Origin of the sequence: Apibacter sp. B3546 (assembly GCF_009827885.1) — a bacterium.
GTDB lineage: Bacteria > Bacteroidota > Bacteroidia > Flavobacteriales > Weeksellaceae > Apibacter.
Window position 1 is genome coordinate 57,672 of record NZ_WINW01000004.1, and the last position, 57,671, is coordinate 115,342.

General features: G+C 30.3%; 48 protein-coding genes (1 of these 48 only partly in view). 34 read left to right on the forward strand and 14 right to left on the reverse strand.

Annotated elements, in window-relative coordinates; translation table 11 throughout:
• The 7 genes from GFU93_RS03505 to GFU93_RS03540 all read right to left on the reverse strand — a co-directional run.
• Positions 1–8,195, reverse strand: the 5' portion of a protein-coding gene (locus GFU93_RS03505; protein ID WP_160567318.1) for a CARDB domain-containing protein. The gene continues 127 nt to the left of window position 1, outside the view; 8,195 of the gene's 8,322 nt are visible here — the first part of the coding sequence; the start codon lies at positions 8,193–8,195; its stop codon lies off the left edge, out of view.
• A gap of 14 nt (positions 8,196–8,209) precedes the next feature.
• Complete coding sequence (locus GFU93_RS03510; protein ID WP_160567320.1) at positions 8,210–11,800, reverse strand: dockerin type I domain-containing protein; 3,591 nt, start codon at positions 11,798–11,800, stop codon at positions 8,210–8,212.
• Positions 11,760–12,032, reverse strand: a complete 273-nt coding sequence (locus tag GFU93_RS10185; RefSeq protein ID WP_160567516.1) for a leucine-rich repeat domain-containing protein — start codon at positions 12,030–12,032, stop codon at positions 11,760–11,762. The genes GFU93_RS03510 and GFU93_RS10185 overlap by 41 nt, the downstream gene beginning before the upstream one ends.
• A gap of 1,009 nt (positions 12,033–13,041) precedes the next feature.
• Positions 13,042–13,704, reverse strand: a complete 663-nt coding sequence (locus tag GFU93_RS03525; protein WP_160567325.1) for a YiiX/YebB-like N1pC/P60 family cysteine hydrolase — start codon at positions 13,702–13,704, stop codon at positions 13,042–13,044.
• 95 nt (positions 13,705–13,799) lie between these two features.
• A complete protein-coding gene (locus tag GFU93_RS03530) occupies positions 13,800–19,709 on the reverse strand; it encodes an alpha-2-macroglobulin (protein ID WP_160567327.1) in 5,910 nt (1,969 codons plus the stop codon).
• Positions 19,710–20,027: 318 nt separating this feature from the next.
• Entirely contained in the window at positions 20,028–20,417 is a 390-nt protein-coding gene (locus tag GFU93_RS03535; protein WP_160567329.1) for a DUF3037 domain-containing protein, read from the reverse strand.
• Positions 20,395–21,177: a HipA family kinase gene (locus GFU93_RS03540; RefSeq protein ID WP_160567331.1), complete on the reverse strand. Its 783-nt coding sequence runs from the start codon at positions 21,175–21,177 to the stop codon at positions 20,395–20,397. Before GFU93_RS03540 ends, GFU93_RS03535 begins: the two co-directional genes overlap by 23 nt.
• A gap of 281 nt (positions 21,178–21,458) precedes the next feature.
• Here GFU93_RS03540 and GFU93_RS03545 point away from each other — a divergent pair, with 281 nt between their 5' ends.
• The 3 genes from GFU93_RS03545 to GFU93_RS03555 all read left to right on the forward strand — a co-directional run bounded on the left by GFU93_RS03545 (position 21,459) and on the right by GFU93_RS03555 (position 23,714).
• The gene (locus tag GFU93_RS03545; RefSeq protein WP_160567333.1) at positions 21,459–22,538 is read left to right on the forward strand and encodes an Mrp/NBP35 family ATP-binding protein; all 1,080 of its coding nucleotides are present in this window, start codon (positions 21,459–21,461) and stop codon (positions 22,536–22,538) included.
• Between the two features lie 13 nt (positions 22,539–22,551).
• Complete coding sequence (locus tag GFU93_RS03550; protein WP_105298136.1) at positions 22,552–22,791, forward strand: NifU family protein; 240 nt, start codon at positions 22,552–22,554, stop codon at positions 22,789–22,791.
• 137 nt (positions 22,792–22,928) lie between these two features.
• Positions 22,929–23,714, forward strand: a complete 786-nt coding sequence (locus tag GFU93_RS03555; protein ID WP_160567335.1) for a DUF3108 domain-containing protein — start codon at positions 22,929–22,931, stop codon at positions 23,712–23,714.
• 5 nt (positions 23,715–23,719) lie between these two features.
• On the opposite strand, the gene GFU93_RS03560 is transcribed toward GFU93_RS03555, so the two are convergent.
• Entirely contained in the window at positions 23,720–24,718 is a 999-nt protein-coding gene (locus tag GFU93_RS03560) for a hypothetical protein (RefSeq protein ID WP_160567337.1), read from the reverse strand.
• Entirely contained in the window at positions 24,715–25,281 is a 567-nt protein-coding gene (locus GFU93_RS03565; protein ID WP_160567339.1) for an RNA polymerase sigma factor, read from the reverse strand. The genes GFU93_RS03560 and GFU93_RS03565 overlap by 4 nt, the downstream gene beginning before the upstream one ends.
• A gap of 175 nt (positions 25,282–25,456) precedes the next feature.
• Here GFU93_RS03565 and GFU93_RS03570 point away from each other — a divergent pair, with 175 nt between their 5' ends.
• The 4 genes from GFU93_RS03570 to GFU93_RS03585 are packed head-to-tail and all read left to right on the forward strand — an operon-like array spanning position 25,457 to position 30,578.
• The gene (locus GFU93_RS03570) at positions 25,457–26,536 is read left to right on the forward strand and encodes a DUF6263 family protein (protein ID WP_160567341.1); all 1,080 of its coding nucleotides are present in this window, start codon (positions 25,457–25,459) and stop codon (positions 26,534–26,536) included.
• A 30-nt stretch (positions 26,537–26,566) separates the two neighbouring features.
• Complete coding sequence (locus GFU93_RS03575) at positions 26,567–26,794, forward strand: hypothetical protein (protein ID WP_160567343.1); 228 nt, start codon at positions 26,567–26,569, stop codon at positions 26,792–26,794.
• A complete protein-coding gene (locus GFU93_RS03580; RefSeq protein ID WP_160567345.1) occupies positions 26,781–29,294 on the forward strand; it encodes a YfhO family protein in 2,514 nt (837 codons plus the stop codon). Before GFU93_RS03575 ends, GFU93_RS03580 begins: the two co-directional genes overlap by 14 nt.
• A 3-nt stretch (positions 29,295–29,297) precedes the next feature.
• On the forward strand, positions 29,298–30,578 hold the full coding sequence (locus tag GFU93_RS03585) for a glycosyltransferase family 4 protein (protein WP_160567347.1): 1,281 nt from the start codon (positions 29,298–29,300) through the stop codon (positions 30,576–30,578).
• 1,081 nt (positions 30,579–31,659) lie between these two features.
• On the opposite strand, the gene GFU93_RS10055 is transcribed toward GFU93_RS03585, so the two are convergent.
• Positions 31,660–32,046, reverse strand: coding sequence for a hypothetical protein (locus tag GFU93_RS10055; protein ID WP_185149847.1), 387 nt, complete (start codon positions 32,044–32,046; stop codon positions 31,660–31,662).
• An 81-nt stretch (positions 32,047–32,127) separates the two neighbouring features.
• Here GFU93_RS10055 and GFU93_RS03595 point away from each other — a divergent pair, with 81 nt between their 5' ends.
• From GFU93_RS03595 to GFU93_RS03640, 10 genes are all read left to right on the forward strand, one after another.
• Positions 32,128–32,364, forward strand: a complete 237-nt coding sequence (locus GFU93_RS03595; RefSeq protein WP_160567349.1) for a hypothetical protein — start codon at positions 32,128–32,130, stop codon at positions 32,362–32,364.
• A 95-nt stretch (positions 32,365–32,459) separates the two neighbouring features.
• A complete protein-coding gene (locus GFU93_RS03600) occupies positions 32,460–34,460 on the forward strand; it encodes a transposase family protein (RefSeq protein ID WP_160567351.1) in 2,001 nt (666 codons plus the stop codon).
• 44 nt (positions 34,461–34,504) lie between these two features.
• Positions 34,505–35,359, forward strand: coding sequence for an AAA family ATPase (locus GFU93_RS03605; RefSeq protein ID WP_160567353.1), 855 nt, complete (start codon positions 34,505–34,507; stop codon positions 35,357–35,359).
• Complete coding sequence (locus GFU93_RS03610; protein ID WP_160542212.1) at positions 35,356–35,970, forward strand: hypothetical protein; 615 nt, start codon at positions 35,356–35,358, stop codon at positions 35,968–35,970. Before GFU93_RS03605 ends, GFU93_RS03610 begins: the two co-directional genes overlap by 4 nt.
• Positions 35,971–36,079: 109 nt before the next feature.
• Entirely contained in the window at positions 36,080–36,271 is a 192-nt protein-coding gene (locus tag GFU93_RS03615) for a hypothetical protein (protein ID WP_160542213.1), read from the forward strand.
• A gap of 6 nt (positions 36,272–36,277) precedes the next feature.
• Entirely contained in the window at positions 36,278–36,742 is a 465-nt protein-coding gene (locus GFU93_RS03620) for a hypothetical protein (protein ID WP_105297467.1), read from the forward strand.
• Between the two features lie 107 nt (positions 36,743–36,849).
• Positions 36,850–37,116, forward strand: a complete 267-nt coding sequence (locus tag GFU93_RS03625; RefSeq protein ID WP_160542215.1) for a hypothetical protein — start codon at positions 36,850–36,852, stop codon at positions 37,114–37,116.
• 34 nt (positions 37,117–37,150) lie between these two features.
• Entirely contained in the window at positions 37,151–37,846 is a 696-nt protein-coding gene (locus GFU93_RS03630) for a DUF3164 family protein (RefSeq protein WP_160567355.1), read from the forward strand.
• On the forward strand, positions 37,833–38,276 hold the full coding sequence (locus GFU93_RS03635; RefSeq protein WP_160567357.1) for a hypothetical protein: 444 nt from the start codon (positions 37,833–37,835) through the stop codon (positions 38,274–38,276). Before GFU93_RS03630 ends, GFU93_RS03635 begins: the two co-directional genes overlap by 14 nt.
• A 212-nt stretch (positions 38,277–38,488) precedes the next feature.
• Positions 38,489–38,683: a hypothetical protein gene (locus tag GFU93_RS03640; RefSeq protein ID WP_105297464.1), complete on the forward strand. Its 195-nt coding sequence runs from the start codon at positions 38,489–38,491 to the stop codon at positions 38,681–38,683.
• On the opposite strand, the gene GFU93_RS03645 is transcribed toward GFU93_RS03640, so the two are convergent.
• A complete protein-coding gene (locus tag GFU93_RS03645) occupies positions 38,680–39,129 on the reverse strand; it encodes a hypothetical protein (protein ID WP_160567359.1) in 450 nt (149 codons plus the stop codon). The two genes, GFU93_RS03640 and GFU93_RS03645, sit on opposite strands and share 4 nt — an antisense overlap.
• A gap of 575 nt (positions 39,130–39,704) precedes the next feature.
• Between GFU93_RS03645 and GFU93_RS03650 the strand changes: the two genes are divergently transcribed.
• The 17 genes from GFU93_RS03650 to GFU93_RS03730 all read left to right on the forward strand — a co-directional run bounded on the left by GFU93_RS03650 (position 39,705) and on the right by GFU93_RS03730 (position 54,696).
• Entirely contained in the window at positions 39,705–40,136 is a 432-nt protein-coding gene (locus tag GFU93_RS03650) for an N-acetylmuramoyl-L-alanine amidase (RefSeq protein WP_160567361.1), read from the forward strand.
• Between the two features lie 4 nt (positions 40,137–40,140).
• Positions 40,141–40,653 (forward strand): hypothetical protein, encoded by a 513-nt coding sequence (locus GFU93_RS03655; RefSeq protein WP_160567363.1) that lies wholly within the window; start codon positions 40,141–40,143, stop codon positions 40,651–40,653.
• Between the two features lie 74 nt (positions 40,654–40,727).
• A complete protein-coding gene (locus tag GFU93_RS03660) occupies positions 40,728–41,927 on the forward strand; it encodes a DUF2586 family protein (protein WP_160567365.1) in 1,200 nt (399 codons plus the stop codon).
• Positions 41,928–41,934: 7 nt separating this feature from the next.
• Complete coding sequence (locus tag GFU93_RS03665) at positions 41,935–42,348, forward strand: hypothetical protein (protein WP_105297459.1); 414 nt, start codon at positions 41,935–41,937, stop codon at positions 42,346–42,348.
• Between the two features lie 19 nt (positions 42,349–42,367).
• Positions 42,368–42,673 (forward strand): hypothetical protein, encoded by a 306-nt coding sequence (locus GFU93_RS03670; protein ID WP_160542221.1) that lies wholly within the window; start codon positions 42,368–42,370, stop codon positions 42,671–42,673.
• A gap of 181 nt (positions 42,674–42,854) precedes the next feature.
• A complete protein-coding gene (locus GFU93_RS10190; protein ID WP_160567367.1) occupies positions 42,855–45,557 on the forward strand; it encodes a tape measure protein in 2,703 nt (900 codons plus the stop codon).
• Between the two features lie 11 nt (positions 45,558–45,568).
• The gene (locus GFU93_RS03680) at positions 45,569–46,237 is read left to right on the forward strand and encodes a DUF6046 domain-containing protein (RefSeq protein WP_160542223.1); all 669 of its coding nucleotides are present in this window, start codon (positions 45,569–45,571) and stop codon (positions 46,235–46,237) included.
• Between the two features lie 5 nt (positions 46,238–46,242).
• On the forward strand, positions 46,243–47,214 hold the full coding sequence (locus tag GFU93_RS03685) for a hypothetical protein (RefSeq protein WP_160567369.1): 972 nt from the start codon (positions 46,243–46,245) through the stop codon (positions 47,212–47,214).
• A gap of 3 nt (positions 47,215–47,217) precedes the next feature.
• Positions 47,218–47,721, forward strand: coding sequence for a hypothetical protein (locus GFU93_RS03690; protein WP_160567371.1), 504 nt, complete (start codon positions 47,218–47,220; stop codon positions 47,719–47,721).
• Positions 47,722–47,729: 8 nt separating this feature from the next.
• Positions 47,730–47,939 carry a hypothetical protein gene (locus tag GFU93_RS03695; protein ID WP_160542226.1) on the forward strand — a complete coding sequence of 70 codons (210 nt, stop codon included), beginning with the start codon at positions 47,730–47,732 and terminating at the stop codon, positions 47,937–47,939.
• The gene (locus GFU93_RS03700; RefSeq protein WP_160567373.1) at positions 47,936–48,223 is read left to right on the forward strand and encodes an oxidase; all 288 of its coding nucleotides are present in this window, start codon (positions 47,936–47,938) and stop codon (positions 48,221–48,223) included. The genes GFU93_RS03695 and GFU93_RS03700 overlap by 4 nt, the downstream gene beginning before the upstream one ends.
• A gap of 1 nt (position 48,224) precedes the next feature.
• Positions 48,225–48,557 (forward strand): hypothetical protein, encoded by a 333-nt coding sequence (locus GFU93_RS03705; RefSeq protein WP_160567375.1) that lies wholly within the window; start codon positions 48,225–48,227, stop codon positions 48,555–48,557.
• A gap of 1 nt (position 48,558) precedes the next feature.
• On the forward strand, positions 48,559–48,870 hold the full coding sequence (locus GFU93_RS03710; RefSeq protein ID WP_160567377.1) for a hypothetical protein: 312 nt from the start codon (positions 48,559–48,561) through the stop codon (positions 48,868–48,870).
• Between the two features lie 3 nt (positions 48,871–48,873).
• A complete protein-coding gene (locus GFU93_RS03715; RefSeq protein ID WP_255448639.1) occupies positions 48,874–49,752 on the forward strand; it encodes a nucleotidyltransferase in 879 nt (292 codons plus the stop codon).
• Positions 49,742–50,230 (forward strand): hypothetical protein, encoded by a 489-nt coding sequence (locus GFU93_RS03720; RefSeq protein ID WP_160567379.1) that lies wholly within the window; start codon positions 49,742–49,744, stop codon positions 50,228–50,230. The genes GFU93_RS03715 and GFU93_RS03720 overlap by 11 nt, the downstream gene beginning before the upstream one ends.
• An 18-nt stretch (positions 50,231–50,248) precedes the next feature.
• Positions 50,249–51,250: a hypothetical protein gene (locus GFU93_RS03725; protein ID WP_160567381.1), complete on the forward strand. Its 1,002-nt coding sequence runs from the start codon at positions 50,249–50,251 to the stop codon at positions 51,248–51,250.
• 338 nt (positions 51,251–51,588) lie between these two features.
• Complete coding sequence (locus GFU93_RS03730; protein WP_160567383.1) at positions 51,589–54,696, forward strand: hypothetical protein; 3,108 nt, start codon at positions 51,589–51,591, stop codon at positions 54,694–54,696.
• Between the two features lie 94 nt (positions 54,697–54,790).
• Here GFU93_RS03730 and GFU93_RS03735 read toward each other — a convergent pair whose 3' ends face one another.
• From GFU93_RS03735 to GFU93_RS03745, 3 genes are read right to left on the reverse strand one after another with little or no spacing between them, the layout of a single operon-like run.
• The gene (locus GFU93_RS03735; protein WP_160567385.1) at positions 54,791–55,714 is read right to left on the reverse strand and encodes a glycosyltransferase family 2 protein; all 924 of its coding nucleotides are present in this window, start codon (positions 55,712–55,714) and stop codon (positions 54,791–54,793) included.
• A 9-nt stretch (positions 55,715–55,723) separates the two neighbouring features.
• Positions 55,724–56,635, reverse strand: a complete 912-nt coding sequence (locus tag GFU93_RS03740) for a glycosyltransferase (RefSeq protein ID WP_105297445.1) — start codon at positions 56,633–56,635, stop codon at positions 55,724–55,726.
• Positions 56,632–57,648, reverse strand: a complete 1,017-nt coding sequence (locus GFU93_RS03745; RefSeq protein WP_160567387.1) for a hypothetical protein — start codon at positions 57,646–57,648, stop codon at positions 56,632–56,634. The genes GFU93_RS03740 and GFU93_RS03745 overlap by 4 nt, the downstream gene beginning before the upstream one ends.
• Positions 57,649–57,671 lie beyond the last annotated feature (23 nt).

Genomic DNA, 57,671 nt, shown 5'->3' on the forward strand with positions numbered 1-57,671 from the left:
TCACTATAAATTTTTCGTCCGCTTAAATCATAAATTGACAAATTGAAATTTCCTTCTTTACCTTTCATCAACAAGGTAAAAATTCCTTTATTAGGAACCGGTACTAATTTTAACGTTTTAGTATCAGTTATTTCAATTTCATCAATGGATAAAGAATTATCTACTTTTACTTTTATTGATGTTGACTTGTTGCAGAATGTTGGTGTTTGATATTCCAACGTAATAGTTTGATCTCCTTTTTCCTTCCATTTTACTGATAGTACGTTTTTATTTTCATTAATAATCTCACCTCCGGTAACTGTCCATTTATATGAATTCATGTTTGAAGCGGCTACATAGTTTTCAACCGCATTGACTGTTGAGGTTTCAGAACCGGAAATTTCCGATTCAAAGTATTGGATTTCACCTAATTGTATAGATGCTATACCGTTTCCTTGCAATCCGCTAATTTTTTTATGGAGATAATTCAAATTAACGCCTAAACTTATATCACCGTTATTTTTTAGACTTTCCAAATTCGAAATTTCAAACTCTCTATCAGATATTGAATTTATTTTTAAATCTTTACCTGATATTTTTATCCCTGCTGATTCGATCACTAAAGCATCAACATTTAAATCCGATTTTACTATATCTTCAGTAAAATTTAATTTGATATGTTCTATCTCTGAACATGAAACTGTTCTTTTTGTAATTTGCAAGAAATTAGCTGAAAGTTCGTTTCCGTCAATGTAAGTATCTAATACTACAGGACTACTAGCATTTCCATATGAGTCGTAAACTATCGCTTTAAATTTATTTTTGCCTTTAAAGTTACCTACGGGTATCTCTATCATTCCTTTATTATCTTGAACTATTTCTTGAATTATGGTTTCATCGGATATAGTAACCATATATATAATAACTTTTCTATGATCTTCAACGGTTTCCATCTGCAACATAACATCATCTCCGGAAGTGATATTATCTGTTGATGAAATACCTCTATCGGGTGTTAAGTGCATATTAATTACTGACAGAGGCTTTTCGAAACGAACCGTCCAATTTTTATTTACAGAACCGGTACCATAATTTCCAAATTCATCTATAAATCCTTCTTGATTTACTAGTAGCTTATAAGATCCTTCTGACTGAGTATAGTTACCTAATTCTGAAACTAAATAATGTAATTCATCTTGTTTGATTACCGTAATTAAAGCTTTTTGATTTTCAGTTCCTTTAATTAACTGAACCCATTCAGGCAAAAATTCAGAAGTGATCGGTTTGTTAAGGGTTATAAGAACATCCGTTACATTTTGCGCATGTACAGCACCTTGATATTGAAGCTCAAATTGATCAACTTCCGGAAGATTTTTATCTACTTTCCATGAGAATTTTTGTACTATCAAACCTTTTGATCCGTCTTCTGCTACCATTTCCGGTAAATTTACCTCTAATTCATAATTACCGTTTTCGACATTATATTCATTCAAACCGCTCAATGTATATTTTATACCTCCGGCTACATTAGTTATTGTAATGTTTTCCAAAGGTTTTCCATTTAAAGAAATTTTTTCTTTATTAAATTGCGTCGAAGCTATTTTTTTATTGAAAATAATTTCTATACTGTTTAAAGGTTGTGAATTAAGTTGATCTGAGGTAAACTGCATAATTCCCAATTCTCCGATGACCTGAGTCCAAGAAACTGATTTTCCTTCTTTTCCTTCATTTCCTTTAAGATCTTTAATTCCCGCACATTGAACCGTTAATTCATAATATCCTGAAGAACGAGTTAATGCTTTTAAATCCACAACAAATACAGAATCATTACTTATACCTATTTTAACATTATCTTGTGATAATTTAATTTCTGCTCCTTGATGTATCAGACGTAGATTCTTATAGCTAAATGTTTGTTTCTGTATAGGTTTGTTAAAATGTACTTCCACATATTCAACCGGTTGTGTAGTGGTTTGCTCAAGAATATTCGCAAAGGACACTACTTTCGGAACATTCGTGTCTATGGGCGTATAATATAGTGTATAGGTAGTGGTTCCCTCTACTTTATCTACGAAATGAAGCTTATTTTCATATTTAGGATCTTTTCCATCTCTTAAGGTTACAAAAGTTTGCCAGAAATTTTCAATAGGTAATTCTAAATTATCTGAATTACGAATAACTTTAATTAACTTATACAAATCTTTACCCGGATCGGTAATATTTCCATAATTCCAACCTATGAAAGAAGGTGTAATGCTTAACTGTGTAGTAACTTGCGATGGTGATATTTCGTTAGTTACTTTAGCGGCAGAAACTTGAGATACTTCCTCACTTTCACCGTTAGAATAATAAATCATATCCGGCGTATCATTTAAATCTGGAATATCATTTACCAAGAAATCAGAAATATCATCTTGACCTTTGCCGTATGCTTTTACACTTTTAATTAATTCATGTATATGGTATTCCTTGATCAAACTTAAATCTTTATTTCCATAACTATTTAAATGTTTTACCTTAATATCGTATTTTACAAAATGTCCTAATAAAGTGCTGGTAAACCACCACTGACCAACCATAGCTTTTTGCGGCGCAATTGAACCGAAATCGATATTTAACAATCCTAATTGCTTCGGTTGATTGTTCATTCTACTGCCGATCATTTCAAAATCAATCAATAAACCTTTTCTATTTTCGATTATTTCCGGTTGCATGGATTGTACTTGAACATTTTTTGCGGTTCCATACCCTTCATTTTTAATTAATAAAGACATTTCTGCCGGCACCATTGGCTCTACTTTTTCCGTTAATGGATCGTCTCCTATAATATCTCGTTGCATAAAATAATGCAATACTAAGTCGGGACTTGGATTTACCTCTAAGGTTACCGGAAATAATTTTGCTGATACTTTTTCTCCGGTTTCCGGATCCAAATAAGATAAGGTTCCACCAAACGAATATGATTTTGATACGGTAGGCGCTGCTTCTTTGGTCGGAATATAGATAACTGTTCCTATACCATTTGAATTAGCTCCTACTATTCCGGATCCGTTTAAAAATTCGTCCTTATTAATTTGGAATAAATGAGTTACATCTTTGTTATTTTCATCAGTGATTACCAAATTTAAATTGATATTTTTTATTTCTTTAGAAGAACTGTTATTTATTTCTAAAGTTCCTTCAAATGCTTCTCGGGTCATGGTCATTTTTTGCGAAAAACGAACACTGATTGTTGCGCATACTGATGATTTATTTGATTCTTGTAATTCATTATTTAATTCTTCAAAAAAATCTAAGTCATCTTGAAGCATTTTTTCTGCTGAATTATAACCTCTGTTGTTTACATATTTATTAAAATTTTCTATTTCAAGTTTATATTGAACTAAACTGTCTTTACTTATTATATTTGGATACTCTTTATTTGGAGATAAAATTCCTATATTCCAAGCATCTATAGAAGAATTCCATCTATCACAAAATTTATCTATATAAATATCTGTAAAATATGTATTAATTAGATTTGATTTAATTCTTGCAATATCATTAATACTAAATTTCTTATCATTATCAAGAAAATTAGCTACTTCCAATAATAATTGTTTAAAATCATAATTATCTCTCCAATTTTCTTCATTAAAAATTTCTTTTATTCTTTTATCCTGAGCTTTATCAGCTTTATCGAAAGCTTCAAAATCTTTATAAAAAAATGTCAATTTTTCTAAATCAGGGGAATAATAATAGGTTTTATTTAATAATTCATCAATAATGCATGTTTTTAATGTCGAACCTATTCCAATAGCGCAGCTTAATTTACCTGAAGTTATGCATCCACCTACAGCGAGGCTTAAATCTATTAAATCAGTTGAAGTTGCAATTGATACAGTACAAGTTATCGGAGCTACAATAGTACCTACAACACATGTAAAAAAGGTATTCACAACGCTAATTACACAACTTTTATCACTATCACATATATTAGGTAGATTAGTAATATAAGTGGGTATAGACCAAGGGTCAATATCAATATTTCCATTTCCTTTAGGATAATTAGGTCCATCAGGAGTATTAATTGGAGTTTTAGGTGGATCATTTTTAGATTCACAATTTCCAAATACTTTAAAGTTTCCTGAAGCAATTATATCAGCTAAACTTGGACCACATGGGAAAAGAGCCCTTATATCAAAAATAGCAAAACATGGAAGAAAATTAAATTTAGACTCCGGAATTTTTTCAATTAAAACCGGAATAATTACTGAACTTTTAGCTTGTATAACATCTAATCTATCTATAAGCGGTGTTAATTTATACCCATTGATTTGACTAATTGATATTTTAGCATCTAAAGCATTGATCAATCCATGATTTGTTACAGTTACGTAACTCATCATACTTTGTCCAGTTTCCAATTTTATTATAGATTGATCAATATCAACAACTAGAACGGGTTTTGGTACATTGGTTTCAAAAGTAACATCTAAATTCATCTCGTATTGATCTTCTATTTCCGTGGGTTTTACATTCCATTCATACGAAACCGCTTGATAAGATAAAAATACCGATTTTCTATTCGTTTTTCCAGGTTCTATCTCAAAATTATTTTGATAAGAATCATGCTTATTAGCAGATACTAAGACCGAATACCAACCTTCAGGTAAATTTTCAGCAGAAAATATTCCGGTACTATCGGTAATTCCTTGTGCAACTATGACTCCTGTATATGGATGACGAACAATCACTTTAGCTCCTTGCACATGAGGCGCTTTTTCTGTATTGTAAGTGTACTCATCAACAACATCTATTTGTAAAGTTCCTTTATTTTCTGAAACAGTTTCAATAGTAAAAGGAATACTAATCCCATTACCATTAGATAAATTAAGAGCTATATTTCCTTTTAAAGGTACATTTATTTGTTGCTTATCCGTTGGTTTTAATTCTAATACTATTTTTAATGTATCTGAGGCTCCTAATTTATCAATTTTCTCAGGAGATTTCAATTTTAACCATTCCAATTTAGGAACATCTATTTTTATATTTTTAGCTTCGGTTGAACCTATATTTACAACTTTTACTTCATATAATCTCGATTTTCCCTTGACCATGCTCGTGTTTATAGTTACAGGATCTACTATGAGCTTAGCTTTTTCCGTATGACAATAATACCAAGAGGTAAAAGGAGTTTTAGCCCCTTCATCTGAAATAAATTCTGCTCTTATTTCATAATATTTTCTTACTGACGATGCTGAATTAGGAATTAAAGTGTATTTTAAAACACCTTCCTCACCGGCATTTAGATTTAGTGATTTAGTTTCCAGTTTAAAATCAGCAGCAGCAGGCAATTTCACCTGTATATTAGTGAGTGTTGTTCGAGTATTATTTTTCAATTTAAACTCTCCTTCCAATCTTTGTCCTTCGGTGACCTCCCATTTCAAATAGTCCGACGGTTTATTAACCCACTCTACTCCTAACAAATTGAAATCATCTTGTGCCTTAACTTTCATTCCCGGATAGCCTGCGGCTATTTCATAAAATCCGTTTTCTCCTTGGAGAGGAGCAAAATCATAGGCAAAATTTCCTGTGGCATTGGTTTTTATAGTAAACGATCTTACAAAACCTCCGTTATTTATGCTTATTTCAACAGGCTTATTAGCGGCTAAACTTCCATTAATATATTTTGCCGAACCTTTCATGGTTATGATTTCCCCCGGTTTATAAACTTTTCTATCAACCTGTATATCCGCTGTATAAGAAGGTTTTAACTCTATTTCTTTATAGGATTCATTATTAGTATATGTTAATTCTTCTATATTCTTATCTGAGTTTAGAACTGCCACTAAGTTAAAAGAACCTGCCCGATCCGGTAATTGAATTGTATGTTTAAAATCTATACTTTTACCGGGATTGATTTCATTTTCAATTACCGCCTCATCAAAAGGTTTTAAATCTTTTATCGATGTATTTGTTGATAAATAGTATTCTATTTTCATTCCTTTAGGAAGCACAGAAAATCCTTGATTTTTAATTTCGATTGATATCTCTGTAACTTGCCCTCCCTCTACTGTTTCCGGGGCAATAATTGAGTTTATAATTGCATCAGGCTTATTTTGATCGGTAACTAATATCCAACCGAACCCGGAATTATAATCCTGCGCTTCTGCCTGTATCCTAATCGTTTGATCTCCTTTAATCGTTGGGTCAATTAATGTATTAATTGTTACTTCAACAGATTGTTTTCCTGAAGGTATCTCAACCGTTTGTGGAATTTCCAAAATTGTTGGCGAATCGGATGAAAGTTTTACTAAAAGTGATTTAGTAAGATCTTCATTTCTTACCGTATTTCGAGATATAATAATTTTTGCTGCTTTTTTAATTCCTGCTTTTACTGTAGATGGATTTGCTTTAACTGTTAAGGATAAGCCATCATTATCTAAAATTGTTACTTTACTTTTATATTCTGTCCCCGATATTCCACTAGATGCACCACTACATCCACAACCTGGAATATATAGGGATGCAGTAACGGTAACTACTCTGGTACTGTCAACTATAGAATTATCTACTACTCCTATTGAAAATTTCTTTTGAGTTTGTCCGGGTGTAAAAACTAGTTTTGAAGGAATAAGTAAAGCATCCGCAATATCCGTTTTTAACAGAAGGGTAGCATTACTTTCCGTATTATCTAACCTTCTAATAATTGCTGTAGTTGCGTAAGTCCCATCTCCTTCAGAAATTGTTGTAGGAGATATGATAAATTCAAAGGAAGGGATGTTAGCTTTATTTAATTTTATGTCAATACTCTCTTGTTTATAACCAACTGCACGGGCTGTGATTTTAGCTGAAAGTTCGGCTTCTGGAACTTTGGTTTCAATTGCTTCAACATCAAATGAAACTTCTTTCATTCCTGCTTTTACCAACAGTTCATCGGGGATTTTTAATCGTTTATTGTAATCTGTTTCTAAATTAATTTTAATATCAGTAGAAGGAACTTGCATAAAATGCAAGGTAATTTTACTTTTATCTCCCGGATTTAAATTAGTAGAAGAAGCAGTTATATTAAATGATGGTATTTCATCATCTATAATTGTTATATCAAAAAAAGTCTCTTTATAATCATTCCCTGAAAATGTAATCCTTACTGTTCTATCACCGTCAATATTCGTATTATCTATGGGTTTCGCATAAATAACTGCTGTAGATGCTCCATTTTTAATGGTAACGGATTCCGGAAGTGCAAACTGATTTTCTATAGAGCTTTGAATAGTAAAAGTTTGATCTTTTGATATATCTCCGCTTCGGTTTAACAATATTTTAATTTTATCTTCAGAATTTTCAAGAATTTTATTTTTATCAGTTTCAATAAATAATACTTTATTTAAAAATATTGAATTAGCAGAAAGTGCTTTATTGTTATCTTTATCTGAATCAGGTTCTTTCACAGATGATTCAGCGATAATATTTACTTCTAATTTACAATTTCCATCAAACCCGATAATTTTAGGTAATTTAAATTCTCCTTGCCTTATAATATTATCATTTTGATTTAAATCATTTTTATAAAAAATTGAACCTAATAAATATTTTTGATCGTTTATCTCTGAAACAAGATACACTTGTTCTGTCCAACCTCCTACGGCAATTTTTTTTCCTAAATTTTTAACTTTCCACGAAGCTGTTAGTTTTTTATCGGGTACAGCTTCTGACCCTAAAGTTGTAACTTCAGAAACTTCTAAATCGGGAGAAAAATCTTTTTTAATTAGCAATTTTCCTCCTTGATGGTTAGAACCTACATCCTGAATTTTAGTTGAACTTACTATAACATTTTTTAATAAAATATCAAAAGATTGTCCATCTTTATAAGTAATTGGTATTTCAATAGGAATTTCAATAAGAGTTCCTCTATTTCCTTTAAAGACTTTATTAGTATAGGAAAATACCATGAAATGATAATTCCCATCTTTATCCAAATTAGTAAATAGTACATGATCTTCTCCTTTACGATCTTGCTTCAAAATACTTTCTTTATCATATACAATTAAACCTTTCGGAACAACTAATGTAAATTCTACACCAATAATAGGATCACTATTAGTTAAATCTATATTTATTTTCGTTTTTTCACCTATACTTGCTGATACACTCGGAATTTGTAAACTATTCTGAGCAGATAACATAGTTATGCATAATGTAAAAACGATTTTAAATAGCGTTTTTATTTTCATAATCATTATTTTTATTAATCGGTTACTAAGATTTTTCTTTTATATGTTTTCTTATAATTTCTAAATTTTTGTTCTAAAAAATAGATATATACACTGGGCGTGAGGTTGCTTTTAAATAAAGTATACTCACAATTTCCTTGGTTTACCGGCAAATTTTTTACAACCTTTACTACCCTTCCTTGAAGATCATATAAAGTTAAATGAACATCTAATGCATTATCCGGAAGATAATACTTTATAAAAGTTTTCTCTGAAAAAGGATTAGGTGTATTAGTTACTTTATTCGATAAATCATTAGCTTCATTAGTATCCTCAATATTTAATAATTTACCATTAATTTGGAACACAATTTCTTCAGCCTTTTCATTGGACAATAGTCCAGATACAATTTTACTACCTGAAGGAATTTGAGCTATGGGATGTTTTCCAACTTTAAGTCCATCTTTAGTGCTAAAGCATAGTATACTAATTAGTTCATGATTCTTAGAAACATGTAAAGTAAAATCTTTTGGGTTTAGTAAGGATATTATATTTTCATTTAATCCTCCTTTTAATCGAATATCAAAAGCTGAAACCGTTTGATCAAAATTTTCTATATATAAAATATTGTTTTCAATACTTAAATTACTAGTCAAGTTTCGAGAAGTAACTTCATTTTTAACTTGAGGATTTTTTTCTAAAGTATTACTCTGAATCTGATTTACTAATAGTAATACATCCAGTAAATTTATATCAGAATCCTTATTTATATCAGAAGCGGAATAATTAAAATATTTAGGATAAATAGATTGCAAATAATTTAAAATTGTTTGTATGTCAAGAACATTAACTACTCCATCCATATTTGAATCTCCGTCTTTATATGTCAAAATATAGCTTATATTACTATATTTTGTTGTGCCTGATATCTGTTTTAAGGTTAACTCTTGATTAGTTGGAATATTCCATCGTTGAATTAAGTCTACTAATTTTATACCTTTCTCTGGTATAGTTATATTCTTACTGAAATCACCAATAGTGATCGAATAACTTTGATTAATAAATTTATGTGATTTATGATCGTATCGATTTATGCTTGTATCTTTTATCACAGTTTGATCAGATAATGGTAATTTTCCTAAATCAATAGTTTGACGATCCAAAATGACTGTAACATTTGATGGAATTATTTTTTCAATACCATTTATACGGTTAGAAGAAAGATTTATCGATTTAAGTTTAGGTAAATCTGCTATTTCTTTCGGAATTATTCCGTTTAAATTATTGTCGGAAAGATTTATTTCAATGATATGTCCTTCATTATGAATTATCCCTTTCCAAGATTGTATATGTAGATTATTTGATGAAATATCCCATTTTTCTTTCCATTGATCACCATTTGTTTTTTGGTATAGCTTCACCAAAGCTCGATATTCTTCGTCAAAGACCGGAGTGGTAGATTGTCGTACAATGCCTTTATATCGGTTATGTGAACCTGACGCAGAACCGTCTGATTGCCAAATGGCTATAGAAGCACTATCGGGTATTTCTGATATATTTATATCTGAGAAAATGATCAAACTGTCTTTAGCTGTACTTTTGGATATATTTAAATTATTAGCCTGTAAGTAAAATGTATTTTTAGCTTTGAAATCAGAATTTTTAGTATCGTATAAATTAATTTTATTTAGCTTAACGATAATTTTATCATCTTTTAATTCTAAATATTCATCTTTGCTGCTCTCTTGATTTCGTATATCTGCATTGTTAAAAGTTAATGGATGATCAATATCGGTAAAAGAATTATTCGATAAATCAAGCTCATTTATTTCTTTTAATTCATTTAACACTATTGAAGGAATATTCCCGGAAAAATTATTATTAGATAAAATCAATTTTTTTAGTTCTTTTGATTCCGACAATGAGGCAGGAATGTTTCCGGAGATTTTATTACTTAAAACATTTAAAATCTTTAATTTTTTTAAATTACCTAATGATATGGGTAATTCCCCTTCTATTTCGTTTGAGTTTAAATTTAGAACTTCAAGATATTTCAATCCTGAAATTTCCTCAGGAATAGTTCCCATCAACAAATTATTTGGTAAAGAAATAGATATTATATGTCCATCTTTAATTCCTACACCATACCAATTTTCTATATGTAGGTTATTTTTCGACACATCCCATTTATTTTTCCATAGAAATCCTAGTGTAGAAGAATGAAACTTTTTTAAAATTTCAAATTCAGTAGCTTCCACCTGTCTACCGAAAGTTAATTTATCATAATATATGTTTGTGCCTTGTGCATATCCTTCCGTTTGTTCAATTCTTACCTTATCTCCATATTTTACTCCCCACGAAGCTATATCCTTAAAATATAACATTCCGTTATTAGAATATGTTGATCCCTTTCTTACATTATTAATATATATATTAAAAATATATTTTCCATTAAGGTTTGAAGATCCGTTGTTTATGGAGAAAACACAAATTTGCGGAAGTTGGATAATCAATTCATTAGTGCCCGTTTCTAATTCTGAAATTTTAATAGTTTGATTTTTAAAATTTATATTTGAAATTGCCCAATGATTTTGAATTAATGATTTTGGTAGGTCTGTGAGTTGATTTTCATTGGCTTCTAATTTTATTAAACTCGTCATATTTCCTATGGTTGTGTTTAATTGGGTTACCATTGATTTACCTACATCCAGATATTTTAATTTCTGTAACTCTCCCCAACTTTCCGGGATTGGCCCCCCTATTTTGCTTCCATATAAGTATAAGCTTTCTAAATTCTTTAATCCCGATAAAATACTCCAATCCGTCCCCTGAAAATCTTTTTCAACTCGATAAGAGGATAAACTTAAATAGTTTAAGTACTCCAAATTTTTTATACTTTCCGGCAGTTTGCCTTTTACATTATAAAAATAATATAAACTAAGTCCGGTGACATGTCCATTCTCTACTGTTATGCCATCCCATTTTACTTCATGTAAATTATTCTCCGTTATATCCCATTTTTTCCAACTAGAATAATATCCTTTCCAGTTCGCTCCATTAAGCTGGTTATAAATATCTACTAAGGCTTGGTATTCTTTTTCCGGTACTTTCGGTAATTCTATATTTACTTGGGAAAATCGTAGATAATTGTCTCCCAAATAAGTATTATTTTGTGTATACGTTTCTTGATATAAATAGAGATCATCTCCTTTTTTAATTGNTGATAATAATTCTTTGGGTATAGTTACTATTCCTTTTTCTGATACCGGCAAGTATTCTCCTATTTGACTACCTCTTAAATAAATACGAAGTAATGGTTTTTGACTGAAATCATTTTTGGTTCTATTATATAAAAATAGTTGGGGTAAGCTTATTTCTATATCTTCTCCTTTATATGTGATTAGAGGTAAAGTAATGGTTTGTTTACTTAAATCGTAATCCGTTATGCTATAAGGTAAAAAAACTTCTATGGTTGAAATTTGATTACTATATAATTTTACTGTCTTTAAGCTTTTAATCTCTTCCAGTTCTTTGGGTACTTTTTTGAATTTATTATATGAAAGATCTAAATATTCCAACTTACATTTAGAAATTGATGGGGGTAATTCTTNGTATTTGATTTCCATCTAATTCTAATCTTATTAAATTTTCCATATTTCCTATGGTGGAATGTAATTGATTTATTGAGTTATACCTTACTTCTAAATGCTTTAATTTCTTTAATTCTCCCCAACTCTCCGGTAATGATCCTTTTATTTTATTCCCATACAGATATAAAACTTCTAAATTTTTTAATCCGGATAATACATTCCAATNTGGTCCCTTGAAAGTCTTTTTGTATATAATATGAGGATAAATTTAATATTTTTAAGTATTCTAAATTTTTTATGCTTGTCGGTAGTTTGCCTTTTACATCATAAAAATAATAGAGGCTTAACTCTGTTATATGACCATTTTCTACTGTTACTCCATCCCATTTTATTTCATGTAAATTATTTTCCGTTATATCCCATTTTTTCCATGAATTGGATCCACTCCAATTAGAACCGTTCAATTGGTTGTAAATATCTACCAAGGCTTGGTATTCTTTTTCCGGTAATTGCTTAACATTCAATGATTGTGAAAAACATAGAGAAAATGAAAACAGATAAAATATAAGAACTAATAATAATCTATTCATAAATAATTATATTTAATTAATAATATCTAATTTAAATAAAAATACATGAAATATAAACAAATTGTTTATATTTATATAAAATAATAAATAGTATATATTATACAAATATAAAATAATATTAATTCATTAATAAATTATTTTACATTTAAATTGAAAATTTCAAAAATATAATTAAATAATAATCAATATCCTTATTATATATACTATGTTTATATTTAATAATTAAACTAAAATAAATTTAAAACATATTGAATTATAATAAATATATTTTATTTATCATTATAACAACAATAATCAATATTTTATATCATTAATTAAAAAAAATAGATTTATAGTTTTATTTATGAATTTTTGATTAAAAATAATTAAGATTTATAAAAAATATAAAGGGCTGAGACTTTTTTTAAAGTTAAGTGTTTAGATCAAATTATTAATATATCAATCTATTAAATTAATAAATTTTTTATATTTGATAATACATTTATAATAATAATAATAATAATAATATATTTATTAGTTTAATATTAAATAACAATAATTTTAATTCAATTTTTATTTCTAGCGTTAGAATAATTTTTAAAGAGAAATGGGCTAATTAATTAATGTAAAATTTAGATTTATATTATTTGACAATTTAATGGTATAAAAAAACATATAAATGATGTATGTAAAACCTCATATTGATATCTAGGGTTTACAATAATAAACGATATCGATGACATCAGATTTAGACATAGCTCCCGGATTAATTCCTAATTCTCCTTCCGGAATAGGAATTCCTAATTTTTGAAAATGACTTTCCCAATACGGAATAAATTTTCCTGTCTCGGAGGATTTAAATGTCATTACATTTAAAGGAAATACTTCTTTATTACCATTGGATTTATACAAAATTTTATATATAAGCTCTGAACAATAGTATTGATCATTAGTTAAATCAAAAGCGTCATCGTATTCTTTACCTATTAATTTTTGAGCTTCTTTTATCGCTTGTGGAATCAATTTTTGATAGGGTGCTTTCAATCTTCCTACAACAGAAATGGGCGGTTTATTTTCATATTTTTTTGGAACTAAAAATTCTTCCAGCGGTGTAATTTTTACTTTTGGATGAGTTGCTTCAATTACATAAAATGATTTTGTAATAGAATCTTTATATACCATTCCAACATGGGTGAAATTATAATTTTCTATGCCTGAAGTAACCTGTTTGATCGCGCTATCCATATTTTTAGCATAGGATTCTTGAAACAGTAAATCTCCATCTTTTAAATCAAATGTAAATGAACTATAAATTTGTGAAAAAACAAAATAAAATTGATATATAACGATTAGGCTAAAATACTTTTTCATAGATTCTATTTTTCGTCACAAATATAAAAAACACACAATAGTTTATGTGTTTTTTATATTTTTTTAAATTTAAATTAAAATTTCAATATTTTAATTCAGTTTATTGTTATATAATCTACACCGCTATGAGCGGACATTTCAGGCGCATACACGGATTGCACTGAAGTAAACCCGTTTGAAAATCCTCCTTTATTAGTAGATATTACCTCATATTCAAACACATATGTTCCTTTTCTTATATGTTCAAAGAAAAAATTAGTAGATGAATCGCGAGTACTTTCATAATAACTTAATCCATTTTGATATTTATATGAAGAAAAAATATTAACTGGTTCAAATCCTGTAGCTCTCATATCTTTAATATGAATAAAATCCATATCACGATCTGCTTTTAGTATCAGTCTTATAGTAATTACATCACCGATGGATATATAATTTTTACTCGTAATTTCCTGTAATATAAAACCTTGATCAGATACCGTTTTTTTAAATAATTTTTTCTGAATTTTAATAGCATTTCCTGCATCATTTATTTTATCTAAATCTTCAATATATTGATAATATAATCCTCCCCAAGCTATACCGGGAGAAGTTTTTTCAATTTTTATATCTCCTATTTCCGATTTCATTTGCTCAGAATTCCATGTTTTTTTAAAATATCCTGTAGTTTGAGTTAAAGAAGCATCGACTGATGGATAAATTTGCTTGTTTCCGCTAAAAATGGTCACATTTTTTTCTCTTTCAGACCAATCTTTTCCAAAATTCAATAAAGCATACAAAGCATTAGTTGTAGCTTTCGTAGAGCCCCAAGAATTAGTCTGTTTATTACCTAGCAGCCAAATTTTCATTTCTTCTACAGAATTAATATCTCGGGGAGTCACCTCTGCAAAGGCTTCTATAATTTTAGTTTGAGATTCGATCGGTGTTTGGTATCTGGACCATCCGGCTAGATTATCTTTCCAATACATACCTGTAGTTTCTGATTTCACCGATGTTTCTTTCAAATTATGAAGCACAGTTTGCGCTGATGTTGTATATCCAAATCTATGCAAAGTGACGGCCAACATCGCTTTATTTTGTGTATCTAACTTTTTAAAATATTTTGTAAAATTTCTGTTAATCTCTTTACTGTAGTTTTCTGTTTCTAACGGTAATGGATAACGATCTTTCCAAAAACTTCTTACATAATAATACTGTAGTAAATCGCCCTCCTCTCCTGTTTTTTCCATTTGATTTTTATGGATATAATCCAATGCGTTTTGATCGGAATATGCAATAGCTTTTTTAATCACCTGTTCCAAATCATTCGGTATATACGTTGAATACTGAATGCCCAACATTCTTCTGAGTTGACCTATTCCGGCAATAATATTATCAGTTATATATGCATTGGAATTTCCTCCTTCAAACCAAGCAAAACCGCCATCAGGGTTCTGTAAGTTTTTGAGTTTCTCTAGAACTTTCGCATTTTCTTGAGCCATTTGGTTTAAATCAAACAGCAAAGAGATTCTCTTTTTCTCTTCGGTTTCATTTTCACCGGTACGTATCCAAGGGGTTTCTTCTAATAGTATATTTTTCAATTCTTGATTCTTTTCTAAATTGGATATGTTGATCCCTTTAGAATTCCAATCATTTAATACATTTTTAATATTCGGAACGGTATTTACTATAAAAGAGGCCAATACATTCCCATATAAACGACTAAACACTTGCTCCGAATTTTCATAGGTATATTCCTTTAAATAAGGAATGGTAAATACAGCCAGCCATACAGGGTTAGTAGCAACCTCCAGATTTAAACTTAATGGAGATAACGACTTTGAAGAATGAGTACTAAGCTTATCTAAATGATATTCTTTTGTTTCATTTTCTTTTATGTTGATAGGTACAGATTCGGTGATTAATACCCTATCGGAAAGTATGGGAAGTACACTTTCTTCTCCATCTGAAAAATTACCTGCATTTGCAACTATGCGGAAACTGACGGCTTGAATATTTTTTGGAACTTTAATTTTCCAACTTACTTCGGTATTTTTAGACAGTTCTGCTTTGAAAGGTATAACAGGGGATAAATTATTAAATGTATCATCTACCGATTTTTGAGTAAATGCATCAAAAAGAAAAAGCCGTGCATTTCCGGTTATATTTTTTCCGGTTAAATTATTAATTTTTGTACGTATCGTTAGTTCATCTCCTTCTCTTAAATATCTGGGAAGATTAGGCACTACCATGAGATCTTTTTGAGTTTGTGTATGAAATTCGGCTGTTCCCGTGTGTAAATCTTTGGTGTGAGCTAAAATAAGAAGTTTCCATTGAGTTAAAGCCTCAGGTGAGGTAAATGAAAACGTAACATTACCTTTCTCGTCAGTATAAAGATTAGGATAAAAGAATGCTGTTTCTTCTAAATTCGTACGATATTTCAATTGAGAAAGATTCTTTTCAACATCTGTATTTTGATTTATTATCTTTTGCTTATTATTTCTTCCGGTTAATCCTTTTTCCCAATTAGAATCGGATTGCATATAATCAGCGTTTTTAGGAATGGCAATTGCAGAAGTAGCTACCACTTCCCCATCATATAAAGAACCTATGGATATATCCTTCAAATCAACTTTTTTTGGATTTTTATAAATTAAATTAGGTAACTTTTCTGATAATCTATTTGAAATGAGATTATAACCAATGGTAGAAGCCGATTGATATAATACCCCATACGTATAATACTTCCAAGGAGTGAATGTGTAAGTAGTTGGAGCAAATTGATCTAAAGACTCATCGTACATTGTAGCCAGTACTTCTGCAGCAATTTTATCTTTATCATTCCCGCTAATAGTCAAAGTCCAGGTTTCTTTTTGTCCCGGATTTAGCTTATTCCTAAATACATCAGTTTTAATTTTTAAGTCTTTAGGTTTTTCAACAACCTCAATTTGAAAGCTTTTTACTTGATATCCATTTTCATTAACCAAATAAGTTAAAACAAATAGTCCATTACTAATAAAATCCTTAGTTGCCGTAAAGGAATAGGTTCCTCTACCTTTAACTAAGGGTATTTCTTTGTGAACTATCCATTTCCCGTTACTTTCCAAATGTAAAACGGCTGTTGTATTTTTTAAATCAGAAAAAAAGTTGAGTTCAATTTTTTCTCCTACCTGATATGATGATTGCGAGGCGTTTACACTAAAATATTCATAATCTGATGATTTTAATGTTTTATCATCTTTTATTTCAATAATTCTTTGTGTTTTAACGGTATCAGTACCCAATACAGTTTCAGCTTCCACTAAATAAAATCCTTTAGATAATCGAGAAGAAAGATTAAGAGTATCTGATATTTGAGTATCAAACTTATAGGTATTTATTTTTTCTTTTTTCCATGCCAACGGATCCTGCTCATCTTTAGCATAAGGTAAATGTGGAAAATAACGTACAAATGTTTCTTTATCGTATAATTGATATTCAGGAACGATTGCCAATTTATTTGGAAGAAGTATTCTGGATGAACCTTCTAATTTATATAGGTTAACAATCCCTTGAGCATATACTTTTACCTCATTTAAATTAGTTGATTGTATGATAAGTTTAGTAAAATCTTTTTGAGTGGATACATCCGGTGTATGTAAGGTTAGTTGCAAAGGGAGATCTCCTAATGAAATTTTAGTTTTTTTAGTTTGGGTTTCTCCGGTATTATCTGTAACATCTACGGTTAAAATATAGGTATAATATCTATATTCATTATCCTTTTTAACATCTTTAGCCTTGGCGAGATAGGAAATTGCAAAAACTCCCTCTTTATCTGTATTTACTTCTCCATGCGCTATTATTTCGGATTGATCTGAATAAGGCATGGGATAATACATCCTATATAAAGGTACTAAACCTTTTCTTTCAACCCTGTATATAACTTTTGCATCAGTAACAGGCGATCCGTTATATGATAATGCTTTACCTTTACTTACCACCTGTTCATCTAGTTTATAATTTCCTGAAAAATCATCAAATGTGATTTCAAATTTTGGTCTTTTGTATTCTTCTACTGAAAAATAATGAGTATCATTACTGAAATTGGAAGATATATAATAATTTCCTGTCAAACATTCTTGAGGCAGAATAAACTCTCCAAATATACTTCCGTAATCATTTGTAGTTAAATTTAATGTTGAAATTTCCTGTCCATTCGCATTATTTAATGATAGAGTCACTTTTTGCTGTTTTACTACTAAGGTTTTATCCTTATCTTTAGTATAAAGTATTACTTTAAAAAAAACTTTTTGTCCGGGTCTATAGATTGATCTGTCCGTAAAAAAAGCACTCATCTTTTGAATATCATTTTTAATTACATCACTTTCATCATTGTACATGCTTGAAGGAAGTTTCATATAGGAATTTGAAGAAGGAATATATATATAAGTATCTCCAAATTTTGAGCTGAGTTTAGATAAATCAAAAAGTCCGTGTGAGTCGGTTGTAATGGTATAGGGCTCAAGTAAATTTTTCGAATCTATATTATTATTTTGTTTTTTGTATACGGTTATAGATTTAGTTGGATAGACCTTTCCCGTTTTACGATTTAATAATTGAAATAATGGATTTACGTATCTTCCTAATTTAACAATACTCCAGTCATGGACCATAAAGTATAAGGTTCCATTGAACTCTGAATTTAATTCTTGATTGGGTATAAATGATGAATTTGTTGACAATTCCAACATATAATTTCCTTCGGAAAGGCCATCTAATTTAATTAACGTAGAATGAGTCTTAAAATCTGAAAACGATTTCCATTCCAACACACCATTTCTGATCTGTTTTTTATTTACCATGTAATAAATTCCATTGGATATAAATTCTGAATTAGTCGAATTTAACATCGTATTATTATCCGTACTTAGCTGAAAAATTCGATAATAAACTTTATTGATATTAGTAGCTTCTATTATCAACGGGATGTTTTCATTTGGTAATTGAACTTCATCCAATGAGGCATTGAGGGATATTTTTTGAATTTCTTCGATAAGATTTTTACAATTTATAGACCACGGATTATTTTCAGAATAGGTAACATTTTTACAAATTGAATATGCTTTTTCTTTGTTTGAATTCATATTCATACTCGCAGCTTTGTAATATAAATAGGCGGAAAATTTTTGAGTCGGATAAGAATTTGCTAAATTCTCTACTAAAGCTGCTTTCTTCTCCAAAGTTTCAGAAGAATGAATAGTATTTTCAATTTGTTTTAATTTACCGTTTAGAAAAGCTGATTTATCCAAATCATTTTTGTGAAATTCGTATAAATCTTTATAAAGACCGTTAATTTCTTCTTCTTTATTCTTTTTATCCAAAGACCCCTTGGTATCTGTTGTATTCTGCGTTAAAATAAACTCGCTTGGTAAGTCGTTTTTTTCTAACGCATGGATATATCGAAACACTAAAATATCGTATAAAGTAGGATATAATTCTATATCTTCATCTGAATTTAAAATGTTTTTCCAAAGTAATGTTTTTTCTTTCTTAAGTAATTGGTCATTTTTAATGGATTCTTTATACAAGGAAAAACTCTTTTGCATAAGTTGTTGAGTGGACCAATCGCTAATATCATTGGAATGAAATTCAGTTTCTGTAATATTTCTTCTTTCCCAACGAGTTCTAATTGAATAATCTTCATAAATTTTTGCTAACATCGATTTTGTTAAGGATAAAGTAATCTCTTTAAAAGAATTCATTTCCTTTTCAAAATTTTGGATTACAAGTTTGTAAGGATCATTATCTTTATCCTCTTGAGTTTGAGATAAGATTAGATATTGATATATCAAGGAATTAATAATTTCCGAAGAATTATTTTCTTTTTTTGCCTGAATGTATAGTTGATTAACTTTAGGAAGTAAAGATTTAAACTCTCCATTCTTCATTTCTATATCAATTTCCTTCCATTCTTTATCATAATTGATAACTTGTGCCATACCTATTTGAATTATCCAAAAACTTAAAAATAAAAAAATCGATTTCATATGATTTTATTTCAAATTATAAAATATCTATTGTTAATTTATTACAATAAAGATGCTTAAATTACTAAATTCCATAAAGATTGTATATAATTTTTTAAAAAATTAATCTTATATATGGATAAAAAAACAATAAACTTAATTGATAATATGATATAATATTGTATAAATTATATAATACAATAAAAAAAGCTAAAGAACAATTATTCGTATTAGAACTAATTATCTTACTATGATTGCTAAATTTCAGCGTAAAAATTATATATAATTTTAAATGAAAAGATAAACGAAAATGATCTTTGTAATAACAAGCAATTTGTTTTACAATACCAATTCGTTAAATAATTTTAAAAATGTTTGATTAAGATCCGAAGAAAACCCGGGATGTGGTCTGGATGTTTGAATCATAGTACTTCTTTCAGAAGTTAGCCAACGAAATCTTTCTGCAATACCCATAGCAGCTATGCCTCGTCCTGAAGAATCTCCTATACTAATTTTTTTAAATGCTTCCAACGCATTTATAATACAATCAATATCAAAAGTATTATCTTTACTAAAACATTTTATTTTTTCTTGATCAACTATATATTCGACTTTGATAAATTTAGCTTCTTTTGAAAACAAAATAATTCCCACATTTATAAATTCTTCTCTTTCAACTTTCGGCACCAATCGTATAACGGAATATTCATATAATCGTTTTTCTTGCATTATTAGCTTCTTTTATAAATAGTTGTGAATTATTTAATCTTTTAGAAAGGAATTTTTGATAAATATTTTTTATATCCTGTATGGATTCTTCGGAATTTTTCCAATCTAACCAATCATCGGGTATTAAATTTACTATTTCACCGATTTTTTCTAAACTTATTAGTTCTTTGCACTGTTGATCAATTTCTTCGAGGTGCGAGGCAAAAGGTAATAACACATGGTTTTTAATTTCGGCAAAAGGTGTAACCGATAATCGTTCCCAGTTTATCCAAGAATGATGAAAATATAAGGAAGCTCCCATATCAATCAGCCATAATTCTTTATGCCAAATAAGCATATTCGTATTTTTAATCGTTCTGTCAATATTAGTTAAAAACGCATCTAACCATACAATTTTTGAGGCTAGATAGGAATCAACCTTTGTAACCACCGGATCATAAGTTAACGCTCCTGACAAAAAATGTAAACCTAAATTCAAACCTCTACTTGCTTTAAGTAAATCTTGTATTTCTTCATCAGCTTCCGTACGACCAAACGCTTCGTCTAAATAGATAAATACTATTTCAGGAATGTTCAATCCTAACAATCTTGCAATTTCCCCTCCAATTAACTCAGATATTAAAGCCTTAGTTCCGTGTCCTGCTCCCCTGAATTTGATCACGTAATTAAACCCGTCATCAGCTTCTGCCAAGGCAGGTAAGGAACCTCCTTCTCTCAACGGGGTAATGTATCTTGTAACGTGTACGCTTCTCAGTTCCATAGTGAATGGGTTATCCTCGGTAAAGTTACATTTTTTTCTAACTATTAATTTTTATTAAAAATTAAATTTTTACTCAACATAAGTTTTTATCTTAGCTTAAACTCAAATTAAATCCGAATACCCTTCACCAGGCAAGTTAAAAATTTAATATACTTTGATTCATTTAAACTATTCAACTATAGATTTTCTTTAGTAAAAAGTATACATAAATCCATAAAGATTAATACATTTGTACAGACAATAAAAAGGAATTATACTTTTTTATTTTAAGAAAATACAAGATGGCAAGTAAAGAAGAAATTAAAAACTTTTTGAAGGAAATAGAGGTTGATGACTTAGTCAGGAATGTACAAATAATGGGTGATACCGTTATAATCGATATGCTTTCTCATTCACCTGCCCTACATGAAAAGAAAAGATTGGAAACAGCTATGCATACAGCTTTTGAACAAAAGTTTGGAAAAGATGTACAGCTTAAATTGAATATTTCAGTAGAAGTACCGGAAAAAAAGGATTCCAGAGGAAATGCTATTCCGGGTATTAAAAATATAATAGCAGTTGCATCAGGAAAAGGCGGTGTCGGAAAATCTACCGTTGCATCCAACTTGGCGACAGCCTTAGTTAAAATGGGATTTAAAGTGGGCTTATTGGATGCTGATATATACGGACCTTCGGTTCCTACCATGTTTGATGTTACCAATGAAAAGCCTTTATCAGATAATAATAAAATTATACCTGTGGAAAGTTACGGAGTAAAGCTTCTTTCTTTAGGATTTTTTGCAGGAGCGAACCAAGCGGTTATTTGGAGGGGAGCTATGGCTTCCAAAGCGATCCACCAATTACTTCATGATGCCAATTGGGGCGAATTAGATTTCCTTCTTATAGACCTTCCTCCGGGAACCGGAGATATACATCTATCGATCGTACAGGAAGTTCCCGTAACCGGATCCGTAATAGTTAGTACACCGCAACATGTGGCCCTGACGGATGTAAAAAAGGGGGTTGCTATGTTCCAAATGCCGGAAATTAATGTACCTGTTCTTGGTTTAATTGAGAATATGGCTTATTTTACGCCAAAAGAATTACCGAATAATAAATATTATATTTTCGGAAAAAAAGGTGTTAAAAAATTAGCTGAGTCTATGGACCTTCCTTTCCTCGGTGAAATTCCTATCATACAATCCATCAGAGAGGCTTCTGATTACGGAAGGCCGGCCGTTTTGCAAGAAGATGAAATGGTATCCGGAATTTATATGAACTTGGCTAAAAATATGATAAGCAGCCTGGTTAAAAGAAATGAAGATTTACCACCTTCAGAAGCGGTAAGAATTACAACAATGGCGGGATGTTCTAACAATTAATTTTATTATTTACATGCAAATGAATACATTAACAGACAGAATAAATCAAGCATTAGAAGAAATTCGTCCTTTTTTAATGTCCGATGGCGGCGATGTTAAACTTATTGAAATCAAAGATAATAAGGTTTTTGTAAGCTTTACCGGCGCATGCTCTGATTGTTCAATTAATCAAAGTACATTAAAATTAGGTATTGAATCAACTATAAAAAAACATGTACCCGAAATTGAAGAAGTAATAAGTATAAGCGAATAAAAAATTTAATCCTGCTCTTTTGTTATTTAATTTTTGGCAATAAGTTTGATAGAATTATGATATTTTAATCTATTTTTATATTAATTACTTTTATTTAATAAATGTTATGAGCTATAACTAATAACCAAAAATTTGGAATGAAAAAATTATTTACGATAGTAGTTACGTTCTTATTCTTTTTTATATTTATATCAGCGGATTATTCAACGCCCTCTTCTACTCAATTTAAAGACGGGGAATATTTAAAGTACAGGATTCATTATGGTTTTTTAAATGCCGGATATGCTACTTTTACCACAAATGTGGTAACTTATAATGAGAAAACTCACTATCATGTTGTTGGTAAAGGATATTCTACCGGTGCGGTAAAATTATTTTTTAAAGTGGAAGACCTATATGAAACTTATATAGATAAATCCACTATGCTTTCTTCTAAATTTATACGTAAAATTCGCGAAGGTTCTTATGTAAGAGATCAAACGATGGTCATTGATCATACGAATAAAAATATTACTTATACTAATAATAAATCCAATAATTCCAAAACCTATAATTATACGGGAGAAATGCACGATATGTTATCTGCATTTTATTATTTAAGAAATATGAATACCGATAATTATACAGCGGGGGATTATATTAATCTTAATATATTTATGGATGGTGAAACTCTAAATTTTAAACTTAAAATTTTGAATAGAGAAACAGTCTCTTCAAGTTTTGGAAAAGTAAAATGTTTAAAAATCAGACCCTATGTCCTTGCAGGAAGAGTTTTTAAAGAGAAAGAAAGTGTAACCATGTGGGTAACCGATGACTCAAATCATGTTCCAATTCAAATTAAAGCTGAATTAGCCGTTGGATCTTTAAAAGCCGATTTAAGTAGTTATAAAAATTTAGAAACTCCAATTAATTTTAGTAAATAATTAAGTTATCTGACAAAACGATATATTCCTTCTCCTTCCGTCCAATTGCTTCCCGATTTAATTAATTTAATGATTCTATTGGCTAATTTATCGCAATTGGATTGAAGAATGTGTATTTTCTTCGGTCTGCCTTCTTTACTTACAGTAAATCCAATAACTATCTTAACTTCTTTAGAATCGCATTTTTCTTTTTTAACCGAAAGGTTTTCATAGATATAGACATTGAAATTTTCCCTTCCTATAGTAGGCTCAGATTCTAAACTTATATGGGTAATACCATTAGATTGTGAGTCACTTACTAAAGAATCTCTTAAATAAGTCTGATTTATTTCTCGATCAGTTTTGTTGAGTTTTTTTACCGGTTCAAGAGAGGAATCTCTATTCATTGTTTTCAAAGATAATAACGATTCCTCAACTTTTTCTTGACTGAGTTCAGCGCTTATATCCCGGTGTGCAATAAATTTATTTTCAAAGGTATCGGTATCTTCTTCGATTGATTCCGGTTCTATATTTCGAATAAATTCTTTAGGATCAATTTTTTGTTTCAATGTATGATTAGATACGATAGTCAAAGGTTTACTTTTATTTTGTGATTTTACTTTGAAAGTATCGGAAAAATCCTTCTTTTCATTGTTTGAACTATTGTTGTATTCATTGATTGCAAAGGGAATATTCGTATTCTTGTCGTTACTTCCTGATTTTTCATAAGCGATTAAATTTCTTTCCTTTCTTTGACCGTTTGTTAATTTATATAGTATACTTATACTGACTAGAAGAACTAATCCGGCAGCTACGACATAAATTGGAAATATATTCTTTCGAGGATTCGTTTTATCTAAAATTTTTCTTTCAAGCTTTTTAATATCCTTATTTGGGTCTCCTTGAACTTCTTCATAACCCTCTAAAGCTTCTCTCAAAAAGTCATCCTTCATGGATTGCCTTTCAATATCTCTGGCATCTTTACCTCTTTTTCTACCTCCTATATAGTTAAGTAAATTTTTCATTTAAGATTTTTTTCTAAACAAAGCTTTAAATTTCTTTTACCGTTCTGTATATAACTTTTAACACTTTTCAAGCTGTATTGAGTAGCATCACAAATATCCCTATACGATTTATCTTTGAAAAAAAACATTTCAATGGATGTCTTTTGAGGTTGAGGTAGCCTGGATATACAATTTTCTAACATTTGATATTTTTTATCATCATTATTTTCATCCAATAAGTCCCAAACATCCTCAGATTGCACATTTTCCATAGCATGATCTATATTTATTTCTATACCTTCTTTTCTTAATTGTTGTAAACAATAATTTTTTGACACCTTATACAACCATGATCTGAAATGATCTATCTTATAATTTAAAATTTTAGGAAGCAAATTTTCAAACAGTTGCATCACTGCATCTTGGGCTTTATGTTCATCTTTTAAATATTTAAGGCAAAGACCATATTGTAAAGGAATATACCTGCTATATAATACACCAAAATATTCGATATTTAGAGTTTCCCGATATTTATCTAAAAGCTCATGGTCTTTATATGTCTGAAGTTTTAAACGATTTTTCAAAAATCCTCGAATAAATAATATTTAGCGCTAAAATACAAATTAATTAGCCTGACAAAATTTTTAAAATATATAATTTTCAGAATTATTGTAAATAACTGAGAAAAATCTTAGTTTTTCCGAGCTTTATCATTCGTTTACTAATTATCTTTAGTAAATTGCAGAAAATTTTGACGTAATGAAAAAATTGTCAGTAGTATCTTATTTGTTTATATCTATTTTATTGGGTGGTGGTCTTGTATCATGCAAAAATGAAGAAAAATCCAAACAATTACCAGATACTTCCCTTTCAAAAAAAGATGAAACAAACCGTTCTGGAAATTCTTTGAACGCGGAATCATCTTTACCGAGTAATGATACTAATAAACAAGAAAAAAGTAGTCCAGAAATTATAACCGGTATCTATCAAGATGCGGATAGCCTTTATCATCTTAGATATATTCTTGAAAAAGGTAAAACCTATTCTTTTAATTCCAGAGAAATTAATAAGCAAACAGTAACTTTTAGAGATAAAAGTCAATCTGTTTCGCAAGAATCCATAGATCCAATAAGCTTTACGGTATTAGATATCAAAAATGATATATATACCTTACAAGTATCCATGGGAGGCAAAAAAGTTATTACTAAAGCGGATGGTAAAGTAGTGGTATTTGATACCAACGGTAAAAAACCGGAAAATCCCGATCAAGCAAAATTGTGGAAAATATATAGGGCAATCAGCAATGTTACTTTTACATTAACGATGGATATTTACGGAAATGCTTCCAACATAAAGGGTATGGACGCTATTTATGAAAAAGCAAAATCAACCTTAAAATCCGAATTGAAAGGAAAAGAACTAGATGATTTTATTAATGCTTTTAAATTGGGTCTGAATCCTGAAACTTTTAAAGCTCAATTTGAAGGATCCATTATGAAATTTCCTTCAAAAGGATTAAAAATTGGAGAGAAATGGAATACTCATCCGGAATTGAAAGATCAAGGGTATAATCAGTTAGTAAAAGTGGGTGACAGTTTAACTGAAGTTCGTATTCAGGGAACTTTACCGTCTAAAACAGATTCTAAAGTGGTAGAAGGGATAACTTATAAATTGTCTGTAAAGGGCACTCAAAGTGGAAAAATTATCATAAATAATAAATCCGGTTGGATTTCCAATGCCAATTTTACTATGACTGTTACAGAAACCAAATCAGCCAGTAAAGGTGATGAAACTGAAAAGGTGGTGCAGAAATCTGTAAATAACACGTATATTAATTGATAGGTTACTAATTAATTTATATATTTATCGATGGGAAGATTAATTGAATTTATATTTTTTGCCACAGTTGCTTATTTTGTTTTCAATATTTTAAATAAAATTTTCTCGGGTACTCGTGCAAAAAACAAATATTCCAGGTCCAAGCCCCATCAATTTAATAACCAAAGAAAAAATTCTTCTCCGAATAAGGGTATTAAATGGGATGCAGAAACAGTTGATTACGAAGAAGTAGAAACTAAAGACAATGAAAAAAAATAGTTATTTTTTGCCGGTTGTAGGATGTTTGCTTTTTTTTGTCATCCTCTCCTTTATGTATTTTAGTCCATTATTATCAGGTAAGTATATTTCTCAACCTGATATCATCCATTATAAAGGCGGAGCGCATGAATTAGAAGAGTATCGATCTATTCATGGTGAAGACACCTATTGGAGCAATTCCATGTTTGGGGGTATGCCCACTTACCAAATGGGAGCTAATTATCCTTCAGATATAATTAAAAGTATCGATCGTTTATTAAGAACTTTTCCTACTCCCGCCAGTTATTTATTTTTGTTGTTATCCGGTTTTTACTTGTTAGGTATGGTATGGTTAAAAAATTGGAAATATGCTTTGTTGGGAAGTATTATGTTCTCTTTTTCAACCTATTTTTTTATCATAATTGGAGCCGGACATAATGCTAAAATTCATACGATAGCCTATTTTGCCCCATTTATTGCAGGTGTATATTTACTATATCAAAAAAAATATGTTACCGGATTTATTCTTACCACTTTATTCTTATCGTTACAAATTGCAGCCAATCATCCACAAATGACCTATTATCTGTTTTTAGCTTTAGGAATTTTTGGTTTGATTGAACTTATTCACAGCTTTAAAACGAAAACATTCAAATCTTTTGGTATTTCTTCTGGCTTTTTTCTTCTGGCAATTTTACTGGCGTTAGGAATGAATTCTACCCGTTTACTATCAACCTATGAATATTCAAAGGAAACCACACGAGGCAAGTCAGATTTAACTATAAGTAAAAATAACGTTTCCCCTAATCAGGGATTAGATACAGATTATATTACTCATTGGAGCTACGGCATTTTAGAGACGGCAAATTTATTTGTTCCTAATTTTATGGGGGGTGGCAACAATGAAAAAGGATTTAAAACCTCTAATCTTGAATCATCTTTACGGGAAAATATTAGATCACAGGAAGAATATACTCAATTTCAACGTACTTTTAATGGCTCTTATTGGGGAGAGCAACCGGGTACCGTAGGCCCTGCTTATCAAGGATCTGTAGTCATATTTTTAGCATTTTTAGCTTTATTTTACTATAAAGGGAGATATAAATGGTGGTTAGTTGCAGCAACCGTTCTAAGTTTCTTTTTAGCTTGGGGTAAAAATTTTGGGATCTTTACTGATTTTATGATTCAGTATTTCCCATTATATAATAAATTTCGAGCTGTTTCTTCGGCTCTCGTGATTGCTGAATTTACTATTCCTTTATTGGCTTTATTGGGTACGTATTCATATTTTATGGATAAATCTCTTACCCAAGTTTATAAAACTAAAATTTTATATATAAGTTCCGGCTTTATATTGGTTATTTTATTACTTCTGTATGTATTAGGATTAAAAATATTTAGCTTTCATACTTCTTTAGAAGGTAATTCTATAAAATCTGAAATACTAGAAGCAATTAGAAAAGATCGTTTTGCCCTTTTCCAATCAGATATTTTACGAACTTTTTTCTTCGTATTAGTTTGTTCTGTACTTCTTTGGGCAGCGCAAATTAAGTCCTTTAAATCAAGTTATGCGGTTTTAGCTATTGCCGCATTATCTTTAGTTGATTTATGGGGAGTGGATAAACGTTATTTAAATGATGATAATTTTGTGGACAAACAATTTTATAAAAATCCTTTTCCTACTCAAGTAACAGAAAGTCAATTAGAAAAAGCCCAAACCGATCCAACCTTGGCTCGTATTGTCAATGCAGCACCTATTAACCAGGCATTAGATATAATTAAACAAAACGATCATGCTCATTACAGAGTATTCAATCTGTTGTTAAGTCCTTTTAATGAAACTAATACCTCTTATTTTCATCAATCGATTGGTGGATATCATGGAGCTAAATTAAGGAGATATCAAGACTTAATAGATTTTTATTTATCGGACAGCTTAAATTTACCTATACTTGATATGTTAAATACCAAGTACATCATCACTGCCGATTCTATAATCAGACCTATTCCTAATCCTAATAATAATGGAAATGCTTGGTTTGTAAATGAAATTGTTTTTGCCAACAATGCCGATGAGGAATTATTAGCATTGGGAAAGATTGATAACAAAAGAAAAGCAGTCATAAATTCAAAATATAAAAAAGACCTTACCATACAATCTTCCTCTGATAGTTTATCTTCTATAGAATTAAAAGAATATTTACCGAATAATTTAACCTATGTTTCTAATAGTAAAGAGGAAAAATTAGGAGTTTTTTCGGAAATTTATTATCCACATGGTTGGAAGGCTTCAATAGATGGAAAAGAAGTTCCTATTTATAGAGCCGATTATACGTTACGTGCCTTAAAAATACCTGCAGGAAAACATACTATAAATTTTTCCTTTAATCCTCCCGTAATTCAAAAAGGAAAATATATAACTCTGGGCACTTGTCTTCTTTTTGTAATCATAAGCAGTACATTATTGATATATGACTACAAAAAAAGATATAAATCCTCTGAGATTTCAAAATCTTTGTAAGACATGTGTAAAAAGGTTTTAATCATTTCCTATTATTGGCCTCCGGCCGGAGGCCCAGGGGTACAAAGATGGTTAAAATTTACAAAATATCTGCCGGAATTCGGTATTGAACCTCATGTTTATATTCCCGAAAATCCCTCCTATCCTATTTTAGACCCAAGCTTGGTTGATGAAATAAATCCTAAAATAAAAATTATCAAAAAACCTATATGGGAACCGTACCGTTTAGCTGAGACACTCACCAAGAAAAATAAAGATTTTAAAGCCGGTCAATTTGAAACTTCTAAAAAACAAGGAATTTTATCCAGGGTTTCCGTATTCATAAGAGGAAATTTTTTTATTCCCGATGCTCGTATGTTTTGGATTAAACCTTCTATTAAGTTTCTTGAAAAATATATGGATGAATACAATATAGATACTTTAGTAACAACCGGGCCTCCTCATAGTATGCATTTAATAGGATTAGGATTAAAGCAAATAAAAAAAGACAAAATCAAATGGATCGCCGATTTTAGAGATCCTTGGACTCAAATTTCCTATTACTCTCAACTAAAACTAACTCAAAGATCTGATCAAAAACATAAGGAAATGGAAAAAGAAGTTTTTCAAAATGCCGATCTGATTCTTTCAACCAGTTATTCAGATAAAGAAAATTTTAAAAAATTAGGAGCTAAAAATGTTGAATGTATTACTAATGGTTTTGATTCAGAAGTTAATAGAGCAGATGAACCAACTTCTGTATTCACCATTTCATATGTAGGGATGCTCGAGACGCTACGAAATCCAACTAATTTATGGAAGGTATTAGCGGAATTAATCTTAGAGAATCCAACATTTGCCTCTCAATTCCGTTTAAAATTAGTGGGAAAAATTTCTGATTCGATTATAGAAGAGTTAAATAATTCGGCTTTAAAAAATAATTGGATCAATATAGGATATTTACCTCATGTTGAATCGATTAATGAAATGAATAATTCTAATTTATTGCTATTGACCAATTTTAATAATGAAAAATCCAAAGGTATCATTCCGGGTAAATTATTTGAATATTTAGCTACAGGTAAAACCATTTTATCTATAGGACCACAAAATGCTGATGTTGAGAAAATTTTAATTGAAACCGAATCCGGTAAACATTTTACTTATAACGATCACGATCATCTAAAACAATTCATTTTAACCGAATTTAAAAGTTGGAAAAACAATACTGCACATTTTCCATCATCAAAAATTTCCAATTTTCACAGAAAATTTCTGACTGAAAAATTAATTAAATATTTATAGAAATTATCCCAAATAATAATTACATTTTCTTCATTATAAAAATTTGAGAATGAAAATAATTATTATTGAATACAATTTTTTATAGATTATTATTTAAACAAGTAAAAATAAAATGTACTTAAATCAATATATTTAAATATTTATATTAATCTGTATAGTAAAGAATTAAGAATTATAAGCAAACGACTTAACTTTTTTATATTGAACAATATTATTAACTTCTTACCTTTTTGCATACAATTTCCTCATTATAAATTCATTTATAACGATATAATCGATTAACTGTTTAAGTTAATCATTTACAACAATTTATAACGAAATAGATTAAAAAAAATATTCTTTTTTTTATTTCCTAAAAATTCATTCTAAACCACAGTAAAAAGTTGGGTTTAAAATTGGGTATACAGTTGGGTATACAAAATACAATATACTTTATAACGTTAAAATATATATAATTCTAATTATCGATTAAAAATATAACTTAAAAGCAAAAATAACATACATATATTCCACGAAGAAAAAAATATAAATTTATTAATGCATTGACTATCAACTAATTGAAATAAGACAGGATTTTTGAATGTGTAAGTTATAAGATTAAAAAAATAATTTAATATATTAAGTTAAAGCATAAAATATTATAAAGATAAGTAGTTAATTTCTAGTAAAGATTCCCCATATATTATTTATTAATTATTTAAATTTTTGTCTAAATACTTTTTACAAAGTGTTTTAAAATCTATAAAATTAGATTTTTTATACTTTTTGATATAATATTCATTATCATATGCGAAATTTTTTAAATAATCAAAATATATCTGTAATAATTCCAATATTATATCTTTATTTTTATATAACCAATTAAATTTTTTTTCAGAAATAGTGCCTTTTTTATTTAAATAAGTAATTATTCTTATAAGCGTATTTTCGTCCATTATTTATAGTAGTGAAAAGTTTTTTTGTTTTTTTGTAAAACTATAAATGTACGAATATACAGGATAAATGAAACGATATTTATATATAGTTACCTAAAATTTATCTTTTTAAAATATATATTTTAATATAATTTATTCTTTATAAACTAAGTATTAATTTTTTTTTCCAATTGTTTTATCTCTTGTTTGAGCTCTTCAATTTCTTCTCTATAAAATTCATTTAGTTCAATTAATATTTTTATTTTTTTTTCGGCTACATTAAGTTTTTTTTGCATCCTTATAGCATCTATAAGTGCAATATCTGTTAAATCATCATTACTCTTTAACATTTCGCCGTCACCGGTTAAAAGCCATACAGGGTTTATATCTAAACAATTGTCTAATATTTTATTAAGTACACCTTCTCCTAAATCAGATTCTCTTTTTAATTGAGTACCTATATACCCGTTAGACAGATTATTTTTTTTCTCAAAAGAACTATTATTAAGTCCTTTATAATCAATGTATTGCTTGATTCTATGTATAGCTTTCATAATAAATATTAAAATATTGTCTAAATATTTTGTTTTATTAGACTATTGTTTATATATTTGTAAAAACATGTACACAAAGTTATGGAAAGAAGTAAGAATGTTAACAAAAACGCACAAAAAATACAATATGGAGATTTTGTAACCCTATCGGAAATGTTAGGTTGTACCAGTCAGGCAGCACGTATGAGGTATGAAAGAGGAGATTTAAATGCAAAAGAAGCTCTGGATATTATAATAGAAACTCGAAAAAAAATTATCCAAGAATACCACTTAAAAAATCCTACGAAAAAGAATTCAACTATTTTAAAAACAAATTAATGAATCAAAAATAGTCTAAGAAAATATGCATCAGTATATTAAAACTCGTCTAAATAACTAACGCAGAATAAGAATACTATTTTTTATCAATACCAATGGAAGTTTATGAATTCTATAATAATAAATGGGGTGTTTTATCCAATTGGTTATTTGGAAAATCCGGTTTACTCAAACAAAGTACCTATAAACAATTAACACAAAGAAACCATTTAATTCTCTTACGAAAAGGAGGAAATGGAAGAAAGGCGTTAGTTGAATTTGACAGTATGAGATCCGACATTAAAAAATCGGTATTAGAGTTAGCCGGAGATCCTTATACTATAGGAAAAAAATACACTTTCATAGAATGCATAGAAAAAGACGAAAAAGCGGAAAAATTTTTCAATGAATACCTATTGGAAAATGGTCAATCCTTGCCTGAAAACAGAAAAAAAGAATATACCTGTAATGCATCCCTGCTAAATACTATTTCAAAAATTATAAATCATACCCTGATGCGCCGTCGTGTCTTGGGAGGCAGTCAAAAAAAAATGTGGGAAAATATTGCAGATATTGTAAAAAATCTCGATAAAAACAAATGGCCGCATTCTTTACCGGAAAATTACCGCCGTTTACGAGAACGATTAAAAGTATATCAAACTCATGGATATCAAATCTTAATACATAAAAACTATTGCCATACCCACAGTCAAAAACTAACAGAAAATTCCAAACTCTGGCTGTTAGCCAAATGGAGTAATCAAGTCCAAAGAACAGTTTGCATATCACAATTACATCAAGAATATAACCTTTATGCCCTGAGCGAAGGATTAAAAACAGTTGAAGAAAAAACCATATACAATTTTATATATGATGAAGAAATAATGCCCCTGTGGTACGGACACAAATTTGGAGAACTTAAATACAAAGAAAAATATAATTACCAACAAAAAACTAAATTACCAACACTACGAGATTCACTCTGGTATAGCGACGGAACCAAATTAAACTTCTTTTACCTAACTGAGGAAGGCAAAATGGAAACCATTTCTGTTTATGAAGTTATGGATGCATACAGTGAGGTTTTGCTTGGATATCATATCAGTAAAGAAGAAAACTATCAAGCCCAATATTCAGCATATCGGATGGCCATACAATTTTCAGGACATAAACCCTATCAAATAGGTTTTGATAACCAAGGAGGACATAAAAAACTTGAAACGGAAAATTTTTTAAATAAAATAGCCCATTTGTCCATAAAAACCGAGCCATACAACGGAAAATCCAAAACCATTGAAAATGCATTTTATCGTCTGCAAAATCAACATCTTGCTCGTTATTGGTTCTTTACAGGACAAAATATCCAAGCTAAAAAAGAAATTTCTAAAGCTAATATGGAATTCATCTTAGCTAATAAAAGCAATCTCCCCTCCCTTACCGAAATAAAAGAAATCTATAAAAAAATACGGGAAGAATGGAATCTTTCTCCCCATCCGTTCAGCGGTAAATCCCGACTTCAAACGTATTTAGACAGCGAAAATGAAAAAGCGCCTAAGATTGAATTATGGGACATGGTCAATTTCTTTTGGGTTGAAAGAAAACAGCCTGTAAAATGGTCTTCCTTCGGATTTTCATTTAAGGAAAAAAAAGTAACCTACGACTATTTTGTTTATCGAGAAGATGGTATGCCCGATTTAGATTTTCACGAAAAAGCCGTGAATCAATCATTTTTTGTCAAATATGATCCGGAAGATATGAGTATGATTTATTTATATCAGAAAGATCCACAAGGACAATTACGATTTGTAAGAGAAGCCGTTTTAAAAACCGAAATACACCGAGGAAAACAAGAACAAGAACAATTCGAAGCAGAATGGATTAAAAAGGTCAAAAAAGAAAATAAGAATAAGCGTATCCAACGAAGAAATGAAATGGATGAGATCCTTAAAAGTTTTAACATGGATGCGGAATCCTATGGATTGGTTAAACCCAATCTGAAAGGTTTGGAAAATTCCAAAAATGGAAGAAAAAGCAAAAAAGTGACGCATGAAGATGTTGGAAGTTGGCAGAAAAAAGAAAGTTTACAAACCGTAGAAGATATCAGAGAACTTTATTAAAAAACAAAAATGCCCCCCTTAGGGGACTAAAACCGAACAAAAATATGGATAATGAAGAAAAAATACAAACAGTTCAAAAAATTCAAGCCTATGTTAAACAACTGGGAAGTGAAACAGAAGCCGCCAATAACTTGAAACTAAGTAAGGATCAACTCACTCAGATACTCAAAGGAGAAAAGCCGGTTATCAAAGACAACGTATGGAAATCTATCAATGCACAACTGAAAATTCACGAAAAAAGTTGGAAAGTAGTAGAAACAACGAATTTTAAAAATCTTCGTACCCTGTTTCAAGATGCAGTTGACGACTCACAAGTATTTGCCGTAATAAATTTTGCCGGTAGCGGTAAAACCGAGACAGCAAAGGCATTTGTTGAAAATACACCCAATACCTATCTCTTACAATGCAATGAATATTGGAATCGGAAATACTTTTTAGCTGAATTATTAAACGTCTTGGGAAGAGATTCCGGTGGACTGACCGTTGCCGAGATGATGTCTGAAGCAGTACGGATTTTAAAAAAAAATAAGAAGCCAGGTATAATCCTGGATGAAGCAGATAAATTAAGCGATCAAGTCCTTTACTTTTTCATTTCCCTCTACAATCAATTAGAAGATCATTGCGCCATTATCTTAATGGCAACCGATCATTTGGAAACAAGAATCAAAAGAGGTTTAAAATTAAACAAAAAAGGATATAAAGAAATTTTCAGCCGAATTGGCAGGAGATTTATAGAATTTGGAGGAATCACGGCATCAGATGTCGCTTCCATTTGCATAGCAAACGGAATAGAAAATAAAAGCCGTATTAAAGAAATATGGCAAGATAGTGAAGGAGATTTGCGCAGAGTGAAAAGAAAAATATATGCCTTAAAAAAAATAAACAAAGAAATTAAATGAAACGAGCAATATCCATCCATGAAATTTATACCAAAAAAAGAAAAGTATTACCATTTGATGGAATATGGGAAGCACATATAGGTAAACCGGAATTAAAAGGCAGTTGGATTATTTGGGGAAATTCAGGAAACGGAAAAACCGGATATGCCATACAATTAGCCAAATATCTCTCAAAGTTTGGCAGAGTGGCTTATAACGGATTAGAAGAAGGAAACAGCGAATCTTTTGCAGAAGCCTGCAAAAGAAATAATATGGACAAATGTCGAGGAAGATTTGTACTGATTGAAGACAGCATCGAAGAATTAGACCATCGCTTAAACTTACACAAATCGCCGGACATAATATTCATTGACAGTTTACAATATTCAGGAATCAATTATACCTCGTATAAAGAATTGATTAAAAAATACTCAAACAAATTATTTATATGGATTTCACATGCCGAAGGTCGCAATCCGGAAGGACGAATTGCAAAAAAAGTACGATACGATGCCTTTGTTAAAATTTATGTTGAAGGCTATACAGCAAATGCCGTAAGTAGATACGGGGGAAAAGAAAGTTATATAATTTGGCAAGAAGGTGCCGATCAATACAATCTAACCATTAGATGAAAATCAATCAGTTAGAAAAAAAAGTTAATTATTAAACTTTCACTCCATGAATAACAATAAGAATTGAAATTTCCAAAAACTTGGTAAAACTAACTCGAAATAAACATTTATGACAGTAAAAGAACTAAAAGAAAAAATCAATGATTTGCCTGACGATATGGAAGTCATGCTAGAGCAAACCAAAGAAGAGTTTAAATATGGCCTATTAAACACAATTAAAGTAAATGAAGAATTATTTATAGATCCTTTTTTCCGGGTTACCCTGATGAATGATGAATCTATTATTTTATCTGATGAGTAAACAACTATGAAACCAACCCATACACAAATTAATTTTTGCCGACTTACAAAAACTTCACAAGAAGACTATCAAACCAATCTGTTTGAAACGGGATGCGAATTTGCCGAAAACTTGGGATATACCTGTCCTCAAAAATATAAAGAAGAATACATACAAATATTACTTTCTCTTCCCCAATATTGGAAGTGGTGGTCAACCCAATGGAATATCCGAACACAAGAAGCATTCGGAGTAGTCGGAATATCTGAAAATGAAACCCATATAAATTCACTCGAAACAGATGCCCTCAACGAAGCATTTGCCTCGGCGCACAGCTTATCAAGCTACCAACATATTTACCCTAATAATTTAGTAATGAAAGCCTTAAAAGAAAAAATACAAACACATGAAACCACTACCCTTAAATCAAATACCTCTAAAGGAATGGAGCGAAACCGAATTAGAAGATCACGTGTATCGGTTGAGCTGTGAATTAGATAAATATCAACAAGGAAGCATTTTGCTTAGAATTTTACTCCGTATGGAAAGAACACGAATACTAAAAGAATTAATACGAAGAGACGAAAATAAATGTTAACATGAAACTATTGGCAAATATTGAAATATTACGAGATCTTTTATCCTATGATACGGAAGAAAAGAAATTTTTAAACTTAGCAGAGCGCTGTGAAATCCATCGAAACATAGGAAAGATTACAAGATGTCAGCCCCCTTCTTTTCCCCTTTCATTACAGGAAAAATTATTTACCAAACTTTTGGAAATCAGAAGAACCGAATGGAAACGCCCTACGATGCATTGGGAAGAAAATCATTTCGGCCAAAAAGTGAAAATAAAAATTAACTAGCTTTTAAAAACTTTAATTTAAAATCAATCATAACATGTCCATACCAGATCTAAGCACAGTAACCGAAAAAGAGCTTTTAGAAGCTTTAAAAAAGAAAAAAAAAGAAAAAGAATCGGACCGGATAGCTTATAAAGAGTTAGTTGAAGAAACCATACCGGAAGTCATCCACCATCTTATTAAAACTTCCCAAGAACTTCGCTCTTCCAAAAAATTTACCTTTTCTGCCTTAAAAAAACTTATTCAATTAAAATACTCCATATACGGAGTAAAAGAAGAACAACAATCCCATACTTTTACCACCGCAAACGGCGAATCTGTAACCATCGGTTACCACGTTACCGATAATTGGGATGACACGGTAAACTCAGGAATAGCTAAAATAAATGAATACATAAGGTTCCTTGCGAAGAAAGCGGCCGATGCCCATACTATAACCATCATTAATCAACTATTAAAAAAAGATGCCAAAGGAAATTTAAAAAGTTCCCGTGTGCTTGAATTAATTTCATTAGCCGATAAGTTGGATCACGAAACTTTCACCGATGGGGTTCGTATCATACAACAAGCCTATAAACCAACACGTTCCAGCTTTTTCATAAAAGCTCATTACCTCGATAAGTTGGGTCATAAAGTAACCATAGATCTCTCCATCGCCTCCGTGGATTTTCCAAAAGATTTTGATTTAACATTCTTACTTCCAGAAAAACATAAACAAGATGAAAACACCTAAAGTACATGACTATCAAATCAAGCAACTTTTCAGTTTATTCTCCGAAGATGTAAAAAAAGATCCTGCCCTGCGTCAACAGTTAATTTTTCATTTTACTCAAGGGAGGGTAACCAGCACCAAAGATCTTACCGATAAAGAAGCAAAAAGGTTAATTGCTGCTCTCAAAGAAACATATACCCACTGGGGAAAGTTTGATAAAAATAATAAACAACATTTAACTCTATTACGTTTATGTTACGATTTAAATTGGACTATTTTTAATAAAAAACATAACCGTATAGTCGCCGATTTAAATACTCTGGGAAAATTTATAGCAAGTAAAAAATCACCCGTAAGAAAACCTTTATTAGAAATGTCAGTAAAAGAATGCAGTAAACTAATTACGGCCTTAGAAGGAATACTTAAATTTAAGTATAAAAAAATGGATTGAAAAATACCGCCGCCACCTGTTGAAAAATATTTTGTTTGTGCATTTTATTTTTAAAAAAAACAGGGTCACCAATGAGCGATAATTGCTGTATAAAAAAATATGTTCAATCGATCGAACAATAAAATGATAAGAGGTTACATCATTCTAACTGCCAAAAAATCACAAAAAATCATTATTTGGATATTTCATACAATAATAATAATTTTGTGTAAATGAGTACCAAAAACTTACGAAATAATACAAAATTAAGATACAGAGCCATAAAAGAAGAATACCGTTTACAAGTTAAACGCAATAACGGTATGCCTCTTACTCAGATATACAGACAATTTATTTATCCCAAGTTTTTTATATCCAGACAAACCTTATATACGATCATATTTACTCCGGATTCCGATTTAAACTAGCAATTGGATATACTCATCGTATAAAATACATGAAGTTCTTGAATACCATCCTCTCTTAGGACAGATTTCCAAGAAGATCTTTTCAAGCTCCCGCAAAAACTTTTCGGTCTCCATTCGTGCAATTTTTCATGTATTTTTTTTAAATAATTCCAACCTTCCCAAGCATTTGCTTGCACATCCTCAGAATTACTGGTTTGACTTGAAAATTTTAAAGTAGCAACCGTTATGTCTAACGTTATAAAACCTTGTTGTTTATGATGGGAAGTCATTGACTTGCTTTTTCCATTATCCTCGAAAGTAGCTTCTTTAATGGAAATTAATGCACATGGCCAAGATAAAGGGTAAGGGATTTCCTCGTAATTTAATTGTCCCCAATCTTCTCCAACATATGAAAATTCCTTAATTTCAGCTATTCTCGCCTGTAGAGATTCTAAAATTTCGATCATTAATTATAAATTTGGTTAATAAATATCTTACATCAACATAAAAAGTATTATTTAACAAACTTTCTCAAATACTTTTCAGTTGAAAATTTTATCAATAATGAATTGCTTATAAAAACTTATATTCTTAAAAAAGGTTACTCTTTACTAAAATCACTAATTAATAAGAAACCGATACATCGCTAAAAAATAATTCGGCTGTAGATCATAATTACCCGCGTCTAAGAGTAACCTGTACTATGGTTTTAAACAAATATCTAAGAAAATAAACGCAACTTGTATTAGTATGTAAAGAAACTTGACACTTCTGTGCAAGTACTTTACAAGATTGTCAAGAAGCTTTACAACTTTCTTTACTTGCAATCTTTTATGATTCAATTTTGCCGTATAAAATTTCGAACGATTAAGGATTAGTTACGGTAAAAGAATTGTCCGTCATTAAAAAAAATCATTTGAAAGCATACAAAGAAAATAAACCAAATAAAAAAATATTGTCTGCTAAGCAAAAGGTTAACCAACGCGTTAAAACGAAATTCACGAATGAATCGCAGGCAGACAGTATTTAATAAAATAGCAATATGAACCTTAAAAAATCTATACGAACCATAAAATATTTGGTTATACACTGTGCCGCGACTCCCGAAGGAAGGAACGATAAGGCCAAAGACATAGATCGTTGGCATAAAGAAAGAGGATGGACCGGAATCGGATACAATTACGTCATAGATTTAGATGGTACTGTTGAACCGGGAAGGGATGTAGACAGGATTCCTGCCCAAGTTGCCGGACATAACAAAAATGCCATAGGTATTTGCTATATAGGAGGAGCTGACAAAAACTTGAAAGCTAAAGACACACGAAATCCGGCCCAAAAAAAAAGTCTGATTGAATTACTTAAAGAATTAAGAAAATTATATCCAACTGCTCAAATACTGGGACATAGAGATTTTGCATCTGCCAATACCACTTGTCCAAGTTTTGATGCCATAGAAGAATATAAAAATATTTAAAGAAATGAAATCGTACAATTATAAGAAGATCGTCTTAAATTTTATTATTCCCGTATTCTTTACTATGCTTTTGATAAGCTGTAATGAAAATAATAAAATAGCAACCCCTGATCGATTCACAGATAAAAAAATAACTAATAATGAAGTAATCAGAGATTCGATTTTTAAAATCCAACCCGATACAAGTTCTTTAAAGGCTTTAATTGAGTGGAGAAACGGAAAAGCTGTAATTAAAGAGATCATCCAATCAGAATCCGGAAAAAACCATCTAAAATTCCCTAGAATCCAAATTAAGGATAATATTCTTACCGTGGATTGTGAAACTCGTGCGCAAGAATTAGTGGCCACTTGGAAAGAACATCACACAAAAGAATTTAAAACCGAAACCATAACCCATACCGAATTTAAAAATTTATCACGCTGGGAAAGTTTTTGTTTAGGGACAGGTAAAATTGTGACTTTATTATTCATAAGTACTTTCATTATCTATCTACTTAGAAAGGGTATTAAGAAATAAAGTGCATTACAATCAATCACAAAAAACAAATAAGATAAATAACATCAATAATCAAAAATCAAAATTAACTAATAATGAATTTACCAAAAATAACCATAGACTTTGACAATGGTGTTCTAGGAGCAGTAGCAGCCAATTCGGATGGCGTATTCGGATTAGTGGCACATGCAGAAGCTACTGAATTTTTCGAATTGAATAAACCCTACATGGTTAAATCCATGAAACAAGTAGCTCAATTGGGCATAGTATCGTCAACGAACCAAAATTTATATAAAACCCTTTCTGAATTTTATAAAGAAAGCGGAGAAGGGCGTGAATTATGGTTACTGGGTATGCCTAAAAGCACAAAAACCTCAAATTGGTTTTCAGTGGACAAAGTTACAGGAAAAGCACCGGTTGAAAAATTATTAGATGCTGCCAATGGTAAGCTTACCGGTATTTTTACTAAATGTTCTTCAGATGATAATGAGAATTTAACCATCGTTAACGGATTAGATGAGGAGGTGTTACTTACTGCAACCAATGCTCAATCCTTAGCAGAAAGCTACACAAAATCTAAGTATGCACCTTTCTTTGTGGTTTTAGAAGGATACGGATTTACCGGTAATGTAATTGAATTACCAAACTTATTCGAATATTCCAACAACCGTGTATCCATACTTTTAGGTGATACAGAAAAAGGTAAAGGTTCAGCCATCGGTATCGTAGCCGGCAGATTGGCAAAAAATCAAGTACATCAAAATATTGGAAAAGTTAGAGACGGAGCTTTAAGCAATTTACATGCTTACATTGCAAATGAACCGGCAGAAACTTTTGATGTAGAAGCTTTAAATGAAAAAGGGTTTATCTCCTTCAGAACTCATGTTGGAAAATCAGGCTATTATTTTACAGACGACCATACTGCCAGCCCGGTGAGTGATGACTATCATTATCTTACTAACAGAAGAGTAATTGACAAAGCATACCGAATTACGTATCAAACATTAATCAACTATTTATTGGATGATATCGATTTGGAAATCGACGGAACCATCAACCCTATTTATGCCAAATGTATAGAAGGAGATCTTGAAAATGCTTTGGTTTCGCTTATGACAAACTACGGTGAATTGTCTTCTAACATTGAAAATAGAGATAATGGAGTTAAAATATTTGTAGACCCGTCTCAAAACGTTGTGGCAACATCCCGAATAAATGTTGTGGCTCGAGTTCGTCCTCACGGATATAACCGATTTGTAGATGTGTTATTAGGCTTTGATATAACTAAAAAATAATAAAAAAATGTTTAACAGTAGAGAATATGAATGGGCAGATTTTACTGCTACGTTAGGAGGTAAAGATTTAACCGGAATCAGAGGTGTAAAATATACCCGAAAAATAGAAAGAGAAGCCGTATATGGAAAAGGCAGAAATGCACGAGCAATTCAATCGGGAAATGTTTCCATAGAAGGTGAAATTACATTACTGCAATCAGAATATGAAAGTTTAGTAGCTTCTGCTAAAAACAGAGATATACTTAACCTTTGTTTAGATTTAGTAGGTGCCTATGGTAACCCAACCAATGGAGATATGTTAATTATGGATCGTATCACCGGTGTACGTTTTACAGAGGCCGGAAAAGAATTTAAACAAGGAGACAAATTCATGGAAATTACCCTTCCGTTTATTGCTCTTGATGTAATATCTCAATGCTAATTAGAAATTAAAAAAAATTATGAATACTCAAACTAACCCAATCAGCCAAGAACAAATCGAGGCATGGAAAGCTAAACACAAAGAAATTTTTAAATTAATTGTTGAAGATAAAGAGGCCTATCTAAAAAAACCGGACAGGAAAATCTTAGCTGCCGCAACTGCTGCAAGTTCAACTAATCCTATGAAGTTTAATGAAGTTATTCTTACCAATTGTTGGTTAGGGGGAGATGAAGAAATAAAAACCGATGATTCTTACTTTTTAGGTGCTTCCGCTAAATTAAGCGAGCTAATTGAAATAAAACAAGCGGAATTGGAAAAGCTTTAGCCGCTGCCAAGATCGTCGAGGAAAATGTAGAATGGATACGTTTGAGCCATGCCATGCTCAGATATTATTTTCATATAGATCCGGATATATTAACAGATAAAGAATGGGCAGAAAGAATGCAAGAGCTTAATTATATCCGGATTAAAGAAAATTCAACTAATGCCAATTAATGTCATACCTAGTGAAAAACTCAAAAGAGATAACCGATAATGTTCTAAAAGCCATACAAAAAATGGGTATGGGTAACAATTCTGCATCATTTAAAATGCAAGAATTGGTTTATATAAGTACAATAAGTTTACACGCAAGATTAGGCAATTTAGCTTCCAAGACATCTAAAAAGTTAATTAAAGCAGCGGAAAATTCTAATAGATCAATATCAGAAATTCAAAAATCCGTAACCAATACTTTAGAAAAATTAGAGAATAATTCTAAAAAATTAGGTTATACTATTAAAAGTATCAATTCCAATTCTTTAGAAAATGTAGTGGAACTTTCTAATAATTCAGGATCCGGAGCTCAAAATAACGTTTCCTATAATTTTACTAATACAACGGAAAGTTCTAATAAATCAGGAATTGAAATTCAGAATTCCGTTATAGGTAATTTATTTAAAGCAACAGAATATTTTAAAAATTTTGGACCCGGAATTCATAAAATCTTTGCCGATAATTTTATTAAAGTTGCGGATAGTTTTAAAAAAATAGCGCCTGTAATTCAAAAAACTTTTGTTAAAACAGCAGATATTTTTAAAAAATTAGGACCTATAATTCTAAAAACTATTTATAATAAGATAGCTAATTCATCAGGACTTACAAAAAAAATAGCTCCTTTTATTCTAAAAACTATACTTAAAACAGCCAATAGTTTTAAAAAATTAGGATCTATAATTTATAAATCTGTTTCTAATATAATAGGTAAAACCATTGGATTTTCTAAAAGATTTGGATCTGCGCTTCAAAAAACTGTTTCTAATAGTAGATTAGGCAAAACCATTGGATTTTCTAAAAAATTAGGATCCGTGGTTCAAAAAACCGTTACTAAAGCTGCATCAAAAGTAAAAAATTTTGGTAAAAGAGGCATATCTAAAAAGAGTTCAAATAATCAAAAATCCGGAAAAAATAGTACAAACAGTACTTCTGATTCTGAAACAAATGGCAGTGAAAATGAATTAAATTTTAAGTTTCCACAAGAAGCATTTGTCGATTTTTTGAATATGGGAATTCAAAAAGAATTAAGCAAAAAAAAGTTTGAGGTTTTACTTAGTTCAAAGAGTTCTGCTAAAAAAATGATGGATGATATTACAAATCTGTCGAAAAAAGTAAAGATTTTTGATCAATCCACTCTGGAAAGCAATGCTCAAACACTATTAAAAAGTGGAATGAATGCGGATCAGGTCGTGCCTAATTTGGATGCCATCAGCAACATATCCATGGGTGATACTCATGCCATGGATTCTCTTACTTCTTCTTTAGCCCAAGTAATAAATATGGGTACACTTACTGAAGACTCGTTACTGGCTATGGTTGAGGCAGGTTTCAATCCTCTGAATGAAATTTGCAGGACTACCGGATTAAGCATGGATAAGGTTAATGAAGAAATGATGAATGGTACTATTACTGCCCAAATGGTTACTAACGCTTTTCAATCAGCGGCTTCAGAAGGGGGACAATTCTTTGGAGTTGCCAATCAATTGTCCAATACGTTGGGAGGTCATTTACAAAGTACTACCAATAATTTAAATAATGTATTATTCAGATTATATGAAATCATTGCCCCTATGGTTCATATGTTTTTGGATTTAATTGACGCTGCCTTATTTTTAGCCGATACTTTGTTTGATGTTACTGACTTTTTCAGTGAAGTATTGAATAAGTTTTCCATCGGTAAAGGTGCAATAGTAACTCTCAAAGCGATTATAGTGAGTTTAGCATCTGCATTTATGACATATAAATTTGTTATGGGCTTAGCTGCTGTAGCTCAAGCAATCCTCAATGGAGTTATGATTGCCAATCCAATCGGACTTATTATAGCCGGTGTCGTGGGGTTAATAACCTTTATATATCTTCTAATAAACTCTGTGGAAGGTTGGGGGGATGCTTGGGATCATACCATGGAAATGGTCAAATCATTATGGGATGCAGGAATTTCATATCTGAAACTTTCGTGGTTGAATTTTAAAGATATACTTTTAACCGGTATAGAACAATTACAAATTGCTTGGTATACGTTTTCTAAGCTTTGGAATAAAAAATCAGCAGAAGAACATTTAAAACAAATCAGAGAAAATGCTAAAAAACGTAGTGATGAACGTAAGCTATTAATTAACGACATGGCTGATAGTATGTTAAATGCTTGGGATCACTTTAAAAAAATTGGAGGAAGTTTATCTTTTAAAACCAGTTCTGATAAAGAGAGTCCGATTATTTTAGACAATACTACTGAGGTATCTTCTAACAATGCCGGAGCTGAGAGTTTAACAGCAATCAATAAAAATTTTTCGTTACTTACTGACAGTTACAACAAAACCACTACGGAAAATAGTCTATTTAACGACAAAGGCGGATTATCTTTCATCAGTGATACTTTGGAAAAATATAATCCCAAAAATAAAATTGCACCGCCTAAAAAATTAACCGATGAAACATCGGCTAATTCTTTAAAAACTGTAAATCCATCGATAAAATCAACAGGAACAGCAACCAATAGCTCTATTGTTACCGGTGGAGAAAAATCCAGCACAATAAATATTTCCATTAAAGATTTAATCGGAGTATTAAATATTCAAGGTAAAGATTTCAACGAAACAACGGATAAAATGGTTGATCAAACTGCAGATGCACTATTACGATTATTAGCCATGGCAAATTATTCAGTAGGATAAAAAATAAACGTATGAAAATTAATAATAAAAATTTATTATTGGCCAGTTTATTAGGTTCAAAGGTGGCCAAAAAGTTACCACGGTTTGAAGCACTTGAAAATGAATTAGCTAAACATGTGTTGCCACCAAAACCTTTTTTACCTCTTAAAAATAAGTCAAGATTTACTTATCAGGAAGTAGATTGGAATGATAAATTCATGGTAATGCCGGAACAAATTCCGGAGGATAAACAATTTTTTCCCGTAAAAATCAGAAATATCAATGACAGCCAATGGTATTTGTTGCCTTATGAACCTATGATTACAATCTCAGGTAAAAACAATATTATCAAGCGAGAAGTAGCTAAAAAAGGAAATGATAAAAATTTGTTCGGTACTATAAAAGAATATTGGAGTCAAGACGATTACGAAATTACGATAACCGGTGCCTTATATGGAGCTTTAGAAACCGGATCTGTTGATGATTGTTATCCTAAAGAAGATTTTAGAGCGCTTAAAGACTTTATTCTCAATCCGCAAGGAATTGAAATTGATTGTCAACCGCTGAAATTATTAGACATTACCAGAATAGTAGTTGAAGATTTTACATTTCCGTTCACCAAAGGTGAAAATGTACAGGCATATGAAATTAAAGCAGTGAGTGATTCTACCTACGATTTGTTTAAACTTTTAAATGACTAAAATATATGTATAAGTTGTCATGGGACATAGAATTCAGCCACGAATCTAAAAAATTTAATTTGCCTGTAATTGCAGAATGTGAAATAAATAAATCTGTTGATTCTTTAGTAGCCACCGCTGTTATCATCTTGCCTGAATACATAGCCAATCGTCCTTTGAATCTCGAAAAAAAGATTCCGATAGGTTCTCAAGTAAAAATTAAATTAGGATACGACGATGTTTTAATCAATGAGTTTAGCGGATACGTGCAAAGAATTACCAATGTAGACAGCTGTTTAAAAATTTTTTGTGAGGATGATATGTATGTATTTAGAAAACCGGTAAAAAATGAGGAATTAAAGCCTACTTCTATTGACAAAATTGCTCAAACCCTGTTAAATCAAGTCATGCCCGAATATACTTTGAACTGTGACTATGAACTTTACTATGAAAAATTCGTCATCTTTCGAACAACGGCTTATGATGTATTGAAAAAATTACAGGAAGAATCCGCAGGAAATATATATTTAGATACCGAAAATAAAGTACTCCATATTCATCCTCCTTATGTTCAAAAAAAAGGCGAAGTCAAATATTCAATGCAACATAATATAGAAAAAGCCTCTTTAGAATATAAAAAAGCGTCAGACAAAAAAATTCAAATTACTGTTGAAACAACAGATAAAAACGGTAAAGTTCTTACCGAGACTTACGGCAATGAAGATGGAGAGAAAAAAACTGTTAAAATATCAAGCATAGCGCTGGCTTCACTTAAAATACGAGCAAAATATGAATATACCAAGCATGCATACGACGGATACGAAGGTACTTTTGATACCTGGCTTCTGCCCTATGTTGAGCCTAGTTATTCAGCAAAAATAACAGATGAAGATTATCCGGATAAAAACAGCAAGTATTACGTGGTAAGCGTTAAAACCAGTTTTAGTTCTTCCGGAGGAAAAAGAACCATTACACCGGGTATACTTTTATCAGTTTAAACTATGGAAAAGGGAGAAAAAATAAAACGATTAATAAAACAACTGGTTGGTGCAAATCCTAATTTTCCAATTATAGGGACTGTTACGGAATTACAAAAAGAAACCTGTTCATTGGCATTGGATGAAGATTTGATTGTTACCGATGTTAGGTTAAAGGTTAGTTATGGTGGTTCGGAAAATTATATGATTCAGTACCCTAAAATAGGTTCCAGAGTTGTGGCCTTGAGTATCAGCGGCGAGCTTTCTGATTTGATGATAATCAAGGTAGATGAAATTGAAAAAATAGAAATCAACCAAAACGGATTGGTCTTGTTGCTGGACAGTAGTGATGGAAAAGTTTGTATAAAAAATAACTCTCGCAGTTTAATAGACCTGTTCCAGCTGCTGACTGATACTCTCAAGGGACTGAAAGTATTTACATCAACAGGAGCCAGCGGAACTCCTTTACCGGATACTCAAAAAAAATTAATTGATTTTGAAACGGGATTTAAATCACTTTTAAAATAGACTTTAAAATGGCACTAAATAAAGGAAGTTTACAATCAGGCATAAAAAAATTGTTAACTGACATGCATACCAGAGAAGATTCATCCATAGAAGAATTTTCAAAGAGATTAAGTGAATTGATAGACAGCTATGTAAAAACAGCTACTATAAAATATGACGGCGGTTTATCTGCTCCCAACGGACCGGTAAACGGAACTTTTAAAGGAAAATTGGAATGAGAGACATATTAATTACAAATGAAGGTGAGCTTAAAATTGAGAACGGAGATTTTGTAGTTGAAAATTCAACTTTACAACATCAAGCGTTATTACTTTTAGCCAATCCGGGAGAATTCAAAGAAGATCCGATGCTGGGTGTGGGAATTGAAAATTATATTTTGGATTCCTGTATGAACGAATGCGAATTTGAAGCACGTAAGCAATTTATATCGGATGGAATGAAAGTTAAAAATTTGATATTTAAGTCCAAAGATAATATGATTATTGATGCAGAATACGGATAATATGAAAGAATTATTTACAACCTATGTAGGAGAATTTTTAACCATGCTAACAGCCGTTTTTGGAGGGTGGTTTTATAAAAGAAAGAAAGAGTCCGTTACTAATCATAATTCATCCATAGATCATGGGGCAAGAGCTGTTAATATTTATAAAGAAGCATTGGAAGATCTGGGGATCTGTTATGAAAAAAAATATAAAAACATTATAACATTATACGAAAGTCGTGAAGAACTTTTACGGAATGAAATAATGGAATTGAAAAACAAGATAAAAATATTGCGAAAAGAAAATATTTCCTTAAAAAGGAGGATTGAAGACTTGAAAAAACAACAGTAATATGAAAATAATTATTCGTAATAATCAATCCCTATTGGATGTAGCCGTCCAATATCGAGGAACAGCTGAAGCCGCCTTTGAGATAGCTCTGGCTAATAATTTAAGCATTACAGAAGATCTGAAAACAGGGCAAGAACTGATCATTCCCAATACACGATATTATAATAAAATAGTTTCTGAGTATTACGAAGGAAAAGGATTTTTACCCGCTACCTCCATATCCGATGATTTTATAAGCAATTTGGTAGATCTGGGAATTGGAGAGATGATTATAAATATAAACTTTAAGCCTAAGGCATTAAAAAATAGTTAAGATATGGCAAGGAAACTTAAGGACATAACAGAAGAAATTTTAAACGAAAAAGGAAAATATCGTGAATTGGATCCGTTGGATTCTACCTCAAAAACCTCAATATGGAGATTATTTGTATATGTAATAGCCTATACCATATTTAATTTAGAATTACTGTTTGACCGACATAGAGAAGAAGTAGACAACTTAATTGCCGAATTGAAACCACATACGGCTAAATGGTACAGAAATAAGGCTCTGGCTTTTCAATATGGATTTGATTTATATCCGGATACGGATGTATTTAATAATGAGGGGTATACCGATGATCAGATAGAAGCAAGTAAAGTAGTAAAATATTCTGCCATAACTGAGGATAGCAACCGAAGCAGACTTATTGTAAAAGTAGCCGGTGAAAAAAATGGTGAACTGGTACCTTTAACGACTGGAGAAGTAAATTCTTTTACAGCATATATGGAAGAAATTAAAGATGCAGGTGTGCCGTTAACCATCATCAATTATCTGCCTGATTTATTGTATTTAAATATTACAATAAAAATTGATCCATTGGTATTGGATGAAAATGGAAACGCCATAGCTCCAATCAATGAAAATATAAGACCGGTAGATACAACAATACGTCAGTATTTACGCGAATTACCTTTTAATGGTGAATTAATGTTATCAAAATTGGTAGACAAACTGCAGCTGACGCCGGGAGTTAAAGACGTAAATATCTATGAAGCTTCTTCTTCATGGATCGATCCTCAAACTAAAAATTACGGAAATCCTATTGCTATTACAATGAGTAAAATACCTAATTCAGGATATTTTACTACTATTAAAAACAATGGGAATAATAAGATAGAAAATCTAGTTAAAATTGATTATAATGTGGTTTAACATAAATATAAAAAAACTGGCAGTCTTACATTTACCTACGGCACTTAGAAAAGCTCGAGAAATCAAATTCTTATTTAGTCTGGTAAAGCCGCTATCCCGTATACATTTTGATTGGTTACAAGTAAGAAATGAAAATATATATAAGTTAAATCATAATTCACAAGTATGCTACCTGCGCAAGACTCTAAATGATCGATTTGACCCTGCTGAAAGAAGGATAATTATTATGGATTATCAAATATATAAACAAAACTATATATACACTCAAGGAGAAAATAAGCCTTTTAAATTAGGAAATAGCTCTTCAACAGATTGCGGCCCCATGTATTTAAGACCGGCATACGACTATGATCTAAGTACCCTAAATTTTATAGTTAAGGTTCCCAATGAGCTGTTAGTCGATAATATATATAAAATAAAAGCACTTATTGAATACTATAAATTAGCTAATAAAAAATACAAAATTGAAAAATTATAAACTTATAAGTTACTAAAAATGGATTACATTATATTTAATCAAACCGGTGGTTTTCCTTTGCAAACAGACACCTTAGACTTTATGCAACAAATGTACAGACCATTTCTTAACGATATGGGACGTATGGCCGGAAGAAGAGCAATAATTTGCGGGTGTGAAGAACATGGCTCTAAGATAACCAAAGGACTCATTCAAATTGACAATGAACTGTTTATTTTAGCTGAAGGAACTAAACAACATTCCATCACCATAGTTGAGGAAAAAAAAGAGTATGAATTTGAAAATGGCGAAAAAAAAGTAACCATTGTAACACGATATGCATCTTTTGGCACGGGAGCTGTATCTTATTCCTGGAATGAATTTAAACGAGTACCGGATCTTAGCTTGATTCCTGAAGAAATAAAACGTTTAGATTGGAGAATAGACGGAAGAGTACCTTATGACGTTTTTAATCAATACCTAAATGAAAGCAAAAGTAATCGAGCTCATCTACAAAAACAAATTGATGGACGTGTGACAAATAAAGAATTTGGTGAGTTTTATAACAAAAATAAAGAGGTTCAAGCGTATCTTCAAGAACAAATTAATGGGCGTGTGACAAATAAAGAATTTGGTGAATACTACAATAAAAATGAAAAAGTTCAAACCTATCTTCAAAAACAAATAGATGCTCGAATTACTAATGATAATTTTGCTAAACATTATAAAGAAAATTCGGAAGCTCATAATTTTCTTCAAAAACAAATAGATGCTCGAGTTACTAATGAAAATTTTGCTAAACATAACAAAGATAATTCAGATGCTCATAAATCATTTCAAGCACAACTTAATGTTAGGTTAACTCATACCGAACATGCAAAATTTTATCATGAAAATATGGATGCTCATCAATATCTTCAAGCACAAATTGATGGTAGGGTAACTCATACCGAACATGCAAAATTTTATCATGAAAATCTTTCTGCTCATACCTATTTACAGCAACAAATTGACAGACTAAATAAAAAAGTTTTTAGATAAATCAACTGTTTTCTTAAATGCATTTAAAATGAAAACTTATTAGTCGGCCTTCGATTATCGAGTTTAAAATAAATTGTCAGATTATTTAAAAATATATTATATATATTTTTTATATATAATCATTATAATTTACAAAAAAACAAATAGTTAATCTATAAATCTTATCAGTTGGATGAATTTTTAAATGACAAAAAAAGGTACTTTAAAACAATAAGTTAAAAATAAAAAAACCGGACGAGTATCAATTCTCAAAGTAGATGGTTAAAAATTTTAATTTATCTAACATAGATTCTAATTTTTACCTTTTTTAAAGATAAATAATATTAAAATTTACAAAAATGACAACAAAAGATACATTAAAACAGTGGTTTAAAAATGGCAAGAAACCTGACGAATCTCAATTCTCGGAATGGTTGGAAAGCTATTGGCATAAGGATGAAAAAATACCAATCGAAATCATTGAAAATATAAATAATATATTAGCTAATAAATCAGATACTTCTCTAGTCAAAAGCCTGATAAATCAATTGGAGGGAAAAGTTGATAAAGAAGTTATAATGTCTTTAGAAAAATACATAAAGGAGATCATTGATGATAATCTCAACACAGCTTCGGATAAGACCTATTCTATAGATAAAATACAACAAATTGTTGAAACTATTAATAATAAACTTGAAACAAAATCTGATGCCTCTTCCCTTGGTATTTTATTTGAACAACTTGATAATAAGGTTGATAAAAATGTTGTTCAAAATTTGACCAATCATTTATATGGTTTAATTGATGACAGTCAAACTTCTGCTTCCGATAAAACGTATTCCATAGACAAGATACAAGAAATTATTAGCAAGTATGTTAAAGATGCGGTTATCGATATCAAATATAATGATCAAACCAACAAATTATTGGTTCAATATCAAAACGGAGAATCCCAAGAGCTAATTATAAAGGATAATTTTTTATCGGAAATTACTTATGATTCATCCCATAAAGAAATTAAGTTTATTCTTGAAAGCGGAAAAACCTTTACTACAAATATCTCTGATTTACAAGACATTTACAGGACGACTGAAAACGGGGGAATTGAAATAGATAATGAAAATCAGATATCAATAAAAAAGGGTGGTATAAACGAATCCATGCTTGACGAGGATGTTAAAGAGAAAATCAATCATACCGATACGTTACAACAAATTACTGAAAAGGGCAATTCAACCACTAAAGATTTACTTATAAATTCTGCTTCTCTGGGTGCTGATACCAATGGTAATATCAAATTTGGTACAGATGCTTTAAACAGCAAAAACGAATCGACGCGTAACAACCTGGCTATCGGAAGTCAAGCATTATCGAAAAATGTTACCTGTCCGGATGTTTTAGCAATCGGAAATCATGCATTGAAGGAGTTTGACGGTATGGGTTCTGAATCCGATTGGATCACAAGCATTGGGCATAACTCCGCAACAAAATTAAGAAACGGCGCCAACTCTTTATTTGCGGGACACGGTGCCGGACAAAATTTAGAATCTTGTAACTTCGATACATTTATGGGCGCTTTAACCGGGACGAATGCTAAAAAATCTGTCAGCAATGTTCTGATTGGACAAGCAGCGGCCTACAACGCTCAACAATTGACAGATGAAACTGCTATTGGTCATCTTGCATTGGGAAAATATAAAGGAGTAGATTATAAATCATCTACAGATAGTAAACCTATGACTTCGGGAGGTAATATTTCAATTGGTAAATATGCTTCATATAAAACTTTATATGGTCGCGAAAATACATTTATCGGCCACCAATGTGGATACGATTTTTCAAATTACGGTGAATATAACACCTATTTGGGTTCCGGTATAACCAAAGGTTACAATCAAGTATATGGAAATACCAGTGTTGTTATTGGTGCATATGCAAGTTTGCCGATGAGGTTTGAATTAACTAATAAATTGGTGATCGATGCCAAAAGACCGGAAGATCCTAAGAGTGATCCTTTAGTGTACGGAGATTTTAAAGAGAAATGGTTTAAAATAAACGGGAAACACAGACTTAATTATGAGTATACGCCCAATGCGGATTTAAACCGAGATTTTAAACCAAGCCATATGCTTGTTTCTGATGATGAAGGTAATGTGGGAGTAACGAAATATGTAGATATAGCTAAGGCTACTTATTCACATGAATATGAAATTAATGATTCAGAGTTTTCAAAGATATGTTCTTTTTCTTTTAATCAATTAAACGGCCGGGCATTTTTAAATCTTTTATTAGATGGAATTGATGCTAATTTGAATAATAGCATTTCAACGGCATATATACGTTCAAGTGTGATAAATAATTCCAGGGTAGTTAAAGGTCTTCAAGAAAACAAAACGGAGAATGTCAACTATAAGCTTTATTATAAAAAAGAATTTGAAAAAATAGATGATTATATTTTTCAACCCATAAGCCAAGATAATGGTACAAATTTTAATTTAATATCTAAAAATTATAAAGATTTATATATTTTAAAGCCAAAAACCGGATATAACAGATATTATATACCGATGGATAAAATTACAAATTTGGATGATGAAAATCGCTATTATACTGCTTCAATGGTTGTGATACCAAATGAGCAGGATACCCAAGATACTGTATTTTTCAATACTATCATATTAGGTGGAGTAAATGGCAATAATTGGAATCATAGAATTGGATGGAAAGATTTTAAAAAAATCAATAATTCCGATGGTAGTGTTTTTCTATATAGTACATTCTTAGTTGAAAGATCTTCCGGAAGACAATTTACAGAATTTAGTTTTGTATGTGAAAATAACTCGACCCAAAATCAGACAAAAATAACTAATTTAAAGGTTGAAGAGGGAGAAAAGTATACTCCGTATATTGAAACTTTTAATGATTATTCTAATGAATCAAATGGCGTAACTTTCCCGATTAAAGGCTTGCCCGGTTCTTCCCTTATCTGTATTGATGATAAATATGTTCATGTTGCTTATGCTGATGATAGTAACGGAAATGGATTCTCTATTACGCCAGAAGGTAAAAATTTTGTAGGAGTATATGTCGATCGTATTTCTGAAACTAATGAAAACCCTAAATTATATACATGGAGCTCAGTTTCAGATCTTCTTGCTTCCAATGAAGATGTCATAAATATATCTTGCGGTGAATTCGAAGGTAAAAAGCATTATTTACATGTTGCATATGCCGACAATCATAAAGGAGATGGATTTTCCACTAATAATACTAAAAAATTTATAGGACTTCTCTTGGATACTAATGAAGTAAACCAACAATTTTCTCTATTTCTTAAATCTGAAGATGCAGATATGAAAGTTCAAGTCAGCGTTTTATCTTTGAATGAAAAAATGGGCAAAATAGATTTTATCCAAGACGAAAAAATAGATTACGATAAATTTTCCACTGAATTTTCAGTTTTATAATAATTTAATATTCTAATTATTTAATAAAAAAGCCTCATTTAAGAGGCTTTTTTGGTTTATATTTATGTATGTAATTTTATACACAATTTAATTATTATAAAAGGTACATTTTAATTTTCGGATTATATAATGTTCTTATATAATATTTAACATAAGTTTTTAAGCGTATTTTATTACCATTATTTTTAATAATTTTCATTATTTCTTTCATTTTGGCTGCTCCCCCGTAGTTATAGGATTCTAATAAATCTTTATCTAGATCAATGGTAAATTTTTCTTTTTTAACTTTCTTTAAATAAGTATTTATCCTAATTTTAGCCATGAATCGTTCGTCGAATTCATCTTCGTTATCAAGACTAAAGCATAAACTATCCTTTCTATAGGTAATACAATATAGAGGAAAATCATCAACGAAATAGTTTTTAGATAACTCACCTGCTTTGATAACAAACAAAGCTTCTTCCCCGATTCTTTCTTCATCAAAAATTAAGTTATTTTTTTCGATAAAATTTCTGTTAAACATTTTAGCCCAAACTTCCCAATTTTTATATATTAATTGATCTTTTGCTTTAATTTTATTATATCGCAACTTTTTGTAATATTTTTTTCTTGTTTTGAGTAAATATAAATGTCTAATAGATTTCTGTAAAGAATTACTTTCTACACTGGTAGCCAAATAATAAATTATTTCTTCATTACTATCTTTATATTTATCTAGTTCATATAAAAAATTTGGATTAAAAAAGTCATCGGAATCTGCAAATAATAGCCATTTTCCTTTAGCTTTTTGTAATCCTATATTACGTGCATACCCAACTCCTTTACCCTCTTTGGTAAAATATATTTCGACATTTTTTCTATTGTATCCGGGAAAGTTTTTAAAATCCACATAAGAAGAATCACTGTCGTCATCAATAATTATAATTTGTATATCATCTCTATAAGGAATTGAATTTAAACACCTTTGTAATAATTTAGGTGTATTTTTATGTGGAATAATTATAGAATAGGTATACATTTAGGAACTTTATTTAAAAGATTTTTTTAAATAAATTTTTAATCGCTTGGAGTAAGGAATGTCTTTTATATTATTGAAAAGTTCAACGCTTATATATTCCGGGATTTTATTTTTAGGGGTTGTAAGGTATATTTTCCTTAGTAATTTATTTCTATATTCTTCTGTTTTTTTTAGTAATTGATTTAATTTGTTATTCTTACAAAAGTCTATTCGATCTTTCAATGCTTCGATAAAAGCGATTTCTTTCTTATATGAAAATTCTTCATAAATTTTATTGGTTATACTATTTGCCCTTTTAAAATAATAATAAAGAACTTGATCCAATTCACATATTTTATGGGCTTTAAACATAGCTTTAAACCAAACATATTCATCTTCGCATATTTTTACATTTTCAGGAAATCTCAATTCATCCCATAAATATCGTTTGTAAAGCTTATTCCAAATAACTACATAACGAACGGTATCTTTCTTGTAACTAAAATTTTTAATAAAATTATATCCATTGTATTCATTGCTTTTATATAAAGAACGGTGATCCTCCTTTATTTCATTGAAATGGGTGAAATTTTGAAAATTACATAAAATGAGGTCACTATTCGTCTTAATCAATGTATTATATAGTATTTCATAGAAATGTACAGATATAACATCATCAGGGTCTACAAATCCAATGAACTCACCTTTTGCTCTGTCTAAACCTCTATTCCTGGCTATTGAAGTTCCTTTATTTTCCTGATGAATAACAACAATCCTGGAATCTTTTTTTGCATATTCATCACAAATAAATCCGCTAGAATCTGTAGATCCATCATTAACCAGAAGTATTTCCAAATCTGAATAGGTTTGATTTATTACAGAATCTATACATCTACTTAAATATTTTTCTACATTATAGATGGGAATTATAACTGATATCATTTATTAGCAGGATTTGTATTAAAAAATAATTGTAATTGATTTTCAAATTCTAATTCTTCATTTAGAACTTCATTTCTGTACTCATTAAAATCCAATATGGCATGATCATAATTAATCATAGAATATTCTATTTTATCGATAATTTTTGAAAGTTCATTTTTTGCATATTTAAACTTATATCCCATTGGAATATTCAAATCTTGTTGATATTTTGAAGATCCCCCCATACCTGAAATAATAATACATTTCATTACTGATGATTCTCTTAACATTTTGTCTCTTCCGGGATTGTATCCAAAATCTATATATACTTTTGCTTTTTTCATGGTTTCAACCACTTGATCGGTTGTCATATTCTTTATGGCTATCCATGTATACTTCGAGCTTTTCTTTTGTATGGATTTTAAATCTTTATTATTTTTTTTAGGATTATAGATTATTATATTTTCTTTTTTAACTAAATTTTTAATTTGATTACTTTCTGATAAAAAAAGAGGATTTACATAATCGCATACAAAAGATATCTTATTTTCAGGTATGTGATTTTCGATAAGATATATATAGGATCGGTAAGATTGAGCCCAATGAACTACATCAGGAAGATTTTCAAAATGGTACTCTTGCTCTTCTTGCTGACCTTTAAAATATTTTGAAATATAAAATTTTAATCCTCTGTGTCGATTCTTCATACAAATTGAATAGAAATCAACACTCAACCACCAAACGATCTTCTTACTTTTTTTATACTTAAAAATATAATTGGTAAGGGATTCCGGAATGATAATAACACTATTGGGATGATCATCAATAGTTTCAATCTCTGATGTATCGTAGATATTATAAACTTGCGGTTTTGGATTTACATTAGATTTTTTATGTATATAATACATTTTAGCATCTAATTTAAGAACAGTTCTTAATTTATGACTTAATTGATGTAATGCTTCCGGTCCACCGGTTGAGATATTTGCAGGACAAATTATATATATTCTTGATGGATAAGTTATTATCATAATGTCTTCTAGCTCTGCAAATG

Excerpts from the sequence above, each read along its gene's own strand:
- GFU93_RS03550 (WP_105298136.1), top strand. The coding sequence starts at position 22,552 with ATGCAAATGAATACATTAACAGACAGAATAAATCAAGCATTAGAAGAA.
- GFU93_RS03725 (WP_160567381.1), top strand. The coding sequence starts at position 50,249 with ATGGATTACATTATATTTAATCAAACCGGTGGTTTTCCTTTGCAAACA.
- GFU93_RS03620 (WP_105297467.1), top strand. The coding sequence starts at position 36,278 with ATGAAACCAACCCATACACAAATTAATTTTTGCCGACTTACAAAAACT.
- GFU93_RS03605 (WP_160567353.1), top strand. The coding sequence starts at position 34,505 with ATGGATAATGAAGAAAAAATACAAACAGTTCAAAAAATTCAAGCCTAT.
- GFU93_RS03535 (WP_160567329.1), bottom strand. The coding sequence starts at position 20,417 with ATGCAAGAAAAACGATTATATGAATATTCCGTTATACGATTGGTGCCG.
- GFU93_RS03645 (WP_160567359.1), bottom strand. The coding sequence starts at position 39,129 with ATGATCGAAATTTTAGAATCTCTACAGGCGAGAATAGCTGAAATTAAG.
- GFU93_RS03600 (WP_160567351.1), top strand. The coding sequence starts at position 32,460 with ATGGAAGTTTATGAATTCTATAATAATAAATGGGGTGTTTTATCCAAT.
- GFU93_RS03560 (WP_160567337.1), bottom strand. The coding sequence starts at position 24,718 with ATGAAAAATTTACTTAACTATATAGGAGGTAGAAAAAGAGGTAAAGAT.
- GFU93_RS03660 (WP_160567365.1), top strand. The coding sequence starts at position 40,728 with ATGAATTTACCAAAAATAACCATAGACTTTGACAATGGTGTTCTAGGA.
- GFU93_RS03700 (WP_160567373.1), top strand. The coding sequence starts at position 47,936 with ATGAGAGACATATTAATTACAAATGAAGGTGAGCTTAAAATTGAGAAC.
- GFU93_RS03705 (WP_160567375.1), top strand. The coding sequence starts at position 48,225 with ATGAAAGAATTATTTACAACCTATGTAGGAGAATTTTTAACCATGCTA.
- GFU93_RS03650 (WP_160567361.1), top strand. The coding sequence starts at position 39,705 with ATGAACCTTAAAAAATCTATACGAACCATAAAATATTTGGTTATACAC.
- GFU93_RS10055 (WP_185149847.1), bottom strand. The coding sequence starts at position 32,046 with ATGAAAGCTATACATAGAATCAAGCAATACATTGATTATAAAGGACTT.
- GFU93_RS03730 (WP_160567383.1), top strand. The coding sequence starts at position 51,589 with ATGACAACAAAAGATACATTAAAACAGTGGTTTAAAAATGGCAAGAAA.
- GFU93_RS03745 (WP_160567387.1), bottom strand. The coding sequence starts at position 57,648 with ATGATAATAACTTATCCATCAAGAATATATATAATTTGTCCTGCAAAT.
- GFU93_RS03595 (WP_160567349.1), top strand. The coding sequence starts at position 32,128 with ATGGAAAGAAGTAAGAATGTTAACAAAAACGCACAAAAAATACAATAT.
- GFU93_RS03680 (WP_160542223.1), top strand. The coding sequence starts at position 45,569 with ATGAAAATTAATAATAAAAATTTATTATTGGCCAGTTTATTAGGTTCA.
- GFU93_RS03640 (WP_105297464.1), top strand. The coding sequence starts at position 38,489 with ATGAGTACCAAAAACTTACGAAATAATACAAAATTAAGATACAGAGCC.
- GFU93_RS03615 (WP_160542213.1), top strand. The coding sequence starts at position 36,080 with ATGACAGTAAAAGAACTAAAAGAAAAAATCAATGATTTGCCTGACGAT.
- GFU93_RS03630 (WP_160567355.1), top strand. The coding sequence starts at position 37,151 with ATGTCCATACCAGATCTAAGCACAGTAACCGAAAAAGAGCTTTTAGAA.
- GFU93_RS03670 (WP_160542221.1), top strand. The coding sequence starts at position 42,368 with ATGAATACTCAAACTAACCCAATCAGCCAAGAACAAATCGAGGCATGG.
- GFU93_RS03525 (WP_160567325.1), bottom strand. The coding sequence starts at position 13,704 with ATGAAAAAGTATTTTAGCCTAATCGTTATATATCAATTTTATTTTGTT.
- GFU93_RS03585 (WP_160567347.1), top strand. The coding sequence starts at position 29,298 with ATGTGTAAAAAGGTTTTAATCATTTCCTATTATTGGCCTCCGGCCGGA.
- GFU93_RS03555 (WP_160567335.1), top strand. The coding sequence starts at position 22,929 with ATGAAAAAATTATTTACGATAGTAGTTACGTTCTTATTCTTTTTTATA.
- GFU93_RS03540 (WP_160567331.1), bottom strand. The coding sequence starts at position 21,177 with ATGGAACTGAGAAGCGTACACGTTACAAGATACATTACCCCGTTGAGA.
- GFU93_RS03720 (WP_160567379.1), top strand. The coding sequence starts at position 49,742 with ATGTGGTTTAACATAAATATAAAAAAACTGGCAGTCTTACATTTACCT.
- GFU93_RS03635 (WP_160567357.1), top strand. The coding sequence starts at position 37,833 with ATGAAAACACCTAAAGTACATGACTATCAAATCAAGCAACTTTTCAGT.
- GFU93_RS03740 (WP_105297445.1), bottom strand. The coding sequence starts at position 56,635 with ATGATATCAGTTATAATTCCCATCTATAATGTAGAAAAATATTTAAGT.
- GFU93_RS03575 (WP_160567343.1), top strand. The coding sequence starts at position 26,567 with ATGGGAAGATTAATTGAATTTATATTTTTTGCCACAGTTGCTTATTTT.
- GFU93_RS03735 (WP_160567385.1), bottom strand. The coding sequence starts at position 55,714 with ATGTATACCTATTCTATAATTATTCCACATAAAAATACACCTAAATTA.
- GFU93_RS03655 (WP_160567363.1), top strand. The coding sequence starts at position 40,141 with ATGAAATCGTACAATTATAAGAAGATCGTCTTAAATTTTATTATTCCC.
- GFU93_RS03665 (WP_105297459.1), top strand. The coding sequence starts at position 41,935 with ATGTTTAACAGTAGAGAATATGAATGGGCAGATTTTACTGCTACGTTA.
- GFU93_RS03695 (WP_160542226.1), top strand. The coding sequence starts at position 47,730 with ATGGCACTAAATAAAGGAAGTTTACAATCAGGCATAAAAAAATTGTTA.
- GFU93_RS03710 (WP_160567377.1), top strand. The coding sequence starts at position 48,559 with ATGAAAATAATTATTCGTAATAATCAATCCCTATTGGATGTAGCCGTC.
- GFU93_RS03690 (WP_160567371.1), top strand. The coding sequence starts at position 47,218 with ATGGAAAAGGGAGAAAAAATAAAACGATTAATAAAACAACTGGTTGGT.
- GFU93_RS03545 (WP_160567333.1), top strand. The coding sequence starts at position 21,459 with ATGGCAAGTAAAGAAGAAATTAAAAACTTTTTGAAGGAAATAGAGGTT.
- GFU93_RS03580 (WP_160567345.1), top strand. The coding sequence starts at position 26,781 with ATGAAAAAAAATAGTTATTTTTTGCCGGTTGTAGGATGTTTGCTTTTT.
- GFU93_RS03530 (WP_160567327.1), bottom strand. The coding sequence starts at position 19,709 with ATGAAATCGATTTTTTTATTTTTAAGTTTTTGGATAATTCAAATAGGT.
- GFU93_RS03715 (WP_255448639.1), top strand. The coding sequence starts at position 48,874 with ATGGCAAGGAAACTTAAGGACATAACAGAAGAAATTTTAAACGAAAAA.
- GFU93_RS03625 (WP_160542215.1), top strand. The coding sequence starts at position 36,850 with ATGAAACTATTGGCAAATATTGAAATATTACGAGATCTTTTATCCTAT.
- GFU93_RS03570 (WP_160567341.1), top strand. The coding sequence starts at position 25,457 with ATGAAAAAATTGTCAGTAGTATCTTATTTGTTTATATCTATTTTATTG.
- GFU93_RS03610 (WP_160542212.1), top strand. The coding sequence starts at position 35,356 with ATGAAACGAGCAATATCCATCCATGAAATTTATACCAAAAAAAGAAAA.
- GFU93_RS03685 (WP_160567369.1), top strand. The coding sequence starts at position 46,243 with ATGTATAAGTTGTCATGGGACATAGAATTCAGCCACGAATCTAAAAAA.